The sequence below is a fragment of the Vibrio sp. TRT 1302 genome (assembly GCF_050113875.1).
Classification (GTDB): Bacteria; Pseudomonadota; Gammaproteobacteria; order Enterobacterales; family Vibrionaceae; genus Vibrio.
Genome location: NZ_JBNJOF010000008.1, coordinates 57,672 through 115,342, shown reverse-complemented (window position 1 = coordinate 115,342; position 57,671 = coordinate 57,672). Strand labels below are relative to the sequence as shown.

Here is a 57,671-nt window from a genome sequence, read left to right as displayed (position 1 = left end):
TTTAACCAGCAGACCTTGTTGAAAATCTCGGCTAGCAAAAATGTCGAGTAGCACGTCTATCTGCTCAGAGTCTGCGCCGAGATTAATAAATTTGTCCAAATAGAACTGCTGCCTTTCACTGATTCGAAAGTATTCCTCCGCATAATCTGTGTATACCCAACCGAACCAGTTGATTTCCTGAGTCAGCCAAGCCTCTCTCTCCATCCAGTAATAGAGCCAACTCAAATCAGAAAGCACCAAATCTAAGGTGTGAATCGCAATCGAAGAGTCATGGCTAGCCAGCGATTGCACTTCCATGATTAAGTCATGGTAGACAGTGTAGATTAACCGGCCAATCTCGACCGTTGACTCAGGACTCGCTGACTCTAACTCTGGCATGAGTTGTTGTAACTCTTCGATATAGCTAAGTGCCTGATTAACCGTGTGCTTACCGTGATGGTCGTGATTCTCAGTATGAGCGGTAACGGCAACAAGTTGGAGTAGCTCCTGCCCCATATTGATTGACGTCGACGCATTTTGGCCGTTCAAACGCTTATTAAGAGCAGTAGACAAATGGTTGGTGAACTCAGTTAACAAATTAATTGTGGTGTTTTTTTCGTCTACAAGCTGGTAGCTGTGAAGTCTGCCCTGAAAATCCTTCGCTTGATTGGCACTGAACGCAATGATTACTAAAGTAGGTATGAGGCATAAGATAAATAGTCTAGTTTTGATAGACATATTAGTCAGTCGCATCCGGATTCATTCCTTGAATCAAATTGGTTTAACGAAATATAAGCGTAGATGAACATTCACACCATCGCATGATATTTCGTATAAGTAGGTCGTCTTGGTTGTACTAAAATGAGATAGACAACATGTTTCTTATAAGCAGTTGAGAGGATTTCTTTGAATAGACTACTGGTGTTTGCACTTCTGCTGGGGCTCTGCCTGCCTGTGATGGGACAAACGTTTGTCATCATTACTCTGAATCCTGAGATAGAAGCGCTACATTCAAACCAAGTCAAAATGCTCTACCGAGGCCGAATATCCAGCATCAATGGCGTTCCTACCCGATTGATGGATCTTCCGCGCGACTCTGCCTATCGAACACTCTTCTACCAACAATTACTCAATAAAACACCTAGCCAAATGTCGGCTATTTGGGCTAGGCAATCCTTTTCTGGCAATGCAGTTGCGCCAATCGAAATAAAGGATGAATCAAAAATCGTCATCGTTAATTGGCTAAGGAACAACGCGAATGGAATTGCGTATGTTCCAGAACACTTACTTCCAGAGGACGCTTATGTCATCTATAAATTCACTGAATAGCGCAGTGGTCATGGCTATTTTGATACCGTCGGCTTTGATACCTAACACCAGCTCTGCACAATATAATTTCAATGAAAGCATACAGTTAAGTGGCTTTGGCACTATCTCAGCAGCAAAAAGTGACAATGCAACACCCGTGATTGACACTCGAGATATTACGAACGAATGGTGCTTTGATTGTGATTCCACCTTAGGGGTTCAAATGGACTGGCTGATGGGAGCGAACTTCCGATCTACCGTTCAAGTCGTAAAACGACCTCAAGATCACTTTTCTTCCCCTGAAATCGAACGAGCATTTGTTGAATACGCGATGGGTAACGCTCGAATCACCGCCGGCAGGTTACGGATCCCGCTCTTCATCATGTCTGAATACTACTATGTTTCGAGTGCCTATCCCTGGCTCCGTCTTCCGTTGGAGATTTATAGCAACAACCTCGGAATCACCTACTACGATGGCATTACGGGAGATATGTCATATTTTATAGGGGATGACTTGCAACTTAACGTCAGCCCCTTTTATGCACTTCCCAGACAAGTCGATTACCACTACTACGGACAAAGTATCGACCTTGATATTTCACGAGCTATCGGGCTCTCTTCCGAGTTGTACTACGGCGATAACTTAGTTCGATTCGCGTATGTAAATGTTGATGCAACAGAAGCCAACATTATTTCGGCACAGTCTGTGTACAAAATGGACATGTTTTCCGTTGGTCTGAGCCACTATTTCGACGCCCTTCACTTTCAAGCAGAAGCTATCTTAACCAAGGATATTAGTGCTAACTGGTATGCGGGGCTAGATTACAGTTTGGGGAAAATCACACCTTATATTCAATATGGTCAGGCTCGGGTTTCGAGAACCAGCGAGAGCTACTTGGTCGGATTTCGTTATGACTGGACACCACAAATCAATACATCTTTCGAATGGCAACGGTTCACAGGAGAGCAAAACGTGATCAGTGGACAGTTTACTCAGTTGCAAGATCCGAGCAAACCGCTCGCGTCTAAAGTCGATGTCGTTTCCGTGGGTTTATCGTTTACCTTTTAAGTGTATTAATCAACTTTGATCACAGACAGACGAGATAAATCGCATTCTTGTTACATATTTTATGTGCGACAAGTATTTTTCATCACGAAATAAGCCACATCCTTTAAAAATGTCAATAGGCGATCCCTCGTACTCATTACAGTATTTTTCACCGAATCACCCTCAATCTATAGCCTTTAGGTCTCATATTAATTTTACTAGCAGAATAAGATGTTAGGCCTTACAATCCTGCCGCATAAAAATTACAAAAATAATACATAGTTTATTTATCTCTACCTGCTCCCCTACAACAGCAAAGTAGAGTCAGTCCCCAAAACGTGAAAGGTCCAAACGAAACATGAGTCCAGAGAAACATCTTTTAGACTGGCAAACTAGCCAAACGATTGCGGAATCTATTTCTCCCCTACTTGGTCAGCTTTACCGTCAGAAAGGCGTAGAAGTTTTACTTTTCGGTAAAACACTAGTCAACGCGGCAACCATTGATATCATCAAAACTCACCGTCTAGCACGCCGTTACACAGGTACTTCTCTTACCCCAGAACAAACTCTTCCACTGATTAAAGCGCTTTCTGAAATGGAACTGTCACCATGTCGTGTCGACGTTGGTCAGCTTGCGCACGAGTTCTGGAAAGGACGAGACGATGAGCATGGCGTAAAGGATTTCCTTCACACTTCTCTAATGGGTGCTATGGATGGCAAGAGCGTGACGGAACCACGTGACGTCGTGCTTTACGGCTTTGGTCGTATCGGTCGTCTGCTTACTCGTCTACTTGTTGAGAAAAGCGGCCCAGGCTACCCACTAAGATTAAAAGCCGTTGTCGTTCGTGGTGGTAAAAAAGGCGATCTAGAAAAACGCGCCAGCTTGCTACGTCGTGATTCTGTTCACGGTCAGTTCAATGGCAGCATCATTGTTGATGAAGAGCGCAAAGCAATCATTGCAAATGGCAACTTTATCCAGTTTATCTACGCAAACAAACCACAAGAAGTTGATTACACCAGCTATGGTATCAAGAACGCTCTCGTTGTTGATAACACAGGTGTATGGCGTGATGCTGAAGGCCTGAGCCAACACCTAGAGTGTAACGGCGCAGAAAAAGTTCTGCTGACGGCTCCAGGCAAAGGCGACATTAAGAACGTTGTGTTCGGTGTTAACGACAGCGTTATTCAACCTGAAGACACGATTATTTCTGCGGCGAGCTGTACAACGAACGCTATTACTCCGGTACTAAAAGCGATCAATGATAAATACACTGTCACTTCGGGTCACATTGAAACCGTTCACTCGTTCACTAACGACCAAAACCTAATTGACAATTTCCACTCAGGAGAGCGTCGTGGTCGTAGCGCTTCGCTAAACATGGTGTTGACTGAAACGGGTGCAGCGAAAGCGGTTGCCAAAGCACTACCTGAACTAGCAGGTAAGCTAACTGGTAACGCAATTCGAGTACCTACTCCTAACGTCTCTATGGCTGTTGCAAACCTAAACCTAGAAAAAGGGACAAACAAGGAAGAGTTGAACAACTACCTACGTGAAATCGCTCTCACTTCTGAGCTAGCGGCTCAAATCGATTACACTGAATCTACTGAAATCGTATCAACAGACCTTGTTGGTTCTCGTTTTGCTGGTGTCGTTGATGGCGCGGCGACGATTGCTCAAGATAACCGTTGTGTTCTATACATTTGGTACGACAACGAATTCGGCTACAGCTGCCAAGTTGTTCACTGTATGGAACAGATGATGGGTGTTCGTTACAAAACGTTCCCTACAAAATAATCTCGCGGGATAAATGAGCTGGTTCTATTGAATAGAGCCAGCTTATAACAGAATATCGCTCTCACCTTCTCGGGAGCAAAACTCCACAACACTAATACCTATAATAATCCCCCGTAGTTGCCACTTCCGTTTTATGGAAGTGGCTTTTTTGTTTTCACCACGGGAGAGTATCAAGTGCCGTCTATGCTACGGATTTTATTTGGAGACTTCTTCAAATTCACCCTCGATAACGTTTTTACGGTTACCTTGGCTGAACATAGGGTTGTTCATTTTAATTGCTCGTTCGAGTTTTTTACCTGTAATAAGCGCCGCTATCGTTAGCGGTATAGCTAGAATCAAGCCAAATATGAGGGTAAAGAAACCGATGAAAAGCGCAAATACGCCAGTAATCATTCTATTCATAATCAATCCTCTATTAAGTTAGCTTTAGCTTAACGAACTCAAAATGAATCAAACATGAACAGAAGTTTAAAAAAAAACGCCCAACAGTGTTGGGCGTTATTGTTACTTATCGATAGGAAATAATTTGCTTTCAAATACCGTCGCGTAGACAGGTATATCTTTAAGATTGTGCACATCCACTTTGTACGGGTCTTGATCTAGAATCGTAAAGTTCGCCACTTTACCGACTTCAATACTGCCCAGACTATCTTCCATCCCCCAAGAGTATGCCGCTTCAATCGTAATGCCACGAAGCGCTGCATCCAGTGACAAAGCCAGATCCGGACGCAGGACTTGTCCTTGGTTTGTTTGACGTGTGACAGCACTCCACGCTAACAACAATGGATCTGATGGAGCCATTGGCATATCAGAGTGAAGTGACACAGGAATTCCTTCTTTCTCGATCGTGGCTAGGCGCACCATAGAGTGAGCTCGCTCTTCGCCTAGACCCACCTCACCGAAACGTTGGCCAAATCCAGTAACGTAATATGGGTTGACGCTAATAATAGCCCCTAACTTTTTCAACTCTTTGATCTGCTCATCGGTCGAGTTTGCAAAGTGAACGATTGTAAAGCGGTGATCATCGCGAGGATATTCAGCCTGACGACGTTTCATAATCTCTATTAGTTTTTCAACACCTTCGTCACCATTGACGTGTACAAGGATCTGGTAATCTTTTTCCCAGAACGCTTTCGTAATAGCTTCAACATCTTCTGGTGTTTGAATCCACTCACCATGGTGACCATCCAAGTAGCCATCTTTCATTTTCATCAGTTGTGAAATGATTGCGCCATCAAACAAGATCTTAATCTGCTTGTCGAAGTAACGGACTTTCCCCTCTTCAGGTAAGGTTTTAGTCACCTCTTCGACTGCTTTAACCACGCCTTCTTTACCCTTCATTAGGAAAGGCGTTTTGCTCTCAGGTGTAAAGAAGGAATACATAGGCGTCGATTCTGCGCCTAATATTCTCAGATACGTTTCTGTCATCTCAGCTGGGATAAATGCCCCAGGCTCATTGTAGGCTGTGACACCTTTTTGATGCAGCATCTCAACCATCTGATTTAGACCAAACTCGAATCTTTCCTGATTGCCAAGATCTTTGTAGATACGTGGCAGTAAGTAAATAAGCGCCCCACCTTCCCAGAAATGGCCGTTAGCAAGATCAGATTGCCCTTGCACTTCAGTGCCAAGTGTATCTATATCCTGTTGATTAAGACCATAGCGTTCGACAAAGGCGCTATTAACATAGAATTCGTGCGCCGAACGGTGCCAAACGGCGATCGGGCGAGTTTTGGAAACGCTATCCAGTACCTGGCGATTTAGCTCACCATGGAAAAAATTGTTATAGCCCCATGTCCAAAGCACCTCATTGGGATCAGTCAGTTCAGCTTCAACCGTTTTGAGTGCAGCTAGATATTCCTCATGACCTTCAACAGCTGGCCATGTGCGGCTTGGAAGTTGCCACTCTTCTGGAGCGATCACTGGCATGCTCAATGTAAGAGCACCTAAGAAGGGGTGAAGATGTTGCTCTATAAAGCCTGGCATAATCACTTTATCACCGAGATCAACCACTTTCGCGCTCGGATAAAGCGCTTTCGCCTTATCTTCTTGACCAACAAATAGAATCTGACCTTGATCATCAGCAAACACGGCTTCCGCTCTCGGCTGCTCATCGTTCATGGTAATCACAGAGCCCCCCAAATACAGCGTACCTGATGGCGCGGGTGAACTGTTTGCAGTATCAACTTTGTCTGCCGGGCTACATGCACTTAATAACGCAGACATACCGAGTACCGCTGCAGCCAAATATGTTTTTCTAGCCGTAAATAACTTCATATTATCTCTCTTGTCTATTCGAATCCTGCATGAAAACAAACGATTTTCTTAGCAGCCGATTTCATAACTGACGCGTATTTATACACATTTAACGAACAAATAATGTAGGGCAATACCTCATTCCCTACGCGTATCAAAAATGAGACTTCTTAAACCTGCATACGACTACAATATCAAGCTTCAGACCTTGTTTTTGCGTCTAAACTCCAATAGATGTTGCAGATAATTGACAGCTTTGTTATCTAGTATTTTAGCGAGTCGCAAACACACCTATAACAATAAGGATTGACAGATGAGTACTGGTCAACGAGATATAACCTTACGTTTTCTAGCTGAGCCCGGAGATGTTAACTTTGGCGGTAAAGTCCATGGTGGCGCCGTTATGAAATGGATAGATTTAGCGGCATACGCTAATGCGGCCGGATGGAGTGGTAAGTATTGTATTACTGCCTACGCAGGCGGAATTCGCTTTGTTCAACCTATTCATGTGGGTAACTTGGTCGAAGTCAGTGCTAAAGTGATTTACACAGGTCGAAGCTCTATGCATATCGCCATAGATGTACAGGCTTGCGATCCTAAAGAGCTCAAAAATCGTCTTACAACTCACTGTATCGTGATTATGGTAGCAGTGGATGAGACTGGAACACCAACTTCTGTTCCAGAATGGATTCCAGAGACACCTGAAGACATTGAATTACGCGACTCAGCCATCCGTCTGATGAATATGCGCAAGCAGATTGGTGAAGAGATGGAAGCTCACGTCAAGTATCTAAAATAACCCGTTCAACACACGGTTGTGGTGGCAGAGAGTGTTTTGACATCACAACCCAACCTCTGTCATTTTTCTTTCATGTTTCTTTGTTTAAATCCTTGAGCACAGAAACAATTGAAGGAATAGACCTTGAACCTGAGTCAAACCACATTGAGCGAAACAACGCTGTTAAACCTTAAAGCGATCGAATATCAATGGGTGAGAACAATGTACGTTGAAGGATATAACGACACAGAGATTAACCACTACATTCGTACTTGCTTCGGTGGTGATGAGCTGTTTGCTGATCTCTTTCGTAAAGTGGCGTTATCACAGGAAAGTATCTACGTGCTTCTGCAACATTTAGGCTGTGCTCCTTCTAACCGCGAGCTATAAACCCTAGCATTTCTGTGCTTTTTGCCGCAACTATCTGCAACGCGTCTATGCGTTGCATTTTGTAATCACCGCCTCCTCGCAACACAGCTATTCGCCACTGCCGTTCCATTTTTGCCTCCGTATAATCCCTTGGTAGCTGAGTTTCAGGCATAAAAATACCCGGACAAGCCGGGTAATGGTTACAAAAACTGTTAGTAGTAAATAGTAAGGAATCTAGCTAACAGCCAGCTATGCGTAACGCCAGTTATGCTCTCTTCTTAACTGATCGGCGGCCAAACCAAAAGTGTTAAGCAGAGAAACAAATGGGCGACCTTGCGGTCGCCCTTATCGTTCTTATTAACCTTTCACACCACCGGCGGTCAATCCTCCGACCAACCAGCGCTGAGCAAGTAAGAATACGATGGTTATTGGTAAGGCAGACAGTACTGCTGCCGCTGCAAAATCGCCCCACAAATAGTTTTGAGGGTAGAGGTATTGCTGCATACCAACTGCTAATGTGTAAGAGTTTACATCAGAAAGTAGCAACGACGCCACAGGAACTTCTCCTACAACACCAATGAACGACAGAATAAACACTACCGCAAGAATTGGCACAGAAAGAGGGAGTAGTACCAATCTAAACGCCTGCCAAGGTGTCGCGCCATCAAGAGCTGCAGCTTCTTCCAGCGAGGTGTCAATCGTTTCAAAGTACCCTTTGATAGTCCAAACATGCAGTGCGATACCACCAAGGTAAGAGAAAATTAGACCACCGTGGGTGTTCAAACCAAGGAACGGAATGTACTGACCCAACTTATCAAACAGCGCATAAAGTGCCACAAGCGCTAGCACGGCTGGGAACATCTGAAAAATCATCATTGCTTTCAGAATCGTTTCTTTGCCTTTAAAACGCATACGAGCAAAAGCGTACGCTGAAGTTGTAGACAGAGCCACAATAAGTACAGATGTAATACCCGCAACTTTCACCGAGTTCCACAACCAAGTAAGAACAGGGAACGGCGGTGGTGTGACAGAGCCATCAGCATTTGTAACAGAGAAACCTAGTGCCAGTTTCCAGTGCTCCAGAGACGGATTATCTGGAATTAAGCTACCCGTTGCGAAGTTACCTTCACGGAATGAGATCGCAACCACCATCAGTAGTGGGAAGATAATCGCTGACAAGAAAATCCATAGGGCAATATGCGTCGCCCATACGCGGTATTTAAGTGACTTACCTTGTACCATTGCCATTGTCAGTACTCCTTAATCTTGAGACAGCTTAGTGAAGCGTAAGTTGAGTAGTGCCAATCCACCAACCAATAGGAAGATAAGCGTTGCGATAGCACTTGCTAGACCGAAGTCCTGACCACCGCTACCTTCAAAAGCGATACGGTAGGTGTAACTTACAAGTAGGTCGGTGTAACCCGCTGGCTCAGAAGTACCAATCATGTTTGGTCCACCTTGAGTCAACAACTGAATTAGAACAAAGTTGTTAAAGTTGAACGCGAAACTCGCAATAAGCAACGGAGTAAGCGGCTTGATCATCAGCGGTAATGTGATAGTACGGAAGTTATCAAAGAAGTTAGCACCATCAATTGCCGAGGCTTCGTAAAGGTCATCCGGAATCGCTTTAAGCAGACCCATACACAGTATCATCATGTAAGGAAAACCTAACCATGTGTTGACGATGACTATCATTGCCTTCGCCATTAGCGGATCGGAGAACCACGATGGGCTGATACCAAATAGTGCTTCGAGCACCATGTTGATCTCACCAAAGCTTTGGTTAAACAAACCTTTAAAGATTAGGATTGAGATAAACGCTGGCACCGCGTAAGGCAAAATCAGCAACACTCGGTAGATTGCACGGCCCTTGATCTCTTCCCATTGAACGATACTCGCAAGTACCAGACCAATGATCACCGTAAGACCAACGGTCAACGCTGAGAAAAGAATTGTCCAAATGAAGATGCTGACAAACGGTTCTTTAATGCCTTCGTCTTTCCAAACTCGCTCAAAGTTCTTCGCACCAATGTCGACAACAAAACCAGGCGATACCGTCGCACCAATAAATTGGCCATTCTCGTCAACAGGTTGGTAGAAACCAATTTCCATGTTTGGACGTAGAGTTTCACCAGTACGGTTGTTGTAAAGCGTCTCACCGTCATCTTGCATCGTGTAGAGCGGCACAACCGCAGCGAACTTACGCAAGCCGCTCATGCGGATATCGTCACCATTGGGAAGGTGCAGGTCGAGATTACCCAGTGCCACTTTGTTGCTGATAATCGTCTTAATTTGTTCCTTATCACCCTCAATCGAGTCAACAGGCTTCAAATCCATATCGGTTGCTGTCAGGGAAGCAAGGTCAAAAACATCGGTTGCTAGCAGTTGATCGCCCTTCTTGATTGAAAGAAGGTGACCTGTCTCTGTTTTATACAGAGTGAATGGATAGCTATCCCCACTTTGGAATGTACGATCCATGAGTACCACTTGGGCACGGTCAAATGAAAGTTGGTTTTTCGCACTGTAGTTAGTGAAAGCAAGACTGACCGTGTAAGCAAGTGGAAACAGGATGAATAGAATCATGCCTGCGATGCCTGGATAAATGTAACGGTGTGCGTACGTCTTTTTACTACCAAAAATGTACAACGCCAGAGCGGTTAAAATAAGGGTAAGTAGCGCAAAAGCCGTCTCACCACGAGAATACATAAGAACGGTTGCGTAGCCATTAACAATACCGACAGAGGCCAATACGCCCCATTTGATGAATACGCTTTTACTTGATGGCAAGCTCGTTGTTGTAGATGGCATAACATCTGTACCTTGAACTGACTGCATAAGAGAACCTGCTAGCGATAATAAAACTTGAAAAGGAGGAGAGGTTACCCTCTCCTCAAAAGGGTATTACTGAATTATTTGGTCATTTGTTTTTCTGCGTCAGCAAGTGCTGCATCTACAGTTTGGCGACCGTCAACAACGTTAATGATTGCATTTTTAGCAGCACCCCAGAATGCGCCCATTTGTGGGATGTTAGGCATGATTTCGCCATTCATTGCGTTGTCCATTGTTGCTGCAATACGCTTGTCAGCATCAAGTTCACGTTGGAATGAGTTTAGAGCAACCGCACCAAGTGGTTTGTCGTTGTTTACTTTACGTAGACCATCGTTGGTTAGTAGGTAGTTCTCAATGAATTCAACCGCTAGATCTTTGTTTGGTGAAGCCGTGCTGATACCAGCAGTCAGTACGCCAACAAAAGGTTTTGAAGATTGGCCGTTGAACTTAGGTAGCGTCGTTACACCGTAGTTAATGCCAGACTTTTCAATGTTACCCCAAGCCCATGGGCCATTGATTGTCATTGCTGTTTTACCTTGGTTGAACGCTGACTCAGATACAGAGTAATCCATGTCTGAAGAAATTACGCCTTTGTCGACAAGGCCTTTCACAAAGTTCATAGCGTCTTTAACGCCATCTTTCGCGATACCCGCATCTTTCACATCGTAGCCAGCTGCGCCATATTTGAATGCGTAACCGCCATCAGCAGCCATTAGAGGCCATGTGAAGTACGGTTCTTTCAGGTTCCACATGATTGCGGATTTGCCATCAGCTTTTAGCTTAGCGTCTAGAGCCGCAACTTCTTCCCAGCTCTTAGGTGGATTTGGTACAAGATCTTTGTTGTAGATAAGAGATAGAGATTCTACCGCAACTGGGTAGCCAATTAGCTTGCCGTTGTACTTAACTGCATCCCAAGCAAAATCTACGATACCTTCTTTAAGTTGTTTTGACGGATTCACTTCAGCCAGTAGACCCGCTTCTGCGTAGCCACCAAAACGGTCGTGTGCCCAGAACACAATATCAGGACCGTCACCAGTTGCCGCAGTTTGTGGGAACTTGTCTTGAAGCGCGTCAGGGTGAGCAACTGTTACCTTGATACCAGTCTCTTCTTCAAACTGTTTACCTACTTCAGCAAGTCCATTGTAGCCTTTGTCACCATTGATCCAGATCGTTAGTTGACCTTCTTCGATAGCAGCATTTGCGCCAAATGAGCCAAGAGCAACAAGAGTTCCTAGTGCTACTGTGCTTAGGGCATTTTTCATGTTCATATCCTTTTTATATTTGTGTTGTAGGGCTCAACCAGAGGCTTCACCGTATTTCAGCAGTTATTTTCAGCCAAACGAATCAAAGGCTCATCCTCCTACTCCCTACGCCCTCGCTATTATGGACTATTTTCGTGATCTCCATCGATACCGGTTAGCGACCTAAGTCACAAATCAACTCTCGAACGTGATCGAACTCAATATAAATGGAAGCAATAATTTGAACTCGATCTCTTTGTGCATTCTCATCCCTTCATAACCTCATCCCCTCCTACTCCCCCTACAATTATTGCGTATAGGAGGATGTCGCTGACCCCATTTTTCCGCAAACTGCAGTCATCCAAGAGTGGATGGTAAGAACCCTTTCCAGTAAGACATGAATCATGTCACTGGTTGCAACGCCGCGAGGGTTTGCTAAGAGTACACAAGTGACATAGGTATTCAGGTAACTGATTCAGCCGGGGGAGACGCTTGTGTTACACGGGGGAAGCAAACTTGACTTTGGCTTGATGGGTGTCGCGAGGAACTCCTTCACCCATATTTTCTTACCTGTATAAAAAATCCATTTTCTTACCCAATTCCTACTATTATTGCCGTGTCCATAATTCATATAATGATAGGCAGTAAAATATAAAATTGATCGAGGACGAGCTAGATGGCGAGTGTCACGTTAAAAAATGTATGTAAAGCTTACGGTGACTTACTGATTTCAAAGAATGTCGATCTAGACATTCAAGAAGGTGAGTTTGTCGTATTTGTTGGTCCATCAGGCTGTGGTAAATCTACACTGCTACGCTGTATCGCTGGTTTAGAGGACATCACTTCTGGCGACCTATATATTGGCGATGAACGAATGAACGACGTTGAGCCATCAAAGCGTGGTGTCGGCATGGTGTTCCAGTCGTACGCACTTTATCCTCACCTAAACCTTTACGACAACATGTCTTTTGGTCTCAAACTTGCCAAAGCGGATAAAAGCGAAATAGATAAACGCGTTGAACACGCAGCGGAAATCCTCCAGCTAAGCCATCTTCTAGAACGTCAACCAAAAGCGCTTTCTGGTGGTCAGCGTCAACGTGTTGCAATCGGGCGAACTCTCGTTTCGCAACCCGATGTATTCCTACTAGATGAACCTCTGTCTAACCTAGATGCTGCGCTTCGCGTACAGATGCGTTCAGAGATCACAAAGCTACAGCGCAAACTGGGTTGCACCATGATCTATGTAACGCATGACCAAGTAGAAGCGATGACCATGGCTGACAAAATCGTGGTATTGGATGCTGGCTTTGTTTCTCAAGTAGGCAAACCTTTAGAGCTTTACCACTACCCACAAAACCGCTTTGTTGCTGGCTTCATAGGATCTCCTAAGATGAACTTTATGAGTGTCTTTATCGAAGCCGTTGAGAAAGATCGCGTTATGGTTCAGTTGGCAAACGGGACGACTTTCTGGATCCCAGTCGATGGCACTACAGTGACGCGCGGTGAACGCATGTCACTGGGTATCCGTCCTGAACATTTACTGCCGTCAAATCAAGGTGACGCAGTCATTGAAGGTGAAGTCAATATCGTCGAAAAACTAGGTAACGAGACACAAGCTTATCTACATATCGATGCCGCAGATGCAGACATGATCTTCCGTCAACCGGATACGCTAGCGGTTGAACCAGGTGATAAGTTATCGGTAGGCATTCCAGCTCACCGTTGCCACTTGTTCCATAGTGACGGCAAAGCATGTCGTCGATTGTATAAAGAATCTGGAGTGGAGCTCGACTAATAAGTCTGCTCATTAAAGCCCCCCTCATAGAAAGCCCCTACTCATAGGGGCTTATTTTATATCTATAGGCTTGTTCTCTACGGAATCTCCGTTTCTAATGTCAGTATTGAACTATGCTGTCCCGGCGGTCCTGCGATATTGAACCTAAATCTGAGTGGAATAGAGGAAGTCGCATTGGGCTCTAATTCTGGCCACCAGCGCTCAGAAGTATCACCATCTACCCTAAGTTCGTTTCTATTCACCATCAAAGCAAACTGCGTTCCACCCACTAGTCCCGTTCTTTCATTACTCCTATTCGGCGTCAATAAACTAACCGTGTATTCCTGGGGAAACAGCTTTTGAGTGTTGCTGTTTCTAACGGATACCGAAACATCTTGAATAACTTCATCTCCAGCGACACCAGCAAATCTCACCACTGGATTATCTATGATGAGTTCTGGCGTTGAGATATCACCTGAAACGGAAAAATTGAGATTGAAATACCCGGTCACAAGTGCCAAAGGCTCAACATCTGGATACGGTCTAATCCCATACAAAAAACTAAAAGACGGGTCCTCCAGGGTAAATCCTTTACTCCCCGCGGGCATATTTTTGATCTTATACAGTTGAACAGTGACACCTACTGGGTGTATTCCTCGAGATCCAACGATGCCTGAACAGGGCACTGAGTTAGATGTATTGATCAAACAATTGCTCAACTGATTGCTTCCGTATCGAGCGATCTGTCCTACCAACCCAACCGCAATGTATTCGTTAAGCTCAAAGCCATACCAGTCTCCATCAGCCAGCCGAAAACTATCATCTGGGAAAAGTTGCCGGTTTGGCATCTGGGCGCGCGACCATAATTGAAAAGATCGACTTTGGTTGGAATCACACGCCAGCCTATACGAATTGAGGACTCCTTGTATTGGCGCTGTTGAGCTCAGTGTGTTCGTGGCTAGAGGCTCTCCCATAGGATGAGCGTTGAAATCTTCTGCCGAAAATGTGGCTTCAATACTTGGAGATAGGAATGCTTGGCCTGGAATCCTATCAACACACACCGCATACACGTAATTTATTGATAAGACATACACTACGAGCAGGAAAAGCGCTCTTAATATACATTTTAATGTCATAACTTGTTTTCAAACCGTCTTATTAATTAGTCGCCAGTACAAATGTATTCGTCGCGCCCCAGTCATCGATTGCCTTTATTTGTACCTCGGAGAACTTCTTCGCTTTTCCTAGAGCAATATTTACACTCGAAAATGGCACAAACTTTTGCAAATCACCACGAGCTTCGGCGCTAATATTATTGATCTCATTGCCATCTAACATAATTTTCGAAACGGCAAAGTAAAACGGGGTATTATTGGTGAGAACAAGCAGACCATTTTCTCTCTTATAGGTAACTTTAGATTCCGCATCACGTCTTGCTTTTGCTATTGAGCTTGGTCGGTACAATAGCTTTAACTTCACACTCATCGCCAGCGAGATAGAGTTTCCAGCAGTTGAAGACCCTCCGTCTGCCAGCGGTATTTCTAAGATATTGAGCCAAAAAAGAGTCTCTCTATCTTGAGGTAAAGTGCCTTTGTTAATCATTCTCAGATTAACTCTTTGCTTAGCGTTTGGATTGATTTTAAACACCGGTGGAGAAGGTAATACCACCGCAGAATCCGTATCAATCTCGCCTTTGGCAGCGCCATCTTGATAGACGGAAATTTGCCCTCCATAGCGTCTGTCTGACTTGTTAGATACCTCTACAGGTATTGAGTTGTCATCCTGATTATATATATAACGTGTTGAGTTAATAACAAACGCGGCCTGAGCACTCTGCGTTAAGACAAGTAACATCAACATAACCACTAACTTCATTACTGGCACTCCTTCCTATATATCGTGTCGGCATTAGCGATCACATCGTTCAAATAAACTCGGCATTGATCTTCACCATTGGCTGAAATAACCAAATAATCAGAACTACTTTCCATCGATGCAATGATCATCCCTTGGTACAGATAACCAACACTTTCATTTTTGTCATTGACGACATCTAAATTTCTTGCGTTCTCAAACATTTCGGCATTGCTTATTAGTAAGTTGTATTTATTCATTCTTGAATAGCTTACTTTGCGATATAGCACCGAATTTTTTGAAGGCTTGTAGACTAGAGAAGAGCTAGCAAGTTCAATATCACTGGAAACCCCAAAACTATTAATATTGACCAAGTTCTCGCGATAAGGTGACAGCGGTACAACCGCAAATCCATCAGAGTTGGTCTCGCTTCCATTGACCTTAACGCCTTGTAATCCATCAACACCAACAATGCCGACCGTATTCGATTTCAAGGTTGAAAGTATTAATCCTGAATCATTGGTGTATAACGTAGACCCAGAGACCGAAGATGCTAAAAATACATTGCCCTTATCATCACCGTTGATGCCAAGCGAATAGTTTGCTGTCTTGGTCGCGACATTGCCGTTAACAGATACACTGGCACCATTGACTGAACGGTCTATTCCCGCATTTACAGAGATCTTTTCATCAATCTTTAATTGCGACGAAGCAGACGAAAACAACTCGTCACTTTCAGCCGAATATGAAGTCGAGAATCTCGCCACATTGCTGTAGTTATAATCTAAAGGTACGCTCAAAGATAAACTGATGTCAGACAACCCATTATCTCGATAATTCGAGGACAAACTGAGTGTATTACCTAGTATATTGATAGAGCCTGTTAAATTAATGCCAACACTTTCCTTTCCTTGCCAACTGGACTCTTTCCACATTGATGATGAAATCGATCCATTTTCAAACCGTGAACTTAGGCGAGCTTCATACCGTTCTTTTGATTTAAATAACTTGCCTGTTTTAGACTTGTAGTCTGAAAATTCGACGTACTCTTCGTTCTGGTACCGATAGCTAAGTAAGTTAAAGTCCGTCTTTGTATTGATATTTCGAGCATACTCTGCACGAAAGGAGTATCCGGTAGTCCAATCATCTTGGATACTTTTTGCTTGCGAGCGAGAAACCGTCAAACCTAATGTCCCAAAATAGTTTAATGGCATCATGTACTTAGCACCAACAAAAAGGTATCCATCCGATAGCAATGAACTGCCTAGTAACGTACTAGACTCAAGACCAGTTGAGAAATTGTAGCTAACAAAAAAATTGTCTTGGCCTATATCCTCATGGATTTCCTCAACCGATGAGTTGATAAATCCAGCACTAAAGCCATATTCGAACACTCCCGCTCTCAGCATTTGTGGCAACACCGAGGTAGGTATCGTCTCGACAGTTAATTTTCCTGAGTCACCTTTAATCTCAATGATCAGATCACCATTACTCACTGGACGCAGATCTTCCAAGCGATAAGGCCCCGGCGTTAATCGAGTTTGATAAATAACAACACCTGATTGAGAGACAGTTAACGTCGAGTTTTCTTCACTCACACCACTGACAATCGGTGAATATTCTTTATAGCTATTGGGCTTCATGCTGAAGTCCGTCGACAATTGACCACCGATAAAACCAAAGTTTTGATAGATGTCACTGCCCGTCCAGGTCTGACCTACTGTCAGTTCCGTCCCGAACTGTTCGAGACCCGTTGAGGCTTTAAAGCTGCTTACATCGATACGGTCTTGTGAGGCGTAACCGTCAATTTGACCATACCACCCCAAGCTATTGATCTTCATGTTGAGATTTGCGAAATAGTAAGGGTCACGATTGTTGTTGCCCTTGGAAATATTGGCTAAGTAGTCAGCGCGGATTGCAAGCTCACCATCTTCCCATTCGCTACTAGACTCACTGAGATCTGATTTAAGGTAAAACTGAGGTATTGAAATATCTAAAGTAAGAGTATCGATAGAAAAATCTACCGTGGTGTATTGCTCGCGACCAATAAAATAGCAGCCATTATTAATATCTTTAAATTCTTCGTAGTAGCTAAAGTCCACATCTGGAAATAGTGTTTGCGAGAGGCAAAGTTCATTCAGTTCATATTCAAACGGTTCAATAACTAAATTTAGACCTTGACGATATTTTTGATTGACATATAGCTCTACTGTGTAGCTACCTAAAAAAATATCACTCTGATTATTAAAAAAGTCAGCATATTCAGGGTTATTGGTCAAAAATCGAGTATCAAATTCTTCGCTAAGTTTATCGTTTGTATTGGCCAATAATGAAAATGAGAAAACAAGCAGAAGAGAGTAAATCACTTTTAACATATTCATACTTCTTCATAATAGCGCTTATAAAAAAGGGGCAGATATTCAAAGCTATATCTGCCCCAAATTAAATTAGTTGTATGATACTGTGTACGATACTGTTGAGCTGTATGTACCCGCAGTAGAACCAGCAGATAACTGAGCAGCAAATTGTAGAGAGCCGTCGCCTTGCATTTGTGGGCCAAGGAACGTGTAAGTCGGGTTTGCAGATGTGATGAATTGATCAAGAGCACCAAAAGGCTTCGCTTTGAGTAATGCGCGTGTTCCTGTTGCTGTACCCGAGCCATTTTCAATACCGTTAGGACCTAGATCAGAGCCAGACCAAGTAACATCAGCGTTCATGTTTGTCGTGTCACATGCCGTATTGCTGGTATCAGGTTTTAGGTGGAACACAACTTCAGAACCAAAGCCACTCGCAGCAACTGTACCCAAATCTAGTGAAAGCACTGGACCGCCTGACGCACTCGTTACTGAAATATCACACGTCTGCGCACTGACACTACCAATGATGGTAAGATCGCCAGAATTAGCTAACGCGCCATTTGCAAACATAATTGCAGGTACTGCGACAAATAAAGGTTTAAGACCAAACTTTAAAAAGTTGCCTTTCATATATTTACACTCCATTCAAAAATCATTTATGAGTTTGTTTTTATTATTACCATTCAATCATTTTTAAAGTTAGAAACTGTCTAATTATAACCATTGTTAAATATTCATCGGACAATAATTCAATCTAATTTAAAAATGCCAAACGACTTGCCTTAAATAAATCAAGACATAATCACAAGGAACATAAAATATGTTCTTAGCTTGAGTGACAATAGTATCAATCAAACTTTAGCAACTTAATATCAGATAGAGTGCTCAATGCATGTAGGAAAAATATGATCATCCTTCGATAACCACTCATAAACCGAAGGGGCGATAAACAGTAAAAGTCTCAGTCACGAAAATGCGAGCAGTTCAACCGCAATTCAATCACTCTTGACGGTTATATCAGGTTGAAAAGTATCAAAAGGAGGGAAATGTTATGCGAGAAAAGGAAAGAGGCATTACCTCATACTGTTAGAGTAATCAACAGCTGACGCAATGCCTCTGGTAAGGTGGAAAATCGCTATTAATTCTGTTTTTTGGCTCTGATGGAGGTATAGCCGTACTCATCAATAAGATTTTTCGCTTCATCTTCCGCCAAGTAGTGTACAAACTCTTGAGCGCTTTCGCTCAGACGACTTTCATCGTAAAGCACTAAGAACGGGCGGGACAACTCATACTTTCCAGACGCAATGTTATTGGTATTAGGATCGACGCCCTCAAACTGAATTGCTTTAATCGAACTATCTACCGAACCCGTTGAAATAAATCCAATCGCCTGCTTGTTATGGTTAACGATCGTTTTCACCATACTGTTGCTGTTAACGACTAAGTTATCTGGATTGATATCTGAGACCATTCGACCATTAATCGTCTTAGTTAAGCCCATTAAGCTTTCAAAGCTATAACGCGAACCAGAAGACGCTTCTCGCGTTACCACAGCAATTTTTTGGTCACTACCACCGATCTGCTTCCAGTTAGTAATCTTGCCCTTGTAGATATCAAACAACTGATCTCGTGTCACATTGTCAACCATATTCGACTTATTCACGACAACGGCGAGCCCATCGTAAGCGATTGGCATCACCGTCAAGGATTCAGTTTGTTCACTCTCAGTCAGGTAACGCGAGCTCATTCCTATGTTTGCAACACCCTTACTTACAAGCGTGATTCCCGCACTTGAGCCTACCCCTTGAACCGCTATAAAGCTTTCAGGGTGAGTGGCGTTGAATTTTTCCGCTAAGACATCCATGATACGTGCAACAGAAGTTGAACCTGATACGTTTACTTCTTTCGCAAATATTGGCGCTGAAACCAATGATGTAGATAAAAGTGCAGCCAGCGCAATGCGAATCATATTTTTCTCCTGATAGTTGATAGACTCGAGTTAGCCGACCTCATAATATTTCCATAAGATGACAATTTTGTGAAAAACTGGGCAGATAAATAGTTCTGATGTAAATAGTATCTGTATGCATAAGGTATTCTGCTCTGATTAGAATACAGCACATTACTGAAGTGAGAGTGCAATGGGATTAGTAAGTTTGCTACAACGTCAGGTTGAAAGTCGTGCAGAGTCGATCTGTAAAGTGAGAAACCAAAACACACCAGCCGAGTTAGGTAAAGCCCGTTACGAGGTCACCGATAACGGTGTCATCTTTATAAAACAGCATTTCTTACTCGATTCAGCCCACTGCGATTACATGGATTATATTGCGAAACTATCCTGGTGCGCCAATACACAACGTTGGCAGTTGTTCATCCCCCATGAAACTCAAATAGACACCTGGATACCTTACCCATTTCTGCCTCACAGTACCGACTTGACCGCCCTGATACGAGAAATAGATAAAGATCCCAAACAGATGTTCTGGAGTGATTGATAACGGGCGCATTCCATTGACCAATAAACAAGGCTACTCCGAATCAAACACCCTAAAATTAAATAGAATGATATTTAGTTAAGTCAACTAAAGCATTTTCATTGTAAGCTAATTTGACATTTATTAGCCTTTTACTCTAAAAACCACAATCCTCCATTTCTTATCCTCTCCGTGTAGGAAATATCGTATTTAATGCAAAACTAGAAATGTCACCCCTATAAATCAGGTTATGTTCTATGAAGGTATTATAGAATATGATATGCATTAATATGATGAGTTAAGTAAGAATTTACATACATGAGTCATATCTAAATAAGGATAAAGGGATTACTTAATTACCTATATCAATCATGTATTTAATATTTTATTAAACTCACGTAACAGTAGCAGAAAACGAAAAAGAAGTAATACTATGTTTAGAAGTAATGGAATGGAAAAACACACCGTCCTTATATATGATGACCACCCTATCGTGTGTGAGTCACTTAAAATTATCTTATCCCGAATTAAATCAGTTGATAATATTATCTGTACTAGCAATTACAAACAGGCTATCAGCATTATCTCTTCACATGAGTTTGATCTATTAATCTTGGACGTCAACTTAGATAGTGCCGATGGATTTCAGTTTTTCCGACGAGCAAAATCTCACGGATACAGTGGAAAAACCGTGTTTTTCTCCTGTAATGGCCAAGATTACTGCTCTAAAGTCGCTTACGAGTTGGGAGCAAATGGCTACATAGATAAATCGGAGAGTCAGGACGTTATTATTAACGCCTTGGAAACGGTACTGAGTGGTTATAACTTTTTTAAGTCAAATCAGAGAGATATATCATCTAAGACGCCAAAACTATCCAATCGGGAAGTGATGGTATTGAACTACTTATTACAAGGAAAATCGAACAACGATGTGTCGCATATTTTGGGATTGAGTCCCAAAACAGTGAGTACATATAAGCGAAGAATCTTAGACAAATATGGCGTATCAAGCGTTATTGAGTTAATTGAAGTCAGTAAGCGAGAAGCAATTACTGGTGATTAACCTTTTTCGAGAACAAAAAAATGCGCGCAACAGTTATTTGAAATGCCAGTCAGACGACTGGCATTTTTTCGAAGGTAGGAACGATTACGATTCTGTCTCAGAAGCGGGCTCGGCTGCACACTCTAAGTCAGCAAATACTTGAGTCGGTTTGGCAACTAAACTGCGCGTATCCTGATTAACTTCCGTTAACACCACTTCAAGTACATCACCCAAACGGTATGTTAGCTCTTTGTCGATAGACACTGTGCCCATATCACCGTTGCAATCCAGACGCTCTTTATTGGCTAAGATGAGAGAACAAGGGATAAAGGCAGCGGCACCATTCTCTAGCAAACGAATACGCATGCCTGCACGGTTGATATCAAAGATTTCACCTTGGAATTTGGTTTCCTTCGCTGGCTCTTCCGCCAACGTACGCGCATATAGCCAGTCACCAACGTTACGCTCGGCGATCTTGTGGTGCTTTCTATGAATCGCCAACTCTTCACCAACGGTTTCATCTGCGACTTGCTCAGGCTCTTTGCCTAAAATATGCGCTTTCAACATACGATGGTTGATCATGTCACCATACTTACGAATTGGTGAGGTCCAAGTCGCATAAATGTCTAAACCCATCGCATAGTGCGGTAACGGCTGATTGCCCATTTCACTGTAACTTTGGAATTTGCGAATGCGGTTGTCCAAGTAACTCGTCTCTTGTTGGCTTAACCAACGACGTAACTCAGCAAAGCCTTCCAACGTTGCCACAGACTCTACAGTGAACGGCAAATCGCCTTCTGGATTGACGAACGAAATAACATCCTGAATTTTCTCAGTTTTAAAGCCAGAGTGAGTGTTAAACACACCTGAATTAAACGCCTGCTTCAGTGTACGTCCTGCGCAAATATTGGCGGTAATCATCGCTTCTTCAACCAAACGGTTCGCACTGCGGCGCATATCGGCATGAATCGCGACCACATCGTTGTCTTCACTGAGTTCAAATCGATAGTCTGGACGATCAGGGAACACCACTGCATTCTGTTCACGCCACTCTGCACGAGCCAATGAGAAGTCGTATAGGTCACGAACGACTTGTGCTGTATCTTCGCTTGGTTGCCACTCACTGGATGAACCAGACTCTAACCAATCCGACACATGATCGTACACGAGGCGTGCGTGAGACTTGATATTGGCGGCAAAGAACTGGATATCATCCGCAATCACACCATCTTGTCCGACGGTCACTGTACAGCAAAGTGCTGGGCGAACTTCATCTTGCATTAGTGAACATAATTCATCAGCCAGATCTCTCGGTAACATTGGGATATTGCGCCCAGGTAAATAGATAGTAAAACCACGCTCGCGCGCCACCTTATCCATTTCACTGTCTGCTGAGATATACGCCGTTGGATCCGCAATAGCGATAGTGAGTTCAAAATCACCGGATTGAGTTCGCTTTGCATAGAGAGCATCGTCCATATCTTTAGTAGAAGCGCCATCAATTGTGACAAACGGAATGTGAGTCATATCGATACGTTCTAGATCGGCATCATCTTTAATTTCCCACTGTTCAATACCAGCAGGTTCACTATTCGGTAAGTCATTCTGAGCCAGTGTTACCCACCAAGGTGCGATCTTATCGTCCGCATCGGTGATTTTATCGCTAATCTCGACAAAGAAACCATTGTCACCTTTTAGCGGATGGCGAGTTAAATGACCGACAACCCAGTCGCCCTCTTTTAGATCATCGCTTTTAATACCTTTGCGTGTCTTCGCTTTTAAAGCCAGTTTTTTAAGCTGCGGATGATCAGGGGTGACATTTAGGTTGCCTTTGATCAGTTTCACGCGACCAATAAAACGAGTTAGACCTTGCTCAATCAGCTCCTCAGGTTCCGCTACTTCACGCTCTTTCTCTGTACGGATGATGGCTTTGACTTTGTCACCATGCATACATTTCTTCATGTATGGTGGTGGAATAAAGAAGCTCGTTTTACTATCGACTTCTAAGAAGCCGAAGCCTTTCTCAGTTGCCTTAATCGTGCCTTCTTTCTTAGGAAGCGTTTCTTGAATTTGCTGCTTGAGTTGAGCCAGTAGAGGGTTATCTTGGAACATCTATCTTGTTTTACCGAGTAAGTATCTAACCAAAAAAATTCCGCCCACTATATCACTGCGTCTATGGCCTAGCTAGCGCATAAACATGACAACTTGTCCTTTCGTCATTAATTCAATCAGTTACCCTATGCCGAAAAATGGTTATATTTCATGCTATTGGTGTATCGAGATGAGCAAGATATAAACTAGATGGCTTAATTCAGGGATAAATTGTGATGAAATTCAATTTTTTCTAGCTTTTTTTATGCTTTTAGGGAATAATCCGCCCCCTTATTTACGTCCCTAGTGGCTTGATGCGATTTACGACTTTTCCGCATCTGAATGGAATCAGCTCTCAACTGGATTGGTATTGGAATTGGTAGAGCTCGTGGGACCTTTTGTTGACATATATATAGTAGGATCCCAATGACAGATTCCGTAATTCAGTTCAGCGACCTAGCGCTTAACGACTCAATCCTTTCAGCTCTTGAAGGTATGGGTTTCGTTTCACCAACTCCAATTCAGGCTGCGGCTATCCCGCACCTATTGGCAGGTAAAGACGCACTAGGTAAAGCTCAGACTGGTACTGGTAAAACTGCGGCTTTCTCTCTACCTCTTCTTAACAAGCTAGACCTAGCACAACGTAAGCCTCAGGCTATCGTTCTTGCACCAACTCGTGAACTTGCGATTCAGGTAGCGGCTGAAATTAAGAACCTAGGTAAAAACATCGATGGCCTTAAAGTGCTCGAGATCTACGGTGGTGCATCTATCGTTGATCAAATGCGTGCACTTAAGAACGGTGCGCAAATCGTAGTCGGTACTCCTGGTCGTGTTCAAGACCTTATCAACCGTGATCGTCTACATCTAGACGAAGTTCATACATTCGTACTTGATGAAGCAGACGAAATGTTAAACATGGGCTTTGTTGATGATGTAACAGAGATCATGGAGCACGCTCCAGAATCAGCGCAACGCGTACTGTTCTCAGCGACTATGCCTCCAATGCTGAAAAGCATTGTTGAACGTTTCCTTCGTGATCCAGAAACGATTGACGTTGCTGGTAAAAACCACACGGTAGACAAAGTAGAACAACAATTCTGGGTTGTTAAAGGCGTAGAAAAAGACGAAGCAATGTCTCGTCTTCTAGAAACTGAAGAGACTGACGCGTCAATCGTATTCGTACGTACTCGTCAAGACACAGAGCGCCTAGCAGACTGGTTATGTGCACGTGGCTTCAAAGCATCGGCACTACACGGTGATATCCCTCAGTCTCTACGTGAGCGTACTGTTGATCACATCAAACAAGGTGTTATCGATATCCTAGTTGCAACTGACGTTGTTGCACGTGGTCTTGACGTTCCACGTATTACTCACGTATTCAACTACGACATCCCATTCGATGTTGAATCATACATCCACCGTATCGGCCGTACAGGTCGTGCTGGACGTAAAGGTAAAGCTATCCTTCTAGTTCGCACTAACCAGCTACGTATGCTGCGTACTATCGAACGCGTAACTAAGTCATCAATGGAAGAGATTCAACTTCCTCACCGTGACAAAGTTGCAGAGTCTCGTCTAGCGAAACTAGGCGCAGAACTAGAAACAGAAAAAGAACACAAAGCACTAGAGAAATTTGCTGAGCTTGTCGAAAAGCTTCAAGAATCTCTAGAACTAGACGCAGCGACATTAGCCGCTATCCTGCTTAAGCGTCAACAAGGTAAGCGTCCACTGTTCTACATTGGCGAAGACCCAATGACTGAAGCAATTGAGCGTGACAAGCAACGTCGTAAAGAGCGCCGTGAAGGTGGTCGTGACGGCGGACGCGAAGGCGGTCGCTCATTCAATACTCAAGATTGGGATACTTACCAACTTCAAGTTGGTCGTGAGCAAGGCGTTCAGGTTAAAGATATCGTTGGTGCACTTGCAAACGAACTGGGTCTGACTAAAGGCTCTATCGGTGCAATCAAACTAGCACAAGGCGAAACTTACGTTCAGCTACCAAAAGCGATGTCTTCTGAAACTGCTGGCAAACTACGTAAGCTACGTATCCGTCAGAAGCAAGTTGACGCTGTAGTCTGTGACTTCAACGATTTCCGTGAGCCACGTCGTGGCGGTCGCGATGGTGGACCTCGTCGTGACGGCGGTTTCCGTGGTAACCGTGAAGGTGGCAATCGTGAAGGAGGCTACCGTGGTAATCGCGAAGGCGGCCGCGAAGGCAACCGTGAAGGTGGCTACCGTGGTAACCGTGAAGGCGGTCGTGATGGCAACCGTGAAGGTGGTCGTGCTCGTCGTGAAGGTGAACGTCGCTTTGACCGTAACCGTGGTGGTGATCACCGTGGTAACTACCGTGGCGAACGTGGCCACGGCCGTAGCACCACTCGCAGCGAAGGTTAATCCACTGCTTTGAATACAAAAAAGGATACGCATTGCGTATCCTTTTTTATTTGTTAATCATTAAGCTTTGTCGCGAAAAACATACTTATCCATCATCGACACCATGCGACCAATTTCTGGTTTAGTAATCGTGTCATTTGCACCTAATGCCAATGCTTTCGCTCGGTTGTCTTCGCTCATCAATGACGAAAACATCACAATTGGGATATTAGCGTAAGCTTCGCTATCTCGTAACCGCTTGACCAAGTGCATCCCATCCATTCGTGGCATTTCCACGTCCGTCACTACGCCGTCGATCAATTCACTGATTGGTAGATTCTCTTCTTTGGCAACTTCAATCAAATTCATTAATTTGTCGTGTGCCTCACCGCCATCTTTACACGCAATGACGTTGTAACCTGAAGAGCTCAATGTATCTTGAATCATCGAGCGGATGAACGCTGAATCGTCGACCACCATCAGAGTCTTGGCGTTGCGCTTCTTCACCATACGTTGGTTGAGATCGACGCTCTTATCCAAAGTCACGTCGTATTTTTCCATACTCAGTTCAGGGTTGATGTCAGCAATGATCTTCTCAAAATCCAATATCATGATGAGATTGCCATCTTTACGAACTACAGCGACCACACAATCTTGTTCGCCCGCTTCCAAGAACTGGCTAGGCGACTCGACATCATTCCAAGAGATTCGGTGAATGCGGCTAATGCTATCGATTAGAAAACCATTAGTCATATTGTTAAAGTCAGTAACAATAACGAATTTACGTGAGTTGTCATTTGAGGTCGGAACACCAAGCCAACCCGCCAAATCCACCAGTGGTGTTAAGATGTCTCTTGACGAGAACACCCCAACCATATGAGGCTGTGCATTTGGGTAATCTGTCGTATCTGGTACTTGAATTACTTCACGAACCTTAGCGACATTAATCCCGTAATAGCAGGTTTTCTTTCTACCGTCCGGCAACTCTTTGACTAAATGGAACTCGATGATTTCCAGCTCGTTGGTACCGCTTTCCGTTAAAATCGTACTACTTGATCCGCTCATAATTCTACTTTCAATATTTGATCATTATTAGTTATCGTCATCAATGACTAATACTTTGATACTTTTTAACTGCAATTCAATATTTTGTAAATCTAATCAGCAGACTGACTTCAAACTTCTTACTATCTGCTAGTTTGACTACAACCTTTACTCAACCTGCTGCCAGTGGGCTGGCATGTTTAGCCCCCAACGCGACAGCTCACTTTTCGAATAGATCGCCTTACCTTGATTTCCGGTCGCAATCGGTATTACGGTTGATGCGCCTTGTACTGCAAGCTGATTGACCATTTCCGCCGCTTCAACACCATGACTGTGTCCAAACAACACAACGCCACCAGCGGCTTTTCCAGCACCAACAGCAAAGTCCCAAAATGCGAAAATTGGTAATGGTGAGTGTTGGCTCGTCCACTCGATCACTTCCTCGGCAGCGACATTCGCACCGTACTCATCAACCAGTGTTTGATACAGACCAACGATGATTACGGTAAAGCCTTGCTGCTTCGCGCTGACAACCTGATCTTGCCAAGCCTGCCTAGTCGCTAACGCTTTTATCTCAACATCTATCCCAAGGTTTTGTCGAATCATGGTGTATTGATTATCAATGTACGACTTTGCAATGTGCGATGTCACCCCAGAATCAAACAATATCAGAACCTTGAAATCCTTTGTTGCGAACACATTCCTCAGCTCTCCGAGAGATTTCACAAACAGCGGACGCTCCAAAACGCCTGTAACATTGGCTTGTCCTCGATACTGTTTCAATAGTGATCTCGGGTTGGAGTTAATACCAAGGAAGACGATGGAAATTGGCTCATCGTACAGTTTGGGGAGCATGTAGCTAAGTGCATTGTCGTCACCCAGCATGACGATATCAGGTTTAAACTCTTGATAGGCAGCAAAAGCCTGCTCTGATTTCCGTTCAAATTGTTCCATCGGCAGACGTTTAGTGTCCATCTGAAATGTTTCGAACTCAATAGAGGGTAACAAAGTCTGCTTTATTCCTTCGACGTAACTCGCGTCCCAAGGGTAACCTGAGTGATAACTTTCAATAAGTAGCACTTTGGTTGCTAAGGCTTGTGACGAAAAAATAAGGCAAATGACTATCCAACGCATTGGGCTCTCCTACCGTATTTGTTAAGTGTAGTTGCCCTTCCACAACCCTCCACTTTATGTCGTTAATCACAATCAAATCTCGAGGTCTATACTGAACAGATAAACTATTGAATGAAGACATATGAGCCGCACTAAAGATATCGAAGACAGTCAAAGCAGCCCTATCTCAAGCCGTATTGGTCGGCGCATCATTTTGATTATGATATTGCTCAGTGGTTCGATTACTGTGCTGACCACACTATTGCAGCTCGCCTGGGACTACCAGAAAGAATTTGACGCAGTCAGGCAACGTCAGATAGAAATTCGCGATATCCATGCCCCCTTGATTGCGGCCTCCTTGTGGGAATTTGATCTTGTGTCATTGCAGCAAGAGATCGATGGCTTGGTCAACTTGCCCAAAGTCGATTACCTACGAATTACTAGCGGCGATTATCAGTTTCAGGCTGGCACGGAGGTCGTCGACAATCCGATCACAAAGCGATACACCCTGCTCTATCATCACCCAACGTCAACTCTGGTCGAAGGGATTGGTAAAATCGAAATCCAAACAGACGCACAGCAAATCTACGACTATCTGATATGGCAAGCGATTTACTCATTGCTGTTGAACGCTGGAAAAACACTATTTGTCTGCTTTATCGTCCTGATGGTGTTCCATAAAAGTGTCAATCAGCGGCTCTTTTCCATCGCTAGACACCTGCGCAATTACAACCCGAGACATCCGACTGAGCCTCTGGTACTGCCTCATTATCGCTGGATATCAGAAAAGGATGACGAGATAAACTGGCTCGCCGACGACGCAAACAAAATCACCACCAACATTACGCGTCTGTATGACAATATTCAGCGTGAGCAGGAACGATTAGCAGAGTTTGCTCACGTCTCTTCAGACTGGCTATGGGAAACCGATCAGCTTGGTCATCTCACTTACGCCTCTGAGAGCATGCAGTCTGCGCTGAATATTCCCAGTGATACTAAGCCGCTAATTAAGCAGGTCTCCGCATTAGCTCATTGCACAAACCTTCATGAAAAGTTGGCACAGCAAGGTGATTTTTCTATGTGTGAAGAGACGATCACTATGAACTGCATTACCTACTATCTACTCTTTCAAGCCAAAGCACGCTTCGAGAATGACAAGTTCGTCGGCTTTCGTGGTACCACCATCAATATTACCGAGCTAAAACTTACTCAAATTGAGCTTGAGGAACTGAATCAGAACCTAGAACACACCGTTGCTTCTCGTACGTTAGATCTCAAACAAAGCATGGAACAACTCAAGCAGACTCAAGAGCAACTGGTTGAATCAGAAAAACTGGCAGCCTTAGGAGGACTGGTGGCTGGCGTTGCCCATGAGGTCAACACACCGCTCGGTATCGCGGTGACCGCATGCTCTGTCGTGCGTGATATCGCGAACGAGGTGACGCAGTCTTTCGAAAATCAAACTCTGACTCACGAACAATTTACCCTTTTAATGGAACAACTAACCGAAAGCAGCGGCATGCTCGAAAACAACCTTAACCGTGCAGCCAAGCTTATTCGGGACTTTAAACAGACCGCCGTCGATCAAGTGTCCGAAAGTCGAAGCGAATTCAACGTCTATCAGGTGTTAGATGCACTAATCGCAAGTTTGCATCCGGAAACAAGCAAGCTCCCTGTAGCTCCGAGATTGCAAGGAGAACACTCAGTGATGATGAACAGCTTACCCGGTGTTTTGACTCAGGTTATCTCTAACTTAATCATGAATAGCATCAATCATGCGTTTGATGAACAACCCAATCCGGAGATAAGTATCGAATTTGAACAACAAAAGGAATCGATCGTCGTGCGCTACAGAGATAACGGCTGTGGCGTCGATGCTTCACTGCATAGCAAAATTTTCGAACCTTTTTACACGACTGCGCGCGGTAAAGGAGGATCTGGGTTAGGACTTAACCTAGTCTTCAATCTGGTCAGACAGAAACTCAAAGGTGAGTTGTACTTTGAGTCTCATTTGTCGCAGGGGGTATATTTTGAATTGCGCTTACCTCAACACCTACCTGAGTCTGAACAAGAGACTTCCGTCAACGGTTGAGTCGCGTGTTGCTGGGTTACTTTATGTTTTGTACGGTTGCCCTTTCAACTAGAGTCGGCTCCAGCTGAACCACTTGTGCGTCCGTTGCGCCTTTTTCAAGTCGATTAAGAAGCGCTTCCACCGCCGCTTTTCCTAAGCGGTATTTTGGCTGATGGATAGTCGTCAGTGATGGGCTCATAAACTTAGCAATATGAATATCATCGTAGCCAATAATTGAAATATCTTCAGGGATACGAATCCCTTTCGCGTTGGCTGCGTTGATCACACCCATTGCCATCATGTCGTTACAGACAAAAATCGCACTCGGTAATCTGCCTTTCGCAAGCATTTTGTTGAATGCCTCAAACCCGCCTTCACATTCAAAGTCCGCTTCAATGATCCAATTGGCGTTAAAGTCTAAGCCTGATTCATTCAGCGCTCGCTTATAGCCTTCATAACGCATTAAGGCTTGATGTTTGACCAAGGGGCCAGTAATACAGCCAATCTCGGTGTGACCTGAATCGATAAGATGTTTTGCCGCCAGATATCCTCCGCGCAAGGAGTTATCCTGAATCTTATCGCTGGTAAACAGCATTGGCCCCCAGTCCATCACAACCACGGGAATATCAGGGTACTGTTCGAACACTTCGATGCGCTCTCCTTCAAGTGAAGAACACATCAGGATCAAACCGTCGACTCGCTTTTGCAACAAAGTATTGATCGACTCTCGCATTCGCTCATGATCGCCTTCAGTGTTGCACAAGATAAGATTGTAGCCTTGCTGATAGCAACTGCGCTCAACACCTTTCACGACTTCACCAAAGAAGGGATTAGTCGAGGTCGTCACCAACATCCCAATGGTCTTCGTCCTGTTAACTTTGAGACTTCTTGCTAAAGCTGACGGGCGGTAGTTAAGTTGTTGAGCCGCACTGTTCACACGCAGAGAGATCTCTTCGCTCACATAGCGTGATTTATTAATGACATGGCTAACCGTCGAGGTCGAAACTCCGGCCAGTCTTGCGATATCTTTCATTGTCGCCATGTCATTTTCTCCATCAAATAACGATCACTACGATTCACTGTGTTCGGCTAAGAACGTGTCTACTTCTTCTCTAGTTGGGATTGACGTCTGCGCTCCAAACCGAGTTACTGAGATAGCCGCCGCTGCATGAGCAAACTTAATCGCTGATTTTAGAGGTAAATCTTCCAACAGACCAGTGACCAATGCCCCATTAAAGGTATCTCCTGCGGCAGTCGTATCCGTTGCGGCGACTTTAAAGCCCGAGATCAGCTCGCCTCGGCCATTCTCACTCAACCACACACCTTTGGCACCTAAGGTAATTAAAACAATTTCGATGCCCTTACGGTGTAACGCATTGGCGGCTTCTTGCGCACTCTCGTCGTCAGTCACCGTGATGCCCGTTAACACCTCTGCTTCGGTTTCATTCGGCGTAATAACATCAACACAAGCGAGCAGTTGATCAGACAATTCTCGCGCTGGCGCTGGGTTTAAAATCACGTTAGTTCCAGCGCTTTTCGCAACACTGGCTGCTTTTTCGATACCGCACATTGGTGTTTCAAGTTGCATCAGTAGGTATCTTGCACCACGGATGCGCTCCAGATCGGATTCAATCGCTTCAGCGGTCAGTTTGGCATTCGCTTCAGCAGAAATACAGATACTGTTTTCACCACTATCAGAGACTTGAATCATCGCAATGCCAGTTGGACAGTTTGGCTCCATTTTGACACCAGCGATATTGATGCGGTCCATCTTAAAGTTTTCTCGGATATTGATACCGAAAGCATCATCCCCAACACAGGCAATAAAACCGGTATCCGCATTAAGACGTGCAGCAGCCACCGCTTGGTTTGCGCCTTTTCCACCGGGAATAACTTGGTAATTGCGGCCATGAAGCGTCTCGCCAGGGCGAGGAAAAGAAGGCACTTGAAGAACATGGTCAGCGTTAACACTACCTAAAACCACTAACTTATTCATAAGGTAATCCTCGGCTCAATTGAGCCTTGCAAATGTGAACAGGAGTAATAGCGATAAGCTTTGCGACAAAGCTCATGGCTATTCGCCCTCCGCACCCGATTTAGGCGGGAGGGCTAAGCGATATTATTTAGTGATCACTTTTAGCGGTACTGGGATGTAAGCTTCAACCGCTGAACCTTTCAGTACTTTATCAGCAGTTTCAATGCCAAGCGCACCGATTAGGTCTGGTTGCTGCGCGATAGTTGCAGACAATTTGCCACGGTTTACCGCTGCAATACCGTCGTCAGTGCCATCGAAGCCGACAATCATCACATCTTTACCTGAAGCTTGAACAGCACGTAACGCACCAAGAGCCATTTCGTCGTTCTGAGCGAATACAGCCTGAACGTCTGGGTTAGCCGCGAGTAAGTTTTCCATTACGTTAAGACCTTTAGTACGGTCAAAGTCTGCTGGTTGGCTAGCAAGAACTTCCATTTCGCTGCCTTTGACCGCGTTCATGAAACCTTCGCCACGCTCACGAGCCGCTGATGTACCCGCGATGCCTTCAAGCTGGATAACTTTCGCTTTCATACCCACTTTTTCAACGATGAAGTTACCTGCCATTTCGCCACCAACAATGTTGTCTGAGGCAATGTGACTCACGACTTCACCGCGACTAGCACCACGGTCTAGTGTAAGAACAGGGATATTAGAGCGGTTTGCCATACGAATCGCGTTCGATACTGCATCAGAGTCCGTTGGGTTGATCAGAATCGCTTTTACACCACGAATGGTTAAGTCTTCAATATTTGATAGTTCTTTGCTTGGGTCGTTCTGTGAGTCCAGAACAATCAGGTCGTAACCTAGCTCTTTAGCTTTCGCTTCTGCGCCATCTTTCATCGTTACAAAAAATGGGTTGTTTAGCGTCGACAGTACGATTGCCATCGTGTCCTGTGCTTGCGCCGATACAGAAACGGTTGAAGAAAGTAGTGCTGCAGAGATTAAAGTTGCGAGTTTTTTCATTTTCTCAGTCCTTGTGTAGGGCGAGCCAAGACACGTCACTTGGCTCTATTTAGTTATGATTTACTTGTTTTTGTTGTCGACCAGTACCGCAAGCAAAATAACAACTGCTTTTGCGATCATTTGGTAGTAAGACGAAACATCGAGTAGGTTGAGCGCATTGTTGAGGAAGCCGATGATTAGTGCACCAATCAAGGTTCCCATAATTCTGCCCTTACCTCCCATCAAGCTAGTGCCACCCAATACCACAGCAGCGATAGCGTCTAGTTCATAGCCCATACCCGCCGTCGGTTGAGCCGAAGAGAGTCGAGAAGTCACGATGATGCCTGCCAATGCAGCGAGTAAGCCACAGATGGCGTAGACGCCAATCTTTACACGATCAACGTTGATACCAGATAAACGGGTTGCCGATTCGTTACCGCCTAAGGCGTACACGTAGCGACCAAAACGGGTGTGATTCAGCAGATACCACGCAGCAGCAAACACAATCACCATTAACCAAACCGGTACTGGAATACCTAGTGCGTAGCCCGTACCAAACCAAGCAAACGCATCCGCCGTGTCAGTAAAGCCTGTAGATATAGGACGACCGTCGGTGTAAACCATAGTGACGCCACGTAGCAAAGTCATGGTTACCAAGGTAGCGATAAACGCTTGCACCTTGCCTTTAGCGATAATGACACCACTGATGGCACCCAGCGCGGCACCCGCTAGCAGAGCAGTTGGCACTGCAATCAGGACAGGCACTTCCATTGCGATAAGGCTCGCGGCAAACGCGCCGCAAAGTGCCAGCACCGAGCCAACGCTAAGGTCAATACCCGCCGTAAGAATGACCAATGTCATACCGACTGCAATAATTGCATTCACAGACGTTTGACGCAGAATGTTGAGAATATTGTCAACGGTAAAAAAGTTCGGGTTTAAAAACGATACGACGACAATTAAGAATAGAAGTGCGATCAAAGACTTTTGTTCAATCAACCACTCTTTGCTAAACAGCTTCTTGCCGTTTGTTTGTGTTGGTTTGCTCATGGTATTGGTACTCATGCTGCTTCCTCGTTAATCTTTTTGCCTACGGCACAGGCGAGTAGTTTTTCTTGATCGGCGTCTTTAGCATTGAACTCGCCGCTAATTCGCCCTTCATGCATCACTATGATTCGGTCGCTCATACCCAGAACTTCCGGCATCTCTGACGAGACAAGGATGATGCTCATACCGTCGGCTTTAAACTTATTGATCAGTTGATAGATTTCTTTCTTGGCACCAACGTCTACACCGCGTGTCGGTTCATCCAAAATTAGAACTTTCGGCTTGGTCATTAGGCCTTTCGCAATCGCCACTTTCTGCTGATTGCCGCCTGATAAGTTGCCAATGATCTGATCACGTGTCGGTGTTTTGATGTTGAAAAGCTTGATAAAGTCTTCAACCGCAATAATTTCGTCTTGGTGTTGGATTCGACCACCTTTTGCCAGCTTATCGAGCGCACATAAAGACATGTTTTCTTTGACCGAAAGCCCCAGAATCAATCCGTCTCCTTTACGATCTTCAGAGATGTACGCAATCCCATTCGCCAAGCCATCTTGTGGGCTGACTGGATTGATGGTTTTATTGTCGAGATTGATGACACCTCGCTCACTCGGCAGTGCTCCGTAGATCACCTTCATCAGTTCAGTGCGACCTGCGCCCATAAGACCGGATACACCCAAGATCTCACCGCGTTTGAGCGTGAAGCTCACATCCTGAATACCTGAACCCGTTAAGCCAATCACTTCAAGGCAGGTTTCACCATGGCGAACGTCGATACGTGGGTATTGTTCATCGAGCTTACGACCAACCATCATTTCGATCAGGCCATCTTCATCGGTATCCGATACCTGACACTGACCAATGAACTTGCCGTCACGCAAAACGGTAATGTCATCGCATATTTCAAAAATCTCTTTGAGACGATGAGAGATGTAAACAATGCCACATCCTTGATCGCGTAATTCGTTGATGACGTTAAACAGCGACTCTGTTTCAGTATCAGTCAACGCGTCTGTCGGCTCATCCATGATGATGACTTTAGACTCAAACGACAGCGCCTTCGCGATTTCAACCATCTGTTGTTCGCCCAAGCTAAGCTCGCCAAGCAAGGTGCTTGATGGATGTTTAACGTTAAGGCGGCCAAGCAACCGATCGGCTTCTTGGTACATCTTGTGCCACTGAATGCCACCAAACGCGTTGGTAAACTCACGGCCAAGGAAAATGTTTTCGGCAATCGTCAGTTCCGGGATCAGATTCAGCTCTTGGTGAATAATGCTGATGCCCGCCTCTTGAGAGTCGCGAGGTCCTTTAAATGCTGCGGTTTGGCCTTGGTATTGAATGGTGCCCGCATCTTTGCTGTAGATACCAGTCAGCACTTTCATCAAGGTCGATTTACCTGCACCATTCTCTCCCATCAGGGCCATTACGCGCCCAGGGTAGACATTCAGGCTAGCCTTATCTAACGCCTTAACGCCAGGGAAGGCTTTTTCGATCGAACTCAACTGTAGGATAGCTTGAGTCATAACTCTTCCTTACTATTCCGAGGTTTAGAAAACCACACCCGCTTGAAATATTACGTTTGCATAAGGCGTACACTCGCCCGTACGAACGACGGCTCGGCTCTGTCGGGTACGCGCTTTAAATTCCTCATGTGACACATAGGAAATAGAGATCTCTTTACCGCAACGCTTACTCTCTTCGAGTAGCTCAACTTTCAGCGCCTCATGGAGTTCTGGACTAACAGTTGCAAATTCCTGCGCAATCACTACGCCTTCAATTTGAGATTCAGACAACATCACTTTAACGGTTTCCAAAAACGACGGAACACCGTGTGTAAGGGCTAAATCAATACGCTGAACCTCGTCTGGTATTGGCAATCCTGCATCACAAATCGTTATCTCATCGGTATGACCTAACGTAGCTACCAAGTACGAAAGCTCAGAATTTATTAGGGTACTTTTCTTCATCTCATCGACCTATCAAATACACGTTTACACAATGGTGAGTCTTGATTTCACTATCAGATTTGTTATTGAGAAAAAACTCATCGAAACGTTTCGATAGCATAATAGTCGCTCACCTCATAAATTCGAGAGCTCGATAAGTAGAGTGTGAATTTGATCTTCTTTGGCAACCACTATTGTTCGCACAGAGTGATTCAGATCACTCCATCGAAACGTTTCGATACGCCATTTTCTTTATTTTTTCATTTCCCAAACACCAAACCCCACCGTTTTAGGTATAGTGACGCCCACGAATAATCTTTGGAAAACAAAATGAAGAAAATCATACTTTCTTTGGTCACTCTTCTTGCACTAAATGCCTGCAAAACTGAGGTGGGTACTCAAGCGTGGTGTGACGAGATGGCGGACAAACCAAAAAGTGAGTGGAACGCTCAAGGTACTGTCGATTACGCTAAGCACTGTGTGTTACTCGATGCGGTTGGAAGCGAAGCTTGGTGTAGTGATCTCGAAGATAAACCGAAAGGTGACTGGAGCGCCAATGAAGCGACCAGTTACGCGAAACATTGCGTATTCTAAACAACAAAGGTCTGGTGTTATCCAGACCTTTGCGCTTCATTGATTGAGATGAGGCTGTAAAACTAAACGCGTTCTTCTAGCGAAATGTTGTTATTAGCCCATAACAAGGCTTGCAGGCGATTTTTCGCATTGATCTTCTTAAAGATATTATGAAGATGCGTTTTAACCGTATTCTCACTGACGAACAGTTCGTCTGCAATTTGGATATTTGAAGCACCGTGACCAAGTAAACGCATGATCTCTTTCTCGCGCTTAGTGAGGTTGGCATAAGCCTGAGACGTGGTCACTGTATTGGCACAGCGGAAATGCTCGATGTAGTCCTGCGCGACTTTTCGCGATAGCCACATCTCATCACTCATGATTTTTTCCATACCTTTAAGCAGTAAAGGAACTTCGTCATCAAGGTAAAAGACGCCAACCAAATTACGCCATTTAAACAATTGGCTTGAAGAGGCATCAATTGGGCAATTGAAAACAATTTCTTTGATAGTGGCATCGCTATGAGATTTGGCGCTGCTATAGCATTCAAACTTGCTATCATCCAAATAGTGGTAATCAATAAGCACTAAGCTATCGAGTTGCCCCTGCCCTTCATCCATTGCTTGCAAAGTATCAGCTGTCACTATGCTAACTTGTAATCCTAAGCCCTTCTCCAAAGAGTCCTTAAGCAGTTTAGATTGCATGCTTACATCAGAAATCAGAGTAATCTTGTCGTTATCACGGTTAGTCATAATGGGTCCCTGCACACGTTGTTGATAAATTAAAACTATCGTTTAGAGCCAAATAGTCAACATGTTGATTAAGCAGATGAATTGAACTACCACCATTTAATTCATTACAATCATGAACTTATAACTAATTTCTTATTTTTGAGAACACACCGAGTTAGCCGTTAGGCGATTCACAGCAGCAAAAAATTTATACCAGAAGAATGACGGTTAACTATGCTGTTGCAGATAAGAAGACTTACGACGCCATAGGGCAATACCACTCAAGATAAGTAGTCCAAACCAACTGTTTGATCCACCTGAGTCTCCACCCGAGCTATTTGCGTTTATCGAATTGAGGTAACTGATTCGCTGCGCATCGTTGACCGTCACTTTTGGCGTTTCTGAACCATTGAGCACTGAACTTATCCATGTCCGGTGGTCTGACACCTCTGTAAATATTGAATTGGCAATCACACTCATATCACCACAAGTCGTTGGACCAAAACTGGTAATGCCTACTTGCTTGTTGTTCCAGAATAACGGGCCACCTGAATCCCCCTGACAGGTTGCATTATCACGGCCATTTTGGCTTGACGCTCCGTCCATGCATAAATTCGCTGACGTATCGACATTGTATAAATTACAGTTCGAATTGCTAACGTAGCTCAGTTGAGTTTCCTGAAGAGCCTCGCTATCGTCACGACCAGACTGGGTATTGCCATGACCAACCGCAAAGAAAGGGTCACCTGAACTGCTGCCTCTATAGGTGGTAGCATCGGTACTGTTTGCGAGATCAGCGTAATTGGACACGGCGGTAATAGGCTGGGACAGCTTCAAAATAGCAATATCATTAGCTAAGGTATCGTTGTTGTAGTTGTCTGGGTAATAGTATTCACTCACCATCACTCGCTGTGTGATAGCGTTGGGAAAGTCCGACTCATTCTGAAGTTGGGGAACGACTGAGGTAAACAGCTGAGTATTGGTATTGCCATAAATACAGTGCGCCGCCGTCAGTACATAGTACTGCGTTAACAGCGTGGCACCACAGTACGGCGATGTACCATATATACGATCATAATCGATACGATCGTACATGAGACTCGTAAAAGAGGGATACTTGGTTGCACTAATATCATTGCCATTTACTACATATGGCGTAATTTCAACACTGGTATAGGCGCTGGTTACATATAAACTAGAAAGTAAAACGGCTAACTTTCGAATCACGGCTCGCTCTCCATAGCACTTACGTACTACATAAGTATAAAAAAACCTCTCAGAATTGAGAGGTTTTATCACAAGAATTTATTTAGGTCACGAGATGTTAACCTCGGTAATACCTTTGCGGAACAAATGGCATTTTTTCAACAGTCATTGGTAGCTTCTTACCACGTACATCTGCAAATAGTTCTGTGCCAATAGCAGCAAGGTCTGCACGCACATAAGCCATAGAAACTGGCTTACCCGCATTAGGGCCAGCAGTACCACTGGTCACGACACCCACTTTGTTGTCCTGCGCGTCAAACAGCTCTGTACCTTCACGAACTGGCGCTTTCGTTTGACCAACTAGACCAACACGCTTGCGAGAAACATCTTTGCTTTCAATCTGGTTTAGAATGATATCTGCACCTGGGAAGCCCCCTTCACGCTCACCACCAATTCGGCGAACCTTCTGAATACCCCAAAGTAGGCTTGCTTCCACTGGTGATGTCGTTGCATCAAGATCATGACCATATAAGCATAAACCACACTCTAAACGAAGTGAGTCACGTGCACCTAGACCAATCCACTCAACTTCTTCTTCATTTGTCAGCTTCTGCGCTAGCTCTTGAGCATGGGTGTTCGGTACCGAGATTTCGTAACCATCTTCACCCGTGTAGCCACTGCGGCTCACGATACATTCTACGCCAAGAATCTCTAGCTTCTTCACATCCATAAAGAGCATATCGGCAACTTGTGGGTTGAATCGCTTGAGAACGTCTACAGCCTTAGGGCCTTGAAGAGCAAGAAGAGCGCGGTCATCAATCACTTCCAGCTCTACGCCAGAAGGTAGGTGTGCTTCCAGATGGTCAATATCCTGTTGCTTACATGCCGCATTGACAACAACAAATAGATGATCGCCTAAGTTAGCCACCATCAAATCATCCATAATGCCGCCCTGTTCATTGGTAAAGAACGCGTAGCGCTGGTTGCCAGAAGGCAGATCGATAATATCAACAGGAACCAGTGACTCAAGAAACGCCGCTGCGCCCTCACCATGAAGACGAAGCTGTCCCATGTGCGACACATCAAACAGGCCTGCCTCATCACGCGTATGTAGATGCTCTTTTTTCACACCAAGTTTGTACTGAACTGGCATATCATAACCAGCGAAAGGTACCATCTTTGCGCCAGCTTCAACGTGCAGTGCGTGCAAAGGTGTTTTGAGTAGTTCTTGAGTCATTGTTGTCTCCATTTAGTCAGGTTCGTTTTCCATTCAAGGAAACCTTGTTTCCAATAATAAACACGAGTAGATAGAATTTGCACGATTAACAAGATCAGAACCGTTCAAAATGTGACATTTAACATCATATTCACAATAACGACTGAAAATAAAAACGCCATCTTGACGAACAAATCGTCAAGATGGCGTTATTGTATTCATGTTCAACCCAAAAGCAACCGTTTGCATTCACTATAAGAAATTAACAAACAGTTCACGTTACTTTGCAGTAACCCACAAAATGTGCGCGTCTTGATCACTGGTTGAGACCAACATATGCCCCATATTGGCATCATAATAGACGCTATCACCTTCGTGCATTTCTACCGGTTCATAGAACTCGGAATAGAACATTACTGAACCAGATAAAATCAGTAGAAACTCCTCACCGTCATGTCGCACCCAATCGGTGTATTCATCAAAGCTTCGAGCGTGGACCTGACTCTTAAATGGCATCATTTTCTTGTTAGATAGTTGCGTAGCCAGAAGCTCATGCTCATAGGTAGGTGTCGGATGCGGTTTACCCTGATTTGCCTTGGTAATATCCCTACGCCCTGTCGCCACCTTTTTTCTAGGCGGTTCAAACAGTTGTGGCATATCTATCTGTAATCCAGATGCTAATTTCTGCATCGCTTGGAAGGTTGGAGAAATCTGCTCATTCTCGATTTTACTTAACGTCGAACGCGCCAACCCTGTACGCTGACTCGCCTCTTCTAATGTAATGCCCAACTTGCCACGAATATCTTTAATTCGCTGCCCCAGTTTTAGCGGTTCAATGTTTTCTTCAGCCTCTTTAGCCAGAGTCAAAGATGGATAATCATCAAAGATATCTTCGGGCATATTTCCCTCTTAATTTCTACTACTTCCTGTCTCATTTTTCATTGTGCACGAAGCGTAAAGTGGAAGAAAGGTTCGAATGAGAAATAAACCGTGCTCTTGTTAACAAAAATAGAAACCTTGTTTCCAATAGGAAATTTTTGGTTGATTGTTCCTTTCACAACCGCTATGTTACCAACTTGTTAGTTGTAGAGATGTTATTTCAGAAGCCAAATGTTGAGGAATTTAACCCTTGGTTTCAGTTTTCCCCGTTATTTTGGGGTATGGAAATTCACCCTGCTCGTACATAGAGATGAGCAGACAAAGAAGTAGAACTGACGAGAACCAATTAGCGTACATAAGAATCTCGTTGGCACGAATGGAAGGTCATCTACCATGAACAAACCGTTTCAAAATCATAGCCTAGAGAACTTTTTCTCTACTAACCTTGCTGCTACTGACGATGCTGTATTCGCCGGCATCCAAGCCGAGTTCACTCGCCAAAACGAACAAATTGAGCTTATCGCTTCTGAGAACATTGTTTCTAAAGCGGTAATGCAAGCACAAGGAACGTGTTTAACAAACAAATATGCAGAAGGTTATCCAGGCCGTCGCTATTACGGTGGTTGTGAACACGTAGATACGGTTGAGTCTATCGCTATTGAACGTGCAAAGCAGTTGTTCAAGTGTGAATATGTCAACGTTCAGCCTCACTCTGGCGCCCAAGCAAACGGTGCGGTAAAACTGGCTCTACTTCAACCGGGTGATACCATCCTAGGCATGTCTCTAGACGCAGGTGGTCACTTGACTCACGGTGCTCGCCCTGCACTTTCAGGCAAATGGTTCAACGCAGTACAGTATGGCGTTGATCGTGAAACACTTGAAATCAACTATGAAGATGTTCGCGCATTAGCGGTTGAACACAAACCTAAAATGATTATTGCAGGTGGTAGTGCTATTCCACGTACGATTGATTTCGCTAAGTTCCGCGAAATCGCAGACGAAGTGGATGCAATCCTAATGGTCGATATGGCACACATTGCTGGCCTAATCGCAACAGGTGCTCACCCTAGCCCACTACCGCATGCACACGTGGTTACGACCACAACTCATAAAACGCTACGTGGTCCTCGCGGCGGCATGATTCTTACCAACCACGAAGAGATCATCAAAAAGATCAACTCAGCTGTTTTCCCTGGCCTTCAAGGCGGCCCATTAATGCACGTTATCGCAGCTAAAGCTGTCGCATTTGGTGAGGCATTAGGTCCTGAATTTGCAACTTATATAGATTCAGTGATCGACAACGCAAAAGTTCTTGCGGAAGTATTGCAAACTCGCGGTTGTGACATTGTGACTGGCGGTACAGATACGCACCTAATGCTGGTTGACCTACGTCCGAAAGGGCTAAAAGGCAACAAAGCAGAAGAAGCTCTGGAACGTGCTGGGATCACATGTAACAAAAATGGCATCCCATTCGATTCAGAGAAGCCTATGATTACATCGGGCATCCGTTTGGGAACGCCTGCGGGAACAAGCCGCGGCTTTGGCGCTGAAGAATTCAAACTCATCGGTAACTGGATTGGCGATGTACTAGACGGGTTAGTTGAAAACCCAGAAGGCAATGCTGAAGTAGAGCAACGTGTTCGTAAAGAAGTAAAAACACTCTGCGCTCGCTTCCCACTTTACCAATAGACAATTTAATACAGTTATTTTTTTTGGAGAATAAGCAATGGACAACACACTGAAGTTTGCAGACAGCCATGAATGGGTTCGTGACAACGGTGATGGCACAGTAACTATCGGTATTTCAGAGCACGCACAAGAAATGCTAGGCGATGTTGTATTCGTAGACTTGCCTGCTGTTGAAGACGAAATCGAAGCAGGCGACAGCTTCTCACTTGTTGAGTCTGTAAAAGCAGCGTCGGACATTTACGCCCCAATCACTGGTGAAATCGTTGAAATCAATGAAGATCTAGAAGACAGCCCAGAGCTTATTAACGAAGAACCTTATGAAGGCGGCTGGATTGTTAAAGTGAAGATGTCTGATCCATCAGAGCTAGACAATCTAAAAGACGCAGAAGAGTACCTAAACTCAATCGAAGACGAGTAATTAGGAATACAGCAAAGCTGCCCCGTTTAGGTGGCAGCTTTTTTTCAACGTTCGGACGTATAATCAATATTATCAGCAATGCTGTAATCCGTTACCCGAATGATGGAGTAGGTAAAGGACAATGACTGAATTACTTCAAAGCCTCAGCACACAAAATGAGTTCGTTGCACGCCACAATGGACCAAACAAATCTGACCAACAAAAAATGTTGGAAGCGATCAACGTAGCGAATCTAGACGCATTGATCGAAGAGACAGTTCCAGCGCAAATTCGCCTAGAAAAGCCAATGACGCTTGCAGAAGCAAAAAGCGAAGCAGACATGCTCGCTGCAATGCGCGAATTTGCTAACCTCAACCAAATTAAGCGCACCTTTATTGGTCAAGGTTACTACAACACTTTCACACCAAACGTAATTTTACGTAACGTGCTAGAAAACCCAGGTTGGTACACTGCGTACACGCCATACCAACCTGAGATTTCTCAAGGTCGTCTTGAAGCACTGCTTAACTACCAGCAGATGGTCATGGACCTTACTGCAATGGACATTGCGAACGCATCACTGCTTGACGAAGCAACAGCAGCCGGCGAAGCAATGACGCTGTGTAAGCGTGCAGGTAAGAGCAAGAGCAACGTTTTCTTCGTTGCCGATGACGTTCATCCACAAACGCTTGAAGTCGTCAAAACTCGTGCTAAATACATCGGTTTCGATGTTCAAGTTGGCGCGGTTGAGACACTGGCTGACCAAGACGTGTTCGGTGCATTACTTCAGTACCCTGGCACAACGGGTGAAGTTCGTGATCTGACTGACATCATCACTAAAGCACATGAAAACAAAATTCTAGTAACAGTTGCAACTGACCTACTCGCCTCGGTTCTTCTTAAACCTGCGGGTGAAATGGGCGCTGATGTAGTGATCGGTAGTGCTCAACGCTTCGGCGTACCAATGGGCTACGGTGGTCCACACGCTGCATTCATGGCAACACGTGACCAACATAAACGTACGATGCCTGGCCGTGTTATCGGTGTTTCTATCGATGCCAACGGCAACCAAGCGCTACGTATGGCGATGCAGACTCGTGAACAACACATCCGTCGTGAAAAAGCGACGTCGAACATCTGTACTGCACAGGCTCTGCTAGCGAACATGGCCTCTTTCTACGCCGTTTACCACGGTGCAGAAGGTCTACGCACTATCGCACGCCGCACTCACCACATGACGGCGATCCTTGCAGCTGGCCTTAACAAATCAGGCTTTGAACTGGCTCACAACAGTTTCTTTGACACCATCACTATCAACTCGGCAGCTAAAACAGACGAGCTATACGCGAAAGCGCAAGCCGCTGACATCAACCTGCGCAAGCTTGATGGTAAGTTAGGCATCAGCTTCGACGAAACAACAACTACGTCGGATATCGAAGCACTATTTGCAGTATTTGGTGTTAGCCAAGATGTGAATGCCCTTTCTTCAGAGATTGCTAGCAACGAGTTTGCCGCGATTCCAGAAGCATTGCGTCGTACATCTAAGTACCTGACTCACCCTGTGTTCAACACGCACCACAGCGAAACGCAAATGATGCGTTACCTGAAGCAACTTGAGAACAAAGACTTCTCGCTAACACACGGTATGATCCCACTAGGCAGTTGTACAATGAAGCTTAATGCTGCTGCTGAAATGATCCCAGTGACATGGCCTGAATTTGGCTCAATTCACCCATTCGCGCCAATGGCTCAAGCCGCAGGCTACTCAGCTCTCGCTAAAGACCTAAAAGAGAAGCTATGTGAAATCACAGGCTACGACGCATTCTCACTTCAGCCAAACTCTGGTGCATCAGGTGAATACGCAGGTCTTATCGCGATTCAGCGCTACCACGAAAGCCGTGGCGAAGGACACCGTAATGTGTGTCTGATCCCTAGCTCAGCACATGGTACTAACCCTGCGACTGCGTCTATGGTGTCAATGAAGGTCGTCGTTGTTAAGTGTGATGACGAAGGCAACATCGATATGGCTGACCTAGCCGCTAAAATCGAAAAACACGCAGAAAACCTATCAAGCATCATGATCACCTACCCTTCTACGCACGGCGTGTACGAAGAGCAAGTGAAAGAAGTATGTGAAATGATTCATGCGGCTGGTGGTCAGGTTTACCTAGACGGTGCCAACATGAACGCACAGGTAGGTTTAACGTCTCCAGGCTTTATCGGCTCAGATGTTTCACACCTAAACCTACACAAAACCTTCTGTATCCCTCACGGTGGCGGCGGTCCTGGTATGGGTCCTATCGGTGTTAAATCACACCTAGCACCTTTCCTACCTGGTCACATTGAAAATGGTGTTGAAGGCAACGACTACGCGGTATCTGCTGCGGATCTAGGTAGTGCTTCAATCCTGCCAATCTCGTGGGCTTACATCGCGATGATGGGCGAAGCGGGTCTAACAGAAGCAACAAAAGTCGCGATTCTAAACGCAAACTACGTGATGGAGCGTCTACGCCCACACTACCCTGTACTTTACCGTGGTACTAACGGCCGCGTTGCTCACGAATGTATTATCGACATTCGTCCGCTTAAAGAAGAGACAGGCATCAGCGAAGAAGATATCGCTAAACGTCTAATGGACTACGGATTCCACGCGCCAACGATGTCGTTCCCTGTTGCGGGTACACTGATGGTTGAGCCAACAGAATCTGAAGACCTAGAAGAACTTGACCGCTTCTGTGACGCAATGATTGCTATCCGTGAAGAGATGGACAAAGTCAAAAATGGTGAGTGGCCACTAGACAATAACCCGCTAGTTAAAGCGCCTCACACTCAAGTAGACCTGTCGAAAGATGAATGGGACCGCCCTTACTCTCGTGAGCTAGGTTGCTTCCCATCACCTGCGACTAAGAGCTGGAAGTACTGGCCAACCGTTAACCGTGTAGACAATGTCTACGGTGACCGTAACCTAATCTGTTCTTGTCCAAGCATCGACAACTACGAAGATTAATCATCTCGTTGATGAGGGTAACTAATTAAGTTAGTTAATTCCTAATAGTTCAAAAGCGAACCTCTGCAGGGTTCGCTTTTTCTTTTATCTCAAATGAAAAATGAAAGACAGCGTTGTGTCTCTGATTGACGCTTAAAATGCCTCTAGAAAAAGTCTCCGACTTAAGCTGACCAGAACAGTCTTATATATCAATAGATCTTAGGGCAAATTAAAATCGGAAACCAAAAACAAGTTTCCGATTTTTACACTACATTGCACACATGCGGGGGTGTGCTTATTTATCAGGAGTAGAGAAGTTTAGGCTTTAATTTCTTTCATGCAACGATCACACAGTATTGGCTTTGGTGTTACAGAAGTTCTTCTAATAAGATGCCAAATCATTGGAGTAGTTTTAGTAATTAATATCCCTCCCAGTAGAGGAAATAACAAAACGACGGACGTCAGTGAAATAGTATTACCCGAAATCCATGTTGAGATACTTAGCGCAATCAATGGAAATAGAAGAAAACAGAGCGAAGCGGTAAACGGTGTTGAGACCTGCCCCAGTTTAAAGTATGCGACAATGCCCCCTACACTCGCTATCCCTCCTAAATAAACCACTGCCGAAATAGAATCCGTAGAGATCAGTGTTATATCAGGCTGCTCTACCACTAGCGATGTAATTAACAATAATACGGAAGCAATCAAGCTTGGAAATGCATTATAAGTCAAAACTGGAATCCCTTTGCAGTACTTCTCGACAAATACATACATAACAGCATGAATGGAGACCGCTCCTCCTAAGGCAAGAAATCCAAGCAGATAATCGTCACCACCTAAGCTCATTTCTTGTGCAAGGATCAGAGTAAGGCTCAGTACTGCTACTAATAATCCACAGGTCTGTATTTTCGATGGTTTCAAGCCAAGATACCATCTCGATACGACCATTACCGCAATTGGCATAGTTGCGAAAATGATCGAGGCTAAGCCTGATGAAATATATTGCTCACCAAAAATCATTAAAGTGAACGGAATTGCGAAATAAAAAATCGCAACAATAAACATCCAGTAAATTTTTTCCCGAGGAAATACTAGTGGTTGTTTAAGATGTTTAGCCAATATCATCAACAACGGCGAGGCGATCAAAAAACGCAGGCCAGTGGCAAAAATAGGAGGGATAGTTTTAACAGCAATTTCCATTGCAAACCAAGTAGTACCCCAGATTAAACATACAGAGGCAAACAAGATAATAGGTTGATGTTTAGATGTCATGACATCCTCCTACAAATGGTGCTGCGGCGAGTCGAACGACACAGGCAAATTGATTCTTTCATTTTTTAATCCCTGTTTTTTGGGGCGTGCAAATAAAAAACCATTTACACGTATAACAAGTTCATACTGCGATTAACGCAATTAATTGTTCGGGCAACAAAGTGCTTAAAAATAGGAATTAACTTATCGGAGGGCGATAGAGAGAAGGTATCACTGCATTTGTGTAACTTAAGATCAGAAATGCAGATAGTGCATAACAAAAAGGAGCTTCATAATAGGGCTGTTGAGTTCCGAGAGTTTCAGCACCAAGGGGTTGACCCGGATGGAAACAGCAAATACAGCTTTCCCCAGGTTCGCAATAACTAGATGTATTAGCTTTTTTCGTATCTAATTCGAACTCATTATAAGTGATATGATATGACGTAGATGGAAAACTGGCTTTTACGCGAGCAACGCCACTTGATAACATAAAAGCAATCAAGACACTCAATAGAAGATAAATTATTGATATACTTTTGCTTGGCATTACACACTCTCAGAGTACTGAATAAGTTGAAACAATATTGATGCTTTCGTAAATATGATACAAGTGTACTTCTCTAACTTTACAATCATTTACGACCGCAAGTTTTTATGGAAGTTGATTAATCCTTGTCGACCATTAGAACTGGTAGTTCACTTCGATTCTTTGATCTCCTTCTTTTAACTCTTGCTCTTGTGTCCAGTTTGCAAAATAGCGCACGTTGAACCTTGGAGTAACTTGGTAAGAGAGCGACACTTCGTTGGCAAAGACTTCGCTGTTTCCTGGACCAAATGCTGACTCCATAAAGTCATCCGAGCCAGCTATCGCTGTAAACCACATAGGGTTGTAGTTTACCCACAGCTTATCGGTAATCGCCAGTTTACTGTATACACCGACCACGCCATACACACCTGGAATTGTGTAGCCAATGCTCTTATCAATGGGGTAAGTGCCTGACTCAGTATCGACTGTGGCATCAACTTTGCCATTGGTAATTCGAACACCCGCGCCAGCGAGTGGATAGAGTTGTAGCGCGCCCCACTTTGGCAATGCTTGAATAAAACTATACGAGATATCCAGTTGCTCTTGCTCAACGTTATAGTTCATATCTAACTGCGCGCCACGACCATTGGTGGTATCGACACTAAAATTACGAAAACGCAGGCTATCAATCGAATCATCACGTTGAGTTGAACCACTCCAACCCAACTGTTCGCCCGCGATACCTTTTACTTCTATGATATTCATCGCCATAGTGTCAGGGTTACCGGTGTCATACGTCTGGCCCATTTTTAGGTTTAGGCCTTTATCTGAAACACCAAAACCACCTTGTGTATACACCGCTAATGGATCAGACATATCTTGAACTTGTTCGCTACTCTCAGACGTTGACTCTGCGTGAGCAAAAGCTGAAACAAGCGCTAATGCGAGAACGTTAGGAATGGGATACTTCATATCTCTCTCAATGTTATTGATTAAAAACATCGAGATTCTAAAAGCCTCGGCGTAAGCTATCGATAGAGTGAAAATAAACAGTCAATTAAGTCAGATTTAATTGATTCGCACTATCAATTATTTTACGCCGAGATAATAAAAAAACCTATTGAACCGTCAGCCTAATCCGCCAGAGCTTTAAAGCACCTAACCTAATCTGTTTGAATCGCCACTACTTCAGTAGACGACTTTTAGCCTCATTAAAATACTGGCGTTCATACTCTAACGGTGATAGCCCATCATTGGAACTATGGGAGGTTTACAGGACAAACCTATTCGTTGTTCTAGGGCTGTTGCCCGATACGTCACAGAATCCTTTAAACCTTATCGTGTTTGTCCCGGAAAAATAGTTAAACCTATAGGATAACTGCGAGTTAACCAATTTAAGTAAGAAAGCTAGCTCTGGCTACTCACAACTCACTGCCTGAGTTTGAACATCGATGGTACATGATAGATCTGACCAAGGAGTAGCTACTGTAAATGTTACGTCACCACTCCACATGCTTAAATCCATGACATAAGCAGTAGGATAGTCTCGCTGTAAGTTGGTTAATGATACATCACCACGCACAGAGCTTGCCTTTTTCTCTTTATTTCCTAATTCACAATATTGGACAGATTTGCCTGTTTTAAACTCATATACAGTGATACATGGATTATCTTTCAAAACATAGGCAGCAAAATTTTCTTTCTTTGTTCTAACTGAATAATCCGAAGCATATAATCTATATTCAGAAGCACTTGTAGAAGCTGACACCAATACAAAAAACACCATTAAAATACGTTTAACTTTCATTCTAGATACTCATTTATTGCAAAAAAACCACAACGTAAAATATTATCCACCTCGAAACATCACAGAAACATTTAATATTTTACTCGAGTAAAAATGAGGCAATCTATTCGTGAATAAGAAACACATCAGAAATGGTAATCATTGTCTGACTTAGAAAAATAGTAGTGAATTTCATACGATTAGATTCGGTTAACACTAAAAAACTCAGGTTAATATCTAATTGGTATAAGGTTGTTCACAGGTCGGATTTTCTTCGAATGTGAAATAACTACACCTTTTAGAGTACCACAGAGTATGATATTCAAAAGATACACTCTTATTCGCAATGGTTGAAAGTGTAATGAAAAAACCAGCCCCATCACTCTTACTTAGATCTTCAGTCGTAGAATCGATAAAACAAAATTCTTTATGTTCTTCTCCAGACAAAACATTTAAACAAGGCTTGTTGATTGGGATATAGGCTATAAGCCCACCTGTAATACCAGTTCTATTATCATAATTTTGCTTTAACTCTCGAATCTCCAAGCTAGTTGGAAGTACATCATTAGCTAATGTTATGCCTGAAAAAGAAAGTAGGCAGAAAAACATGCTCTTATAGATATTTTTCACGTTTTTCCCTCCTATTCAAATCAACCCCACGCCACAAGATATTATTGACATCCATAACATTAAACATGAGAAGCTCAAAATCAATCAACGCAGAAACAAAACCTTCGCTTTCTCTAGGACTATTAACCACTCGATAGGTCTCAGACACTTTTAATATCTAATCGTGTGTATTCTTATAAAGGGTTAATTAAGGCAAATTAATCTTCTCAACTAAGTATTCATTAAATTTTGTATATTCATCAATCAAACAACTGCAAATATTTAATGTTTCTGCTTCAGTCCCTATACTTTCAAAATGCTCAAATCTACATTTCTCTTGTATATACTTATACTTAATTGAAGTCAGACTAGAAACAATAGCCTCGTTATAGCTACCTTTAGATAGATTATCAGCATTGCTTTGTATATCTTTCTTTAAGGAATTTATCTTCATTTCACATTGATTTTGCTTTTCAAAAATCCAATTTGCACTAGATTCACCCATCGCGATTATTTTAAAACTAACGCAATACAAACAAAAAACCATCACTAATTTAACCACTTCAACCTCAAACCAATTATTTATTTCAGAATGCTATCTGATTATTCATGGCGTTTAAAACTTTAGAAAAAAATCAAGTGAATTTAGAAGGTAATCCTCCGATCCTTTAGCATAATCTGTTCTTTTAGTCATTTTATCCGCATCTACATTACCTTGTTTAAGGCTGTTATCCCCTCGATGCATCACAGAAACCCTTAATATCTACTCGGAATAGCAAGTACGCGATCTTAGACATGTTATCGAGACAATCCATTCATTAATAATAAGTGTGCCAGCAACGGTCATCATTGTGTGCTTCAGCCAAACATTGACTAGGTTAAATGTCAGCGAAAAATGACCTTTTCCGTAAGAGTATTGAATTGCTTCACACCAAACAATTTGATTAAAACATATTAATTAGTGTAAGGATCATCACAGGTCGGAATTTCTTTATATATGTAATACTTACACTTTTTTGAATACCACAAAGTATGGTATTCAAAAGAGACTCTCTCATTTGAAAGGTTTGTAAGTGTAATGAAAAAACCAGCCCCATCACTCTTACTTAGATCTTCAGTTGTAGAATCGATAAAACAAAATTCTTTATGTTTTTCTCCAGACAAAACGTTTAAACAAGGCTTTTTTATTGGGATATAGGCTATAAGTTCCCCTGTATTACCAGTTCTATTATCATAGTTTTGCTTTAACTCTCTAATCTCCAAGCTAGTAGGGAGCGTATCACTAGCTAATGTTATGCTAGAAAAATAAAGTAGGTAGCAAAACATGCTCTTATAGATACTTTTCACGTCTTTCCCTCCTATTCAAATCAACCCCACGCCACAAAGTATTATTGACATCCATAACATTCTCTTTAAACGTGAGAAGCTCAAAATCAACCAAAGCAGGAACAAACCCTTCCCTTGTTCTAGGGCTATTATCCCCTCGATATGTCAAGTCGACTAAAACATCCTTTACATTACGAGGTAAGTTATCCCAATCAACCACTCCAAATTTGGCTTTAACATCTGGCTTAGTCAACAAGATGCGAGTCTTTTCTTCCATATATTCATAAACAACATTAAACAATAAATGTTGTTGTTTACGTGTTATTGTCAGTTCATCATCAGACAACCCTGAATTATGAAGAGACTCTAGAGCACTTGCTCTTTTAACCCCTTCGACACTGAGTAACCAATCCGACAGTTCTGGGATTAATTCCGCCTCTTGAAATAGCGCATTTAAGTCCAACTTAGCAGGTGATTGTCCCGTCGCTCCTGTGGGTGGATTTCCTAAATCTAAACCTCGCCCAATTGTAACACCTGATTGACCAATCACCACTCCACCATTCTTAGGAACATGAGCTTTCCTCGTGAAATATGAGGACGATTCTATATCATCCCCTTCACAGTCAAATGTAAACTGCCCTCTTGGTACCATTAGCCATTTTTCATCCATCGCATCATCAAGATATTTCCAACCTTCATTAATGGCTTCATCTAAAGCAAGGATGGTGTTCTTGCCGACGACTCCGTCTACTTCACCAAATTGATAATATTTATGCGTGGTATGCGTCGGATGGTATTCTTTTTGAAACTTTTTAATCGCTTGCTTCGTTTGACTTCCAAAATGTCCATTCACCTTTCCCTGATATACATTCACTTCTTTCAAGGCTTCTTGAGTTTTTAATACCTCAAAGCTCTTCATTCAAAATGACAGGTAAGAAAATGAACCACATCCTAGCGCATTCATATTCTTTTCTTTTTTTAACAGCCTTGATTTGAGTATTGGTGTATTACTTACCTTTGGACAATTATTCTTTGGCAATGAAGCCTGTTGCTTCAGTCTTCTTCTTTCCCTTTCATCATAATCAGCTAAAGAAGTTTTTGTACGCTTAGCCTGACTTTCTTTCATAGATCGAGTCATCTCTTCAATGCTTATGATTTCTCTTGGAGGATAGTGGTATCTGGACATTAATAATCAATCCCTTAATTTTAATAAGGGAACTCTACCAAAACACAATATTAATGGTAAGTACCGTCTTAAGCGGTTAATTAACCCAAAAAGCACAAAATCCAAAAAATAAACACACCACAGAATTGTTTTTTCACCTCAATGAGAGCGTTAATTACAGTTCAGTTAATTATCTTTTAGGCTGTTTAGTTCGCCTAAAAGCCTTGTTTCTCGGTAGATTAAATAAAACATTTCGTTTCGTTTATAACGGATATTCGTTTATCAGGATAAAGTACCTTTAATATTTAATCGTGTGTATCCCGATAATTAATTAGGCTGTATTTCGGATTTTACTTACAACAATAAAGGAAATTACTGCTGACCAATTGAAGCCACTCGTATATTTTTACCACACACTTTCAATAGGTCGGTAAAAAGAGTCTAATTGTGAGCTTTTCTAGAGGTTGAGCCAATCTGTCTATCATGATTCGGCATCATAGATGCATCGATCTAGTTAGTTGCCTTTTGGTTTTTTTGAAAGGACAAGTTTTCATGAGGACTGAGCATACGCTCAGTCCATCATTTTTGCTTTTGCATCGAGGGAATTACTTCAGTGGGTCATTATCAGGTAGTGCTTTATGAATCCACATCGCCAATCGGTGTTTGATACTAGCACCATCCAGTTTGTTATCTGGTAGTGGTGCGATTTGCTTTGCATCGACCAAGAACAAGTAGATGGCCTTCACCCTAACAGGCTGTGGATTGCTGGGTAAGTCAAAGCCTTGCATTTTGGCCATCTTCCCGCCAATTTCTAACGCTTTCTTTACTAGCTTATCTTCGTTCTGGAGCTTCGCTGTTTTAGACATATCATCACACTCTCGTTACGATTCTTTGTGTGAGTATACCAAGTTGAACATTTATCTTAGCCACTAAGATCTCAATTTGAAAAAGGACTTTAACTTGTAAAGACGCCATCAATTAACCTAATCATGCTCTCGCGGCTTATGAGCCGTGAAAAACAAATGACCGCATTGAGACCGAGCCCAGATCTATGCCTTCCGTTATCGTATAGATTTGATCCTGACTATTTGATGCGCCTGCAACCGTCAGTGCCGGAATGTAATGTTCGAGTGTCGGATTTGCCATGGAAAGCAAACTCCCCATCATTTTTGGGTCTGCCAATGAGGTGAAATCCCGCACAGCAAGTTTGTTTGCAACTAGAGCATCAAACTCCACAGCCCAGTCGTGTGGATGTCCATCCGCGCGTAATGCATGCAGGTTGTGTACTACGTTGCCTGAGCCCAAGATCAACACACCTTTGTCACGCAGTTCAGACAGTGTTTTTCCTATCCCGAGATGCCAGTTCATCTCCTTAGTCACATCAATAGAAAGCTGAAAGACAGGCACATCTGCCTCAGGAAACAAGGATTTTAGAACCGCCCAAGCACCATGATCGAGTCCCCAAATGTCATCTTGAACCTGATAATCATCAAGCAGCGCTATGACTTCCCTTGCCAATTTGGGCTCTCCCCTAGCAGGGTATTGCTGAGCGTAAAGTGCCTCGGGGAAACCATAAAAATCGTAGATTGTTTTTGGCATCGGAGAAACGTCAACGAAGGTGTTGCCCTTTGTCATCCAATGGGCTGAAACCACTAAAACAGCTTGCGGCTTAGGTAGTGATTCTCCGAGTTTTAGCCAACTCTGACTAAAGGGGTTATCTTCGATAATGTTCATTGGTGAACCGTGGCCAATAAAAATGACTGGCATCCTAGGCGACGATTTAAGAGTTTGATTTAACTGGTTTAATACGCTTGCAGTATCCAAAATCCGCTCCTTAGCAATTCATTGGTCCAGTTAACACCAGCGCAAGTCATTAGGGCGATTGTTGTTCGTCATGACTCACATTGGCTCTGGTTTAATCAAAGTATCGGCTGCATACTCTTTCAACACAATGGTGATGATGTAGAATAACAATCAACAAATCGTTCTTAATAGGCAAAACACAAATGGATTTAATTGATGGACTAAAAGCGTTTGTCGCGACCGCGCAAACGGGGTCTTTTACCGAAGCCGCCGAACGTCTGGGTGTCTCTAACCGCTTAACCTCTAAGTATGTCGCTCAGTTAGAAGATCGTATTGGTGCTAGACTGTTGCAACGAACGACCCGAAAGGTTGGGCTAACACCAACCGGACAAGAGTTACTGATTCGGGCATCCGCATTACTCGACGAGTTTGATGATATGTTGGACTCAGTGAATGAAGCATCAAAAGGGCTTACAGGAATGCTGAGGATATCCGCGCCTGTTACTTTTGGTGAGATTTACCTAGCCGAACTATTGAACCATTTTTCTCTGCAAAATCCGAACCTTGCAATAGATTTGCGTCTGACCGATTCCTACGTTGACCTAGCGAGTGAGGGATTCGATCTCGCATTTCGCATCGGTCTACCCGATGTAGCGACACTCAAAACACGCAAACTGGCAGAGATCACCAGTTACCTTGTTGCCTCTCCAGAATACTTAGCGATCAATGGCATACCACACTCAATCGAAGAGCTTGATCAGCATCGTTGTATCGTGGATACCAACCGTAGAAGCTATGGAAAGTGGAACTTTACCAAAGAACAGCAGCAGATCGTATTTACTCCCCCGCGCAAGTTGATGGTTAACAGTGCCAGAATCGCTAAGCAGTGGGCATTAGAAGGCCATGGTATCGCTCTCTGCCCAGACTTTGTATTAAATGACGATATCGCTCAGGGTCGGCTGATTAAAGTGCTGTCCGATTATCAAGCCCCAAGCCACCCAATAAGTGCAGTATATCTAAGCGGGAATGTCATGCCTCGTAAGGTCAGAGCGTTAATTGATTTCGCCGTAGAGTACTTCAAGCCCGCTCCATAACCACTTATCGAGATCTCAACTCAATCGCTAGGTTGGTTAAGTCTGGGTAGATATCTCCTTTTCTGAATCCCATGACATCGATGGTCTGTGCAACGTCGAATATACGTTCAGCAGGAATGATGTACTCACTAAGAAACTGTTCACTGCCGATTTTATCTGTCAAAGGCTGCTGATCCGAGTGAATGGTAAAGCACCCTTGTTGGACGAACATTCTCATATCACTTTCGGCTGCCATCGCAGCCATGACTTTGTTATTTTCTTCGCTACGATGCGAGAATGCAGGAGAAATCATCGGATTACAAATATGAGCACTAATGGATGGGGCAACACTTCCCAGTCCTTCAAGTTGGTTAAGCAGATGAGGTTTCAGCACCCAGATACCCGCGTCGACAGGTTTAGCTTGCTTGTCATGCAGATAGCTCTCAATGGCAAAGTAAATCGCAACGAGTGGAGAGCGGCTCCAATCAAGCAGCCGTGTGGGTAGCCCATAATGTTGCATCAAACTCAGCCACGCAGCGGAATCATTGTATTGAGGCAGAGGACCATAACGAGTTCCCGCTCTTGCACAAAACGTATTGGTTAAATGCCTTTCTCCATTTTTGTCGTAGTCGCGCCATACGGTCGGCTTGACTTCCCATCGACAATCTCGGTGACCGCGAAACCACAGTAGCTGATTATTGACGGTTCTCTCTTGCTTGATGGCTTCAATAAACTCATAGACCGAATTGATTACAATCGCCATAGCACGGCCTCTCCGTTGATTTCATCCCCTCCTATGATGAAGCTCCTTGAATGGCAGTTCAATTTTTATACAGGAGATTTAACAAGAAAAAGACATCCGTTGTATTTAACGCTGCCTTAAGCAGCATGAGCTTTGAACACGAAGCCACAGACTGACTCTGGCAAGTCATTGATAAATTTAGTGAAAGGAACCAATATCACTAAAAGATACCATGAATATTGGATTTTCTGACCTAACAAACATTCATCTGTTGGTTCATCGCTCTATACTGACATACAGAAGGATTATCTTAGGCAAGGTAAATGCGCTCTCTATTTTTAACCGTGGTCATGTTGCTGATTTCTATTGATTTACATGCCACACCACTCAAGACAATCACGCTCGCCTACTCGGACGTTGAATCATTCCCGTTTCAGATGGGCAATGGTAATACCCTCGCTTCGCCCCCTGGCTTGTCAATTGATGTCATTGAACAAGCTGCGCATTTGCTCGATCTAGAAATTAAATACGTTAGACTTCCTGGTAAGCGGGTTCTCAGCCAAATCAAAGCGAATCAAGTCGATGGCGGGTTTATTTTTTCTTACAGCCCAGAAAGAGCAAAATACGCCAGCTACCCTATGATACAAAGGCAAGTGGACAGCTCGTTGCGGATCGCGACATTGGATTACTCATTTTACAAGCTAAGAGATCAAGCGCTAGATTGGGATGGCACCAAGCTTAACGATCTGGATGGCGTACCCGTTGGCGCTCACGGCGGATTCTCGGTCACTAAAAAGCTCAAAGCTAACGAAATAATGACCTTGGAGATTGAAAGTACGGATAAGCTGTTTGAAATGCTAAACAAGAAGCGCTTAGCTGCCATAGCCATTCAAAGTAACATTGCCAATAGCTATATCGCTGAACATCACTTATCGAACATTGAGAAAGTGACACCACCTATCTCGACTAAAGACTACTATCTAATCTTTAGCCTTAATTTTTCGAACAAGAATCCCGAGCTCGTGCAAAAAATCTGGAAGGTGATCAGCGAAATCCGTGATGACGTTATTGCAAAACAGATAAAAGAGTACATTTCAGAAGAGAAGTAACCTGCTCGGCATAGTGAACAACATTGCCTTTGTTCTTAACTTGTCCGCAATCGATATTCAGAGAGAGGTAACATATGTTACCTCTCTTATAATGAGGAACTTATTGATCTGAAGATCGCATAAAACCTCTGTGTGATTGGAACTCATTCATATCAATGAATTCGTCATGGTTGGTATCAATACGCTCAAACATGTCATCACTATTCGCGGAGTTCTTTAATAAACGACCTTCAGACTTGCGAAGTTCCTGCCTTGCCTTTTGAAAATCAACAAACTCTTGCTCAGAGATAAGTCCGTCTTGATTGACATCAATATCTGTGAAAACAGGAGCTTGTGACATCCCCATTCGACCATCTCCTTTCTCAGCAGCAATAACAGAAAGGGAAAGACTTAGGCAACCGAGCAGCATAGGAAAAATATATTTATTCATCATTACCCCCTTTACCAGTACCCAGTTCAATTATACTCGCAAAAACCACATTAAAATAATGGTTATTAATTACGTAAGGAGATTATTAGACCTGTCTTATCCCTAAGACAGGTCGGCAAGGTTACCTGACAGTAAGGAACTTACGCCCCTTCGGTTATTGGAACTCCGTTACCATTTCATTTCACCCATATGCACTTTTGCTCCAATGTCGAGTGCCATAGGAAGCTGCGCATCCGGATAGTTTGCAGACATTTTGTCAATCAGTTGCTCACTGCTACGACTGGTGCTCTTTGCACGCTGAAAATCGCTCAAATACGCTTGAGTGTAAGCAATTGAAGAGGCATCAAGCTGGGTGCCAGTTTTCATATGACCAGGAATTACGAGGGCCGGATTTAATTGTTGGATCTCCTT

At 43.7% G+C, this 57,671-nt stretch carries 53 protein-coding genes (2 of these 53 cut by a window edge); 16 read left to right on the top strand and 37 right to left on the bottom strand.

What is annotated here, in order from left to right; genetic code table 11:
• Positions 1-732, bottom strand: partial view of an ATP-binding protein gene (locus tag ACQEXP_RS12145; protein WP_426970124.1) — the start only. It extends 1,905 nt beyond the left edge of the window; only the first 732 of its 2,637 coding nucleotides appear in the window; the start codon lies at positions 730-732; the stop codon falls past the left edge of the window.
• Positions 733-885: 153 nt separating this feature from the next.
• Here ACQEXP_RS12145 and ACQEXP_RS12140 point away from each other — a divergent pair, with 153 nt between their 5' ends.
• The 3 genes from ACQEXP_RS12140 to ACQEXP_RS12130 all read left to right on the top strand — a co-directional run bounded on the left by ACQEXP_RS12140 (position 886) and on the right by ACQEXP_RS12130 (position 4,130).
• A complete protein-coding gene (locus ACQEXP_RS12140; RefSeq protein WP_426970122.1) occupies positions 886-1,308 on the top strand; it encodes a hypothetical protein in 423 nt (140 codons plus the stop codon).
• A complete protein-coding gene (locus tag ACQEXP_RS12135; protein WP_269375679.1) occupies positions 1,283-2,356 on the top strand; it encodes a sulfate ABC transporter permease in 1,074 nt (357 codons plus the stop codon). Before ACQEXP_RS12140 ends, ACQEXP_RS12135 begins: the two co-directional genes overlap by 26 nt.
• Positions 2,357-2,693: 337 nt before the next feature.
• Complete coding sequence (locus ACQEXP_RS12130; protein ID WP_269375680.1) at positions 2,694-4,130, top strand: glyceraldehyde-3-phosphate dehydrogenase; 1,437 nt, start codon at positions 2,694-2,696, stop codon at positions 4,128-4,130.
• Between the two features lie 195 nt (positions 4,131-4,325).
• Here the strand turns inward: ACQEXP_RS12130 and ACQEXP_RS12125 are convergent, their stop codons facing one another.
• Positions 4,326-4,532 (bottom strand): hypothetical protein, encoded by a 207-nt coding sequence (locus ACQEXP_RS12125; protein ID WP_269375681.1) that lies wholly within the window; start codon positions 4,530-4,532, stop codon positions 4,326-4,328.
• 102 nt (positions 4,533-4,634) lie between these two features.
• Positions 4,635-6,407 (bottom strand): amidohydrolase, encoded by a 1,773-nt coding sequence (locus ACQEXP_RS12120; RefSeq protein ID WP_426970119.1) that lies wholly within the window; start codon positions 6,405-6,407, stop codon positions 4,635-4,637.
• Between the two features lie 292 nt (positions 6,408-6,699).
• Between ACQEXP_RS12120 and ACQEXP_RS12115 the strand changes: the two genes are divergently transcribed.
• Both ACQEXP_RS12115 and ACQEXP_RS12110 read left to right on the top strand, forming a co-directional pair.
• Positions 6,700-7,185 carry an acyl-CoA thioesterase gene (locus tag ACQEXP_RS12115; protein ID WP_269375683.1) on the top strand — a complete coding sequence of 162 codons (486 nt, stop codon included), beginning with the start codon at positions 6,700-6,702 and terminating at the stop codon, positions 7,183-7,185.
• 123 nt (positions 7,186-7,308) lie between these two features.
• Positions 7,309-7,554, top strand: a complete 246-nt coding sequence (locus tag ACQEXP_RS12110; RefSeq protein ID WP_269375684.1) for a hypothetical protein — start codon at positions 7,309-7,311, stop codon at positions 7,552-7,554.
• A gap of 336 nt (positions 7,555-7,890) precedes the next feature.
• Here ACQEXP_RS12110 and malG read toward each other — a convergent pair whose 3' ends face one another.
• The 3 genes from malG to malE form a co-directional block, all read right to left on the bottom strand.
• Entirely contained in the window at positions 7,891-8,781 is an 891-nt protein-coding gene (gene malG, locus ACQEXP_RS12105) for a maltose ABC transporter permease MalG (RefSeq protein WP_138973193.1), read from the bottom strand.
• Between the two features lie 12 nt (positions 8,782-8,793).
• The gene (malF, locus tag ACQEXP_RS12100) at positions 8,794-10,368 is read right to left on the bottom strand and encodes a maltose ABC transporter permease MalF (protein WP_426970117.1); all 1,575 of its coding nucleotides are present in this window, start codon (positions 10,366-10,368) and stop codon (positions 8,794-8,796) included.
• A gap of 74 nt (positions 10,369-10,442) precedes the next feature.
• A complete protein-coding gene (malE, locus tag ACQEXP_RS12095) occupies positions 10,443-11,624 on the bottom strand; it encodes a maltose/maltodextrin ABC transporter substrate-binding protein MalE (protein ID WP_269375686.1) in 1,182 nt (393 codons plus the stop codon).
• 655 nt (positions 11,625-12,279) lie between these two features.
• Between malE and malK the strand changes: the two genes are divergently transcribed.
• Entirely contained in the window at positions 12,280-13,398 is a 1,119-nt protein-coding gene (gene malK, locus ACQEXP_RS12090; protein ID WP_426970115.1) for a maltose/maltodextrin ABC transporter ATP-binding protein MalK, read from the top strand.
• A gap of 77 nt (positions 13,399-13,475) precedes the next feature.
• On the opposite strand, the gene ACQEXP_RS12085 is transcribed toward malK, so the two are convergent.
• The 5 genes from ACQEXP_RS12085 to ACQEXP_RS12065 all read right to left on the bottom strand — a co-directional run bounded on the left by ACQEXP_RS12085 (position 13,476) and on the right by ACQEXP_RS12065 (position 19,557).
• Complete coding sequence (locus tag ACQEXP_RS12085; RefSeq protein WP_426970113.1) at positions 13,476-14,225, bottom strand: hypothetical protein; 750 nt, start codon at positions 14,223-14,225, stop codon at positions 13,476-13,478.
• Positions 14,226-14,535: 310 nt separating this feature from the next.
• A complete protein-coding gene (locus ACQEXP_RS12080; RefSeq protein ID WP_426970111.1) occupies positions 14,536-15,252 on the bottom strand; it encodes a fimbria/pilus periplasmic chaperone in 717 nt (238 codons plus the stop codon).
• Positions 15,252-17,612 (bottom strand): fimbria/pilus outer membrane usher protein, encoded by a 2,361-nt coding sequence (locus ACQEXP_RS12075; protein ID WP_426970109.1) that lies wholly within the window; start codon positions 17,610-17,612, stop codon positions 15,252-15,254. Before ACQEXP_RS12075 ends, ACQEXP_RS12080 begins: the two co-directional genes overlap by 1 nt.
• A 66-nt stretch (positions 17,613-17,678) precedes the next feature.
• Entirely contained in the window at positions 17,679-18,218 is a 540-nt protein-coding gene (locus ACQEXP_RS12070) for a hypothetical protein (RefSeq protein ID WP_426970107.1), read from the bottom strand.
• A 508-nt stretch (positions 18,219-18,726) separates the two neighbouring features.
• Positions 18,727-19,557 (bottom strand): phosphate ABC transporter substrate-binding protein, encoded by an 831-nt coding sequence (locus tag ACQEXP_RS12065; RefSeq protein WP_426970105.1) that lies wholly within the window; start codon positions 19,555-19,557, stop codon positions 18,727-18,729.
• Positions 19,558-19,729: 172 nt separating this feature from the next.
• Between ACQEXP_RS12065 and ACQEXP_RS12060 the strand changes: the two genes are divergently transcribed.
• Together ACQEXP_RS12060 and ACQEXP_RS12055 are read left to right on the top strand one after the other, a co-directional pair.
• The gene (locus ACQEXP_RS12060; RefSeq protein WP_426970103.1) at positions 19,730-20,083 is read left to right on the top strand and encodes a DUF3024 domain-containing protein; all 354 of its coding nucleotides are present in this window, start codon (positions 19,730-19,732) and stop codon (positions 20,081-20,083) included.
• A gap of 412 nt (positions 20,084-20,495) precedes the next feature.
• A complete protein-coding gene (locus ACQEXP_RS12055) occupies positions 20,496-21,125 on the top strand; it encodes a response regulator (RefSeq protein WP_426970101.1) in 630 nt (209 codons plus the stop codon).
• Between the two features lie 84 nt (positions 21,126-21,209).
• Here ACQEXP_RS12055 and rnb read toward each other — a convergent pair whose 3' ends face one another.
• Positions 21,210-23,216, bottom strand: a complete 2,007-nt coding sequence (gene rnb, locus ACQEXP_RS12050; protein ID WP_426970099.1) for an exoribonuclease II — start codon at positions 23,214-23,216, stop codon at positions 21,210-21,212.
• Positions 23,217-23,621: 405 nt separating this feature from the next.
• Between rnb and ACQEXP_RS12045 the strand changes: the two genes are divergently transcribed.
• On the top strand, positions 23,622-25,589 hold the full coding sequence (locus ACQEXP_RS12045) for a DEAD/DEAH box helicase (RefSeq protein ID WP_426970097.1): 1,968 nt from the start codon (positions 23,622-23,624) through the stop codon (positions 25,587-25,589).
• A 60-nt stretch (positions 25,590-25,649) separates the two neighbouring features.
• Here ACQEXP_RS12045 and ACQEXP_RS12040 read toward each other — a convergent pair whose 3' ends face one another.
• Together ACQEXP_RS12040 and ACQEXP_RS12035 are read right to left on the bottom strand one after the other, a co-directional pair.
• Positions 25,650-26,633, bottom strand: a complete 984-nt coding sequence (locus tag ACQEXP_RS12040) for a chemotaxis protein (protein ID WP_426970095.1) — start codon at positions 26,631-26,633, stop codon at positions 25,650-25,652.
• 147 nt (positions 26,634-26,780) lie between these two features.
• The gene (locus ACQEXP_RS12035) at positions 26,781-27,746 is read right to left on the bottom strand and encodes an ABC transporter substrate-binding protein (protein ID WP_426970093.1); all 966 of its coding nucleotides are present in this window, start codon (positions 27,744-27,746) and stop codon (positions 26,781-26,783) included.
• Between the two features lie 121 nt (positions 27,747-27,867).
• On the opposite strand from ACQEXP_RS12035, the gene ACQEXP_RS12030 reads away from it, so the two are divergent.
• Positions 27,868-29,817 carry an ATP-binding protein gene (locus ACQEXP_RS12030; protein ID WP_426970092.1) on the top strand — a complete coding sequence of 650 codons (1,950 nt, stop codon included), beginning with the start codon at positions 27,868-27,870 and terminating at the stop codon, positions 29,815-29,817.
• Positions 29,818-29,833: 16 nt separating this feature from the next.
• Here ACQEXP_RS12030 and ACQEXP_RS12025 read toward each other — a convergent pair whose 3' ends face one another.
• The 6 genes from ACQEXP_RS12025 to rbsD form a co-directional block, all read right to left on the bottom strand.
• A complete protein-coding gene (locus tag ACQEXP_RS12025) occupies positions 29,834-30,838 on the bottom strand; it encodes a substrate-binding domain-containing protein (protein WP_269375700.1) in 1,005 nt (334 codons plus the stop codon).
• Positions 30,839-30,865: 27 nt separating this feature from the next.
• Positions 30,866-31,792: a ribokinase gene (gene rbsK / locus ACQEXP_RS12020; protein WP_426970090.1), complete on the bottom strand. Its 927-nt coding sequence runs from the start codon at positions 31,790-31,792 to the stop codon at positions 30,866-30,868.
• Between the two features lie 123 nt (positions 31,793-31,915).
• Positions 31,916-32,794 (bottom strand): ribose ABC transporter substrate-binding protein RbsB, encoded by an 879-nt coding sequence (rbsB, locus tag ACQEXP_RS12015; protein WP_138973180.1) that lies wholly within the window; start codon positions 32,792-32,794, stop codon positions 31,916-31,918.
• A 60-nt stretch (positions 32,795-32,854) separates the two neighbouring features.
• Positions 32,855-33,838 (bottom strand): ribose ABC transporter permease, encoded by a 984-nt coding sequence (rbsC, locus tag ACQEXP_RS12010; RefSeq protein ID WP_138973179.1) that lies wholly within the window; start codon positions 33,836-33,838, stop codon positions 32,855-32,857.
• Positions 33,835-35,340 carry a ribose ABC transporter ATP-binding protein RbsA gene (rbsA, locus tag ACQEXP_RS12005; protein WP_426970088.1) on the bottom strand — a complete coding sequence of 502 codons (1,506 nt, stop codon included), beginning with the start codon at positions 35,338-35,340 and terminating at the stop codon, positions 33,835-33,837. Before rbsA ends, rbsC begins: the two co-directional genes overlap by 4 nt.
• A 24-nt stretch (positions 35,341-35,364) precedes the next feature.
• Positions 35,365-35,784, bottom strand: a complete 420-nt coding sequence (rbsD, locus tag ACQEXP_RS12000; RefSeq protein ID WP_426970086.1) for a D-ribose pyranase — start codon at positions 35,782-35,784, stop codon at positions 35,365-35,367.
• A gap of 309 nt (positions 35,785-36,093) precedes the next feature.
• Here rbsD and ACQEXP_RS11995 point away from each other — a divergent pair, with 309 nt between their 5' ends.
• Positions 36,094-36,357, top strand: a complete 264-nt coding sequence (locus ACQEXP_RS11995; protein ID WP_426970084.1) for a DUF3012 domain-containing protein — start codon at positions 36,094-36,096, stop codon at positions 36,355-36,357.
• Between the two features lie 62 nt (positions 36,358-36,419).
• Here the strand turns inward: ACQEXP_RS11995 and ACQEXP_RS11990 are convergent, their stop codons facing one another.
• The 4 genes from ACQEXP_RS11990 to ACQEXP_RS11975 all read right to left on the bottom strand — a co-directional run bounded on the left by ACQEXP_RS11990 (position 36,420) and on the right by ACQEXP_RS11975 (position 40,389).
• Positions 36,420-37,088 (bottom strand): LuxR C-terminal-related transcriptional regulator, encoded by a 669-nt coding sequence (locus ACQEXP_RS11990; protein ID WP_269375705.1) that lies wholly within the window; start codon positions 37,086-37,088, stop codon positions 36,420-36,422.
• Between the two features lie 207 nt (positions 37,089-37,295).
• Entirely contained in the window at positions 37,296-38,294 is a 999-nt protein-coding gene (locus ACQEXP_RS11985) for a S1 family peptidase (protein WP_269375706.1), read from the bottom strand.
• 97 nt (positions 38,295-38,391) lie between these two features.
• Complete coding sequence (gene gcvT, locus ACQEXP_RS11980) at positions 38,392-39,510, bottom strand: glycine cleavage system aminomethyltransferase GcvT (RefSeq protein WP_269375707.1); 1,119 nt, start codon at positions 39,508-39,510, stop codon at positions 38,392-38,394.
• 258 nt (positions 39,511-39,768) lie between these two features.
• Complete coding sequence (locus ACQEXP_RS11975; RefSeq protein WP_426970081.1) at positions 39,769-40,389, bottom strand: helix-turn-helix domain-containing protein; 621 nt, start codon at positions 40,387-40,389, stop codon at positions 39,769-39,771.
• A gap of 372 nt (positions 40,390-40,761) precedes the next feature.
• Here ACQEXP_RS11975 and ACQEXP_RS11970 point away from each other — a divergent pair, with 372 nt between their 5' ends.
• From ACQEXP_RS11970 to gcvP, 3 genes are all read left to right on the top strand, one after another.
• Entirely contained in the window at positions 40,762-42,057 is a 1,296-nt protein-coding gene (locus ACQEXP_RS11970; protein ID WP_138973172.1) for a serine hydroxymethyltransferase, read from the top strand.
• A gap of 37 nt (positions 42,058-42,094) precedes the next feature.
• Positions 42,095-42,475 carry a glycine cleavage system protein GcvH gene (gene gcvH, locus ACQEXP_RS11965; protein ID WP_138973171.1) on the top strand — a complete coding sequence of 127 codons (381 nt, stop codon included), beginning with the start codon at positions 42,095-42,097 and terminating at the stop codon, positions 42,473-42,475.
• A gap of 121 nt (positions 42,476-42,596) precedes the next feature.
• A complete protein-coding gene (gene gcvP, locus ACQEXP_RS11960) occupies positions 42,597-45,461 on the top strand; it encodes an aminomethyl-transferring glycine dehydrogenase (RefSeq protein WP_426970079.1) in 2,865 nt (954 codons plus the stop codon).
• Positions 45,462-45,758: 297 nt separating this feature from the next.
• Here gcvP and ACQEXP_RS11955 read toward each other — a convergent pair whose 3' ends face one another.
• From ACQEXP_RS11955 to ygiD, 10 genes are all read right to left on the bottom strand, one after another.
• Positions 45,759-46,712 carry a DMT family transporter gene (locus ACQEXP_RS11955; protein WP_426970077.1) on the bottom strand — a complete coding sequence of 318 codons (954 nt, stop codon included), beginning with the start codon at positions 46,710-46,712 and terminating at the stop codon, positions 45,759-45,761.
• Positions 46,713-47,373: 661 nt separating this feature from the next.
• Positions 47,374-48,189, bottom strand: a complete 816-nt coding sequence (locus ACQEXP_RS11950; protein WP_426970075.1) for a hypothetical protein — start codon at positions 48,187-48,189, stop codon at positions 47,374-47,376.
• Positions 48,190-48,634: 445 nt separating this feature from the next.
• The gene (locus ACQEXP_RS11945) at positions 48,635-49,024 is read right to left on the bottom strand and encodes a hypothetical protein (RefSeq protein WP_426970074.1); all 390 of its coding nucleotides are present in this window, start codon (positions 49,022-49,024) and stop codon (positions 48,635-48,637) included.
• A 216-nt stretch (positions 49,025-49,240) separates the two neighbouring features.
• Entirely contained in the window at positions 49,241-49,633 is a 393-nt protein-coding gene (locus ACQEXP_RS11940; protein ID WP_426970072.1) for a hypothetical protein, read from the bottom strand.
• Between the two features lie 187 nt (positions 49,634-49,820).
• Positions 49,821-50,117 (bottom strand): hypothetical protein, encoded by a 297-nt coding sequence (locus ACQEXP_RS11935; protein ID WP_426970071.1) that lies wholly within the window; start codon positions 50,115-50,117, stop codon positions 49,821-49,823.
• A gap of 449 nt (positions 50,118-50,566) precedes the next feature.
• Entirely contained in the window at positions 50,567-50,959 is a 393-nt protein-coding gene (locus tag ACQEXP_RS11930; protein WP_426970069.1) for a hypothetical protein, read from the bottom strand.
• Positions 50,943-51,857, bottom strand: a complete 915-nt coding sequence (locus tag ACQEXP_RS11925; protein WP_426970067.1) for a pesticin C-terminus-like muramidase — start codon at positions 51,855-51,857, stop codon at positions 50,943-50,945. Before ACQEXP_RS11925 ends, ACQEXP_RS11930 begins: the two co-directional genes overlap by 17 nt.
• Positions 51,858-52,064 carry a hypothetical protein gene (locus tag ACQEXP_RS11920; RefSeq protein ID WP_426970065.1) on the bottom strand — a complete coding sequence of 69 codons (207 nt, stop codon included), beginning with the start codon at positions 52,062-52,064 and terminating at the stop codon, positions 51,858-51,860.
• Positions 52,065-52,708: 644 nt separating this feature from the next.
• Positions 52,709-52,969, bottom strand: a complete 261-nt coding sequence (locus tag ACQEXP_RS11915) for a DUF5062 family protein (protein ID WP_269375716.1) — start codon at positions 52,967-52,969, stop codon at positions 52,709-52,711.
• Between the two features lie 136 nt (positions 52,970-53,105).
• Positions 53,106-53,927 carry a 4,5-DOPA dioxygenase extradiol gene (gene ygiD, locus ACQEXP_RS11910; protein WP_426970063.1) on the bottom strand — a complete coding sequence of 274 codons (822 nt, stop codon included), beginning with the start codon at positions 53,925-53,927 and terminating at the stop codon, positions 53,106-53,108.
• A 182-nt stretch (positions 53,928-54,109) separates the two neighbouring features.
• Here ygiD and ACQEXP_RS11905 point away from each other — a divergent pair, with 182 nt between their 5' ends.
• Positions 54,110-55,000, top strand: a complete 891-nt coding sequence (locus ACQEXP_RS11905; RefSeq protein WP_426970062.1) for a LysR substrate-binding domain-containing protein — start codon at positions 54,110-54,112, stop codon at positions 54,998-55,000.
• A gap of 4 nt (positions 55,001-55,004) precedes the next feature.
• On the opposite strand, the gene ACQEXP_RS11900 is transcribed toward ACQEXP_RS11905, so the two are convergent.
• Entirely contained in the window at positions 55,005-55,742 is a 738-nt protein-coding gene (locus ACQEXP_RS11900) for an FRG domain-containing protein (protein WP_426970060.1), read from the bottom strand.
• Positions 55,743-56,044: 302 nt separating this feature from the next.
• Between ACQEXP_RS11900 and ACQEXP_RS11895 the strand changes: the two genes are divergently transcribed.
• Positions 56,045-56,830 carry a substrate-binding periplasmic protein gene (locus ACQEXP_RS11895; protein WP_269375720.1) on the top strand — a complete coding sequence of 262 codons (786 nt, stop codon included), beginning with the start codon at positions 56,045-56,047 and terminating at the stop codon, positions 56,828-56,830.
• Positions 56,831-56,930: 100 nt separating this feature from the next.
• On the opposite strand, the gene ACQEXP_RS11890 is transcribed toward ACQEXP_RS11895, so the two are convergent.
• Together ACQEXP_RS11890 and ACQEXP_RS11885 are read right to left on the bottom strand one after the other, a co-directional pair.
• Positions 56,931-57,260 carry a hypothetical protein gene (locus ACQEXP_RS11890; RefSeq protein WP_426970058.1) on the bottom strand — a complete coding sequence of 110 codons (330 nt, stop codon included), beginning with the start codon at positions 57,258-57,260 and terminating at the stop codon, positions 56,931-56,933.
• A gap of 168 nt (positions 57,261-57,428) precedes the next feature.
• A protein-coding gene (locus ACQEXP_RS11885) for an MBL fold metallo-hydrolase (protein ID WP_269375722.1) crosses the window boundary here: on the bottom strand, positions 57,429-57,671 show its 3' portion. It continues 624 nt past the right edge of the window; only the last 243 of its 867 coding nucleotides appear in the window; the start codon falls outside the window, past its right edge; the stop codon is at positions 57,429-57,431.

Excerpts from the sequence above, each read along its gene's own strand:
- ACQEXP_RS11915 (WP_269375716.1), bottom strand. The coding sequence starts at position 52,969 with ATGTCTAAAACAGCGAAGCTCCAGAACGAAGATAAGCTAGTAAAGAAA.
- rbsK (WP_426970090.1), bottom strand. The coding sequence starts at position 31,792 with ATGAATAAGTTAGTGGTTTTAGGTAGTGTTAACGCTGACCATGTTCTT.
- ACQEXP_RS12120 (WP_426970119.1), bottom strand. The coding sequence starts at position 6,407 with ATGAAGTTATTTACGGCTAGAAAAACATATTTGGCTGCAGCGGTACTC.
- ACQEXP_RS12135 (WP_269375679.1), top strand. The coding sequence starts at position 1,283 with ATGTCATCTATAAATTCACTGAATAGCGCAGTGGTCATGGCTATTTTG.
- gcvT (WP_269375707.1), bottom strand. The coding sequence starts at position 39,510 with ATGACTCAAGAACTACTCAAAACACCTTTGCACGCACTGCACGTTGAA.
- ACQEXP_RS12115 (WP_269375683.1), top strand. The coding sequence starts at position 6,700 with ATGAGTACTGGTCAACGAGATATAACCTTACGTTTTCTAGCTGAGCCC.
- malE (WP_269375686.1), bottom strand. The coding sequence starts at position 11,624 with ATGAAAAATGCCCTAAGCACAGTAGCACTAGGAACTCTTGTTGCTCTT.
- malF (WP_426970117.1), bottom strand. The coding sequence starts at position 10,368 with ATGCAGTCAGTTCAAGGTACAGATGTTATGCCATCTACAACAACGAGC.
- ACQEXP_RS11990 (WP_269375705.1), bottom strand. The coding sequence starts at position 37,088 with ATGACTAACCGTGATAACGACAAGATTACTCTGATTTCTGATGTAAGC.
- ACQEXP_RS12045 (WP_426970097.1), top strand. The coding sequence starts at position 23,622 with ATGACAGATTCCGTAATTCAGTTCAGCGACCTAGCGCTTAACGACTCA.
- ACQEXP_RS11890 (WP_426970058.1), bottom strand. The coding sequence starts at position 57,260 with ATGAATAAATATATTTTTCCTATGCTGCTCGGTTGCCTAAGTCTTTCC.
- ACQEXP_RS12025 (WP_269375700.1), bottom strand. The coding sequence starts at position 30,838 with ATGGCGACAATGAAAGATATCGCAAGACTGGCCGGAGTTTCGACCTCG.
- ACQEXP_RS12035 (WP_426970093.1), bottom strand. The coding sequence starts at position 27,746 with ATGCGTTGGATAGTCATTTGCCTTATTTTTTCGTCACAAGCCTTAGCA.
- ACQEXP_RS12030 (WP_426970092.1), top strand. The coding sequence starts at position 27,868 with ATGAGCCGCACTAAAGATATCGAAGACAGTCAAAGCAGCCCTATCTCA.
- malG (WP_138973193.1), bottom strand. The coding sequence starts at position 8,781 with ATGGCAATGGTACAAGGTAAGTCACTTAAATACCGCGTATGGGCGACG.
- ACQEXP_RS11925 (WP_426970067.1), bottom strand. The coding sequence starts at position 51,857 with ATGAAGAGCTTTGAGGTATTAAAAACTCAAGAAGCCTTGAAAGAAGTG.
- rbsD (WP_426970086.1), bottom strand. The coding sequence starts at position 35,784 with ATGAAGAAAAGTACCCTAATAAATTCTGAGCTTTCGTACTTGGTAGCT.
- ACQEXP_RS11935 (WP_426970071.1), bottom strand. The coding sequence starts at position 50,117 with ATGGGTGAATCTAGTGCAAATTGGATTTTTGAAAAGCAAAATCAATGT.
- ACQEXP_RS12125 (WP_269375681.1), bottom strand. The coding sequence starts at position 4,532 with ATGAATAGAATGATTACTGGCGTATTTGCGCTTTTCATCGGTTTCTTT.
- ACQEXP_RS12075 (WP_426970109.1), bottom strand. The coding sequence starts at position 17,612 with ATGAATATGTTAAAAGTGATTTACTCTCTTCTGCTTGTTTTCTCATTT.
- ACQEXP_RS12085 (WP_426970113.1), bottom strand. The coding sequence starts at position 14,225 with ATGCCAAACCGGCAACTTTTCCCAGATGATAGTTTTCGGCTGGCTGAT.
- ACQEXP_RS12070 (WP_426970107.1), bottom strand. The coding sequence starts at position 18,218 with ATGAAAGGCAACTTTTTAAAGTTTGGTCTTAAACCTTTATTTGTCGCA.
- gcvP (WP_426970079.1), top strand. The coding sequence starts at position 42,597 with ATGACTGAATTACTTCAAAGCCTCAGCACACAAAATGAGTTCGTTGCA.
- ACQEXP_RS11900 (WP_426970060.1), bottom strand. The coding sequence starts at position 55,742 with ATGGCGATTGTAATCAATTCGGTCTATGAGTTTATTGAAGCCATCAAG.
- gcvH (WP_138973171.1), top strand. The coding sequence starts at position 42,095 with ATGGACAACACACTGAAGTTTGCAGACAGCCATGAATGGGTTCGTGAC.
- ACQEXP_RS12130 (WP_269375680.1), top strand. The coding sequence starts at position 2,694 with ATGAGTCCAGAGAAACATCTTTTAGACTGGCAAACTAGCCAAACGATT.
- ACQEXP_RS12065 (WP_426970105.1), bottom strand. The coding sequence starts at position 19,557 with ATGATTCGCATTGCGCTGGCTGCACTTTTATCTACATCATTGGTTTCA.
- ACQEXP_RS11920 (WP_426970065.1), bottom strand. The coding sequence starts at position 52,064 with ATGAAAGAAAGTCAGGCTAAGCGTACAAAAACTTCTTTAGCTGATTAT.
- ACQEXP_RS11955 (WP_426970077.1), bottom strand. The coding sequence starts at position 46,712 with ATGACATCTAAACATCAACCTATTATCTTGTTTGCCTCTGTATGTTTA.
- rbsC (WP_138973179.1), bottom strand. The coding sequence starts at position 33,838 with ATGAGTACCAATACCATGAGCAAACCAACACAAACAAACGGCAAGAAG.
- ACQEXP_RS11895 (WP_269375720.1), top strand. The coding sequence starts at position 56,045 with ATGCGCTCTCTATTTTTAACCGTGGTCATGTTGCTGATTTCTATTGAT.
- rnb (WP_426970099.1), bottom strand. The coding sequence starts at position 23,216 with ATGTTCCAAGATAACCCTCTACTGGCTCAACTCAAGCAGCAAATTCAA.
- ACQEXP_RS11975 (WP_426970081.1), bottom strand. The coding sequence starts at position 40,389 with ATGCCCGAAGATATCTTTGATGATTATCCATCTTTGACTCTGGCTAAA.
- ACQEXP_RS12055 (WP_426970101.1), top strand. The coding sequence starts at position 20,496 with ATGTTTAGAAGTAATGGAATGGAAAAACACACCGTCCTTATATATGAT.
- ACQEXP_RS11905 (WP_426970062.1), top strand. The coding sequence starts at position 54,110 with ATGGATTTAATTGATGGACTAAAAGCGTTTGTCGCGACCGCGCAAACG.
- rbsB (WP_138973180.1), bottom strand. The coding sequence starts at position 32,794 with ATGAAAAAACTCGCAACTTTAATCTCTGCAGCACTACTTTCTTCAACC.
- ACQEXP_RS12040 (WP_426970095.1), bottom strand. The coding sequence starts at position 26,633 with ATGAGCGGATCAAGTAGTACGATTTTAACGGAAAGCGGTACCAACGAG.
- ACQEXP_RS11945 (WP_426970074.1), bottom strand. The coding sequence starts at position 49,024 with ATGAAAGTTAAACGTATTTTAATGGTGTTTTTTGTATTGGTGTCAGCT.
- ACQEXP_RS12080 (WP_426970111.1), bottom strand. The coding sequence starts at position 15,252 with ATGAAGTTAGTGGTTATGTTGATGTTACTTGTCTTAACGCAGAGTGCT.
- malK (WP_426970115.1), top strand. The coding sequence starts at position 12,280 with ATGGCGAGTGTCACGTTAAAAAATGTATGTAAAGCTTACGGTGACTTA.
- ACQEXP_RS11995 (WP_426970084.1), top strand. The coding sequence starts at position 36,094 with ATGAAGAAAATCATACTTTCTTTGGTCACTCTTCTTGCACTAAATGCC.
- ACQEXP_RS12060 (WP_426970103.1), top strand. The coding sequence starts at position 19,730 with ATGGGATTAGTAAGTTTGCTACAACGTCAGGTTGAAAGTCGTGCAGAG.
- ACQEXP_RS11950 (WP_426970075.1), bottom strand. The coding sequence starts at position 48,189 with ATGAAGTATCCCATTCCTAACGTTCTCGCATTAGCGCTTGTTTCAGCT.
- rbsA (WP_426970088.1), bottom strand. The coding sequence starts at position 35,340 with ATGACTCAAGCTATCCTACAGTTGAGTTCGATCGAAAAAGCCTTCCCT.
- ACQEXP_RS11970 (WP_138973172.1), top strand. The coding sequence starts at position 40,762 with ATGAACAAACCGTTTCAAAATCATAGCCTAGAGAACTTTTTCTCTACT.